The 57671-nt window shown below is 44.5% G+C and carries 45 protein-coding genes, 2 tRNA genes, 3 rRNA genes and 1 pseudogene (1 of these 51 running past the window's edge); 32 read left to right on the top strand and 19 right to left on the bottom strand.

What is annotated here, in order from left to right; genetic code table 11:
- Positions 1-559: 559 nt before the first annotated feature.
- From IHE35_RS13830 to IHE35_RS13795, 8 genes are all read left to right on the top strand, one after another.
- Positions 560-2099, top strand: a 16S ribosomal RNA gene (locus tag IHE35_RS13830).
- 61 nt (positions 2100-2160) lie between these two features.
- A tRNA-Ile gene (locus tag IHE35_RS13825) sits at positions 2161-2237 on the top strand.
- A gap of 41 nt (positions 2238-2278) precedes the next feature.
- A tRNA-Ala gene (locus IHE35_RS13820) sits at positions 2279-2354 on the top strand.
- A 462-nt stretch (positions 2355-2816) separates the two neighbouring features.
- Positions 2817-5710, top strand: a 23S ribosomal RNA gene (locus IHE35_RS13815).
- Between the two features lie 183 nt (positions 5711-5893).
- A 5S ribosomal RNA gene (rrf, locus tag IHE35_RS13810) occupies positions 5894-6008 on the top strand.
- The 16S, 23S and 5S rRNA genes sit together here with 2 tRNA genes alongside, the layout of an rRNA operon.
- A gap of 202 nt (positions 6009-6210) precedes the next feature.
- Positions 6211-7410, top strand: a complete 1200-nt coding sequence (locus tag IHE35_RS13805; protein ID WP_242788157.1) for an MFS transporter — start codon at positions 6211-6213, stop codon at positions 7408-7410.
- 188 nt (positions 7411-7598) lie between these two features.
- Positions 7599-9995: a YgiQ family radical SAM protein gene (locus IHE35_RS13800; RefSeq protein WP_242788155.1), complete on the top strand. Its 2397-nt coding sequence runs from the start codon at positions 7599-7601 to the stop codon at positions 9993-9995.
- Between the two features lie 378 nt (positions 9996-10373).
- A complete protein-coding gene (locus IHE35_RS13795) occupies positions 10374-10922 on the top strand; it encodes a DUF2726 domain-containing protein (protein ID WP_242788150.1) in 549 nt (182 codons plus the stop codon).
- Between the two features lie 69 nt (positions 10923-10991).
- Here the strand turns inward: IHE35_RS13795 and IHE35_RS13790 are convergent, their stop codons facing one another.
- The 6 genes and pseudogenes from IHE35_RS13790 to mdtD all read right to left on the bottom strand — a co-directional run bounded on the left by IHE35_RS13790 (position 10992) and on the right by mdtD (position 16325).
- A complete protein-coding gene (locus IHE35_RS13790) occupies positions 10992-11348 on the bottom strand; it encodes a RidA family protein (RefSeq protein WP_242788149.1) in 357 nt (118 codons plus the stop codon).
- Positions 11349-11370: 22 nt separating this feature from the next.
- Positions 11371-11742 (bottom strand): annotated as a pseudogene (locus tag IHE35_RS13785) (hypothetical protein); the annotation flags it as partial.
- A 220-nt stretch (positions 11743-11962) separates the two neighbouring features.
- A complete protein-coding gene (gene dinB / locus IHE35_RS13780; protein WP_242788148.1) occupies positions 11963-13018 on the bottom strand; it encodes a DNA polymerase IV in 1056 nt (351 codons plus the stop codon).
- 18 nt (positions 13019-13036) lie between these two features.
- Complete coding sequence (locus IHE35_RS13775; RefSeq protein ID WP_242788147.1) at positions 13037-14053, bottom strand: MBL fold metallo-hydrolase; 1017 nt, start codon at positions 14051-14053, stop codon at positions 13037-13039.
- A gap of 44 nt (positions 14054-14097) precedes the next feature.
- Positions 14098-14871, bottom strand: coding sequence for a glycoside hydrolase family 25 protein (locus IHE35_RS13770; protein ID WP_242788146.1), 774 nt, complete (start codon positions 14869-14871; stop codon positions 14098-14100).
- 62 nt (positions 14872-14933) lie between these two features.
- Complete coding sequence (gene mdtD / locus IHE35_RS13765; RefSeq protein WP_242788145.1) at positions 14934-16325, bottom strand: multidrug transporter subunit MdtD; 1392 nt, start codon at positions 16323-16325, stop codon at positions 14934-14936.
- Positions 16326-16475: 150 nt separating this feature from the next.
- On the opposite strand from mdtD, the gene IHE35_RS13760 reads away from it, so the two are divergent.
- Together IHE35_RS13760 and IHE35_RS13755 are read left to right on the top strand one after the other, a co-directional pair.
- The gene (locus tag IHE35_RS13760; protein WP_242788143.1) at positions 16476-18287 is read left to right on the top strand and encodes a choice-of-anchor I family protein; all 1812 of its coding nucleotides are present in this window, start codon (positions 16476-16478) and stop codon (positions 18285-18287) included.
- A 158-nt stretch (positions 18288-18445) separates the two neighbouring features.
- A complete protein-coding gene (locus IHE35_RS13755; protein ID WP_242788141.1) occupies positions 18446-19420 on the top strand; it encodes a hypothetical protein in 975 nt (324 codons plus the stop codon).
- Positions 19421-19481: 61 nt separating this feature from the next.
- Here IHE35_RS13755 and IHE35_RS13750 read toward each other — a convergent pair whose 3' ends face one another.
- Positions 19482-20099, bottom strand: coding sequence for a TIGR00730 family Rossman fold protein (locus IHE35_RS13750; protein WP_242788138.1), 618 nt, complete (start codon positions 20097-20099; stop codon positions 19482-19484).
- 320 nt (positions 20100-20419) lie between these two features.
- On the opposite strand from IHE35_RS13750, the gene IHE35_RS13745 reads away from it, so the two are divergent.
- From IHE35_RS13745 to IHE35_RS13720, 6 genes are all read left to right on the top strand, one after another.
- Entirely contained in the window at positions 20420-22000 is a 1581-nt protein-coding gene (locus tag IHE35_RS13745) for a TerC family protein (protein WP_242788136.1), read from the top strand.
- A gap of 85 nt (positions 22001-22085) precedes the next feature.
- Positions 22086-22550, top strand: coding sequence for a YchJ family protein (locus tag IHE35_RS13740; protein WP_242788135.1), 465 nt, complete (start codon positions 22086-22088; stop codon positions 22548-22550).
- Between the two features lie 61 nt (positions 22551-22611).
- Positions 22612-23256, top strand: a complete 645-nt coding sequence (locus IHE35_RS13735; protein ID WP_008305156.1) for a trimeric intracellular cation channel family protein — start codon at positions 22612-22614, stop codon at positions 23254-23256.
- 133 nt (positions 23257-23389) lie between these two features.
- Positions 23390-24709: an MFS transporter gene (locus tag IHE35_RS13730; protein ID WP_242788134.1), complete on the top strand. Its 1320-nt coding sequence runs from the start codon at positions 23390-23392 to the stop codon at positions 24707-24709.
- 165 nt (positions 24710-24874) lie between these two features.
- Complete coding sequence (gene parC, locus IHE35_RS13725) at positions 24875-27094, top strand: DNA topoisomerase IV subunit A (protein WP_242788133.1); 2220 nt, start codon at positions 24875-24877, stop codon at positions 27092-27094.
- Positions 27095-27243: 149 nt separating this feature from the next.
- Positions 27244-28920, top strand: coding sequence for an AMP-binding protein (locus IHE35_RS13720; RefSeq protein ID WP_242788132.1), 1677 nt, complete (start codon positions 27244-27246; stop codon positions 28918-28920).
- A 51-nt stretch (positions 28921-28971) separates the two neighbouring features.
- Here IHE35_RS13720 and IHE35_RS13715 read toward each other — a convergent pair whose 3' ends face one another.
- A complete protein-coding gene (locus IHE35_RS13715; protein ID WP_242788131.1) occupies positions 28972-29370 on the bottom strand; it encodes a hypothetical protein in 399 nt (132 codons plus the stop codon).
- Between the two features lie 100 nt (positions 29371-29470).
- Here IHE35_RS13715 and IHE35_RS13710 point away from each other — a divergent pair, with 100 nt between their 5' ends.
- Together IHE35_RS13710 and ppa are read left to right on the top strand one after the other, a co-directional pair.
- Positions 29471-29869 (top strand): MAPEG family protein, encoded by a 399-nt coding sequence (locus tag IHE35_RS13710; protein WP_242788130.1) that lies wholly within the window; start codon positions 29471-29473, stop codon positions 29867-29869.
- 118 nt (positions 29870-29987) lie between these two features.
- Positions 29988-30524 (top strand): inorganic diphosphatase, encoded by a 537-nt coding sequence (ppa, locus tag IHE35_RS13705; RefSeq protein WP_005233448.1) that lies wholly within the window; start codon positions 29988-29990, stop codon positions 30522-30524.
- 99 nt (positions 30525-30623) lie between these two features.
- On the opposite strand, the gene IHE35_RS13700 is transcribed toward ppa, so the two are convergent.
- The gene (locus IHE35_RS13700) at positions 30624-31949 is read right to left on the bottom strand and encodes an OprD family outer membrane porin (protein ID WP_242788129.1); all 1326 of its coding nucleotides are present in this window, start codon (positions 31947-31949) and stop codon (positions 30624-30626) included.
- A gap of 507 nt (positions 31950-32456) precedes the next feature.
- Between IHE35_RS13700 and IHE35_RS13695 the strand changes: the two genes are divergently transcribed.
- On the top strand, positions 32457-33221 hold the full coding sequence (locus IHE35_RS13695; protein ID WP_242788127.1) for a TorF family putative porin: 765 nt from the start codon (positions 32457-32459) through the stop codon (positions 33219-33221).
- Positions 33222-33594: 373 nt separating this feature from the next.
- Positions 33595-34365: a TorF family putative porin gene (locus tag IHE35_RS13690; RefSeq protein ID WP_242788125.1), complete on the top strand. Its 771-nt coding sequence runs from the start codon at positions 33595-33597 to the stop codon at positions 34363-34365.
- Between the two features lie 51 nt (positions 34366-34416).
- On the opposite strand, the gene IHE35_RS13685 is transcribed toward IHE35_RS13690, so the two are convergent.
- A complete protein-coding gene (locus IHE35_RS13685; RefSeq protein WP_242788123.1) occupies positions 34417-35904 on the bottom strand; it encodes a YifB family Mg chelatase-like AAA ATPase in 1488 nt (495 codons plus the stop codon).
- Between the two features lie 64 nt (positions 35905-35968).
- Positions 35969-36196, bottom strand: a complete 228-nt coding sequence (locus IHE35_RS13680) for an accessory factor UbiK family protein (protein ID WP_242788121.1) — start codon at positions 36194-36196, stop codon at positions 35969-35971.
- Between the two features lie 276 nt (positions 36197-36472).
- Here IHE35_RS13680 and glnK point away from each other — a divergent pair, with 276 nt between their 5' ends.
- The 7 genes from glnK (at position 36473) to IHE35_RS13645 (ending at position 42604) form a co-directional block, all read left to right on the top strand.
- Positions 36473-36811 carry a P-II family nitrogen regulator gene (gene glnK / locus IHE35_RS13675; protein ID WP_004281042.1) on the top strand — a complete coding sequence of 113 codons (339 nt, stop codon included), beginning with the start codon at positions 36473-36475 and terminating at the stop codon, positions 36809-36811.
- 59 nt (positions 36812-36870) lie between these two features.
- On the top strand, positions 36871-38280 hold the full coding sequence (locus tag IHE35_RS13670) for an ammonium transporter (RefSeq protein WP_242788120.1): 1410 nt from the start codon (positions 36871-36873) through the stop codon (positions 38278-38280).
- A 139-nt stretch (positions 38281-38419) separates the two neighbouring features.
- Positions 38420-38887: a transcriptional regulator NrdR gene (nrdR, locus tag IHE35_RS13665; RefSeq protein ID WP_004810168.1), complete on the top strand. Its 468-nt coding sequence runs from the start codon at positions 38420-38422 to the stop codon at positions 38885-38887.
- A gap of 2 nt (positions 38888-38889) precedes the next feature.
- Positions 38890-39978 (top strand): bifunctional diaminohydroxyphosphoribosylaminopyrimidine deaminase/5-amino-6-(5-phosphoribosylamino)uracil reductase RibD, encoded by a 1089-nt coding sequence (gene ribD, locus IHE35_RS13660; RefSeq protein ID WP_242788119.1) that lies wholly within the window; start codon positions 38890-38892, stop codon positions 39976-39978.
- A complete protein-coding gene (locus tag IHE35_RS13655) occupies positions 39975-41267 on the top strand; it encodes a DNA adenine methylase (RefSeq protein ID WP_004810163.1) in 1293 nt (430 codons plus the stop codon). Before ribD ends, IHE35_RS13655 begins: the two co-directional genes overlap by 4 nt.
- A gap of 22 nt (positions 41268-41289) precedes the next feature.
- Positions 41290-41949, top strand: a complete 660-nt coding sequence (locus tag IHE35_RS13650; RefSeq protein ID WP_242788118.1) for a riboflavin synthase — start codon at positions 41290-41292, stop codon at positions 41947-41949.
- 109 nt (positions 41950-42058) lie between these two features.
- Positions 42059-42604, top strand: coding sequence for a VTT domain-containing protein (locus IHE35_RS13645; protein ID WP_004810159.1), 546 nt, complete (start codon positions 42059-42061; stop codon positions 42602-42604).
- 57 nt (positions 42605-42661) lie between these two features.
- On the opposite strand, the gene IHE35_RS13640 is transcribed toward IHE35_RS13645, so the two are convergent.
- The 3 genes from IHE35_RS13640 to IHE35_RS13630 are packed head-to-tail and all read right to left on the bottom strand — an operon-like array spanning position 42662 to position 45130.
- Positions 42662-43252, bottom strand: coding sequence for a hypothetical protein (locus tag IHE35_RS13640; RefSeq protein WP_242788117.1), 591 nt, complete (start codon positions 43250-43252; stop codon positions 42662-42664).
- 29 nt (positions 43253-43281) lie between these two features.
- A complete protein-coding gene (locus IHE35_RS13635; RefSeq protein WP_242788116.1) occupies positions 43282-43689 on the bottom strand; it encodes a DNA polymerase III subunit chi in 408 nt (135 codons plus the stop codon).
- Positions 43682-45130: a leucyl aminopeptidase gene (locus IHE35_RS13630; RefSeq protein ID WP_242788115.1), complete on the bottom strand. Its 1449-nt coding sequence runs from the start codon at positions 45128-45130 to the stop codon at positions 43682-43684. Before IHE35_RS13630 ends, IHE35_RS13635 begins: the two co-directional genes overlap by 8 nt.
- A gap of 162 nt (positions 45131-45292) precedes the next feature.
- Here IHE35_RS13630 and lptF point away from each other — a divergent pair, with 162 nt between their 5' ends.
- The 4 genes from lptF to IHE35_RS13610 all read left to right on the top strand — a co-directional run bounded on the left by lptF (position 45293) and on the right by IHE35_RS13610 (position 50334).
- Complete coding sequence (gene lptF, locus IHE35_RS13625; RefSeq protein ID WP_242788114.1) at positions 45293-46393, top strand: LPS export ABC transporter permease LptF; 1101 nt, start codon at positions 45293-45295, stop codon at positions 46391-46393.
- A 2-nt stretch (positions 46394-46395) separates the two neighbouring features.
- Positions 46396-47466, top strand: coding sequence for an LPS export ABC transporter permease LptG (gene lptG, locus IHE35_RS13620; RefSeq protein ID WP_242788112.1), 1071 nt, complete (start codon positions 46396-46398; stop codon positions 47464-47466).
- A 124-nt stretch (positions 47467-47590) separates the two neighbouring features.
- Positions 47591-49141: a 2,3-bisphosphoglycerate-independent phosphoglycerate mutase gene (gene gpmI / locus IHE35_RS13615; RefSeq protein ID WP_242788110.1), complete on the top strand. Its 1551-nt coding sequence runs from the start codon at positions 47591-47593 to the stop codon at positions 49139-49141.
- A gap of 20 nt (positions 49142-49161) precedes the next feature.
- Positions 49162-50334, top strand: a complete 1173-nt coding sequence (locus IHE35_RS13610) for a S41 family peptidase (RefSeq protein ID WP_242788108.1) — start codon at positions 49162-49164, stop codon at positions 50332-50334.
- Between the two features lie 25 nt (positions 50335-50359).
- Here the strand turns inward: IHE35_RS13610 and IHE35_RS13605 are convergent, their stop codons facing one another.
- The 3 genes from IHE35_RS13605 to IHE35_RS13595 are packed head-to-tail and all read right to left on the bottom strand — an operon-like array spanning position 50360 to position 54054.
- Entirely contained in the window at positions 50360-51778 is a 1419-nt protein-coding gene (locus tag IHE35_RS13605; RefSeq protein WP_275975172.1) for a sigma-54 dependent transcriptional regulator, read from the bottom strand.
- Positions 51779-51802: 24 nt separating this feature from the next.
- Positions 51803-53368, bottom strand: a complete 1566-nt coding sequence (locus IHE35_RS13600; RefSeq protein WP_242788107.1) for an ATP-binding protein — start codon at positions 53366-53368, stop codon at positions 51803-51805.
- 50 nt (positions 53369-53418) lie between these two features.
- On the bottom strand, positions 53419-54054 hold the full coding sequence (locus IHE35_RS13595; protein ID WP_004896390.1) for a response regulator: 636 nt from the start codon (positions 54052-54054) through the stop codon (positions 53419-53421).
- Positions 54055-54274: 220 nt separating this feature from the next.
- Between IHE35_RS13595 and IHE35_RS13590 the strand changes: the two genes are divergently transcribed.
- Positions 54275-55327, top strand: a complete 1053-nt coding sequence (locus IHE35_RS13590; protein WP_242788106.1) for a D-alanyl-D-alanine endopeptidase — start codon at positions 54275-54277, stop codon at positions 55325-55327.
- 67 nt (positions 55328-55394) lie between these two features.
- Here IHE35_RS13590 and thrC read toward each other — a convergent pair whose 3' ends face one another.
- Together thrC and IHE35_RS13580 are read right to left on the bottom strand one after the other, a co-directional pair.
- Positions 55395-56534, bottom strand: coding sequence for a threonine synthase (gene thrC / locus IHE35_RS13585; RefSeq protein WP_242788105.1), 1140 nt, complete (start codon positions 56532-56534; stop codon positions 55395-55397).
- A gap of 56 nt (positions 56535-56590) precedes the next feature.
- Positions 56591-57671, bottom strand: partial view of a homoserine dehydrogenase gene (locus tag IHE35_RS13580; RefSeq protein WP_242788104.1) — the 3' portion only. It continues 224 nt past the right edge of the window; 1081 of the gene's 1305 nt are visible here — the last part of the coding sequence; the start codon falls outside the window, past its right edge — the gene reads right to left on this strand; its stop codon occupies positions 56591-56593.

The following is a 57671-nucleotide window of genomic DNA, read 5'->3' as shown; positions in this document are numbered from 1 at the left end:
GGGCGGAAGTTCTGCTTTTTGCTTTTATAAATAATAAAAAACTATAAATAACAATATCTTAGTGGTTGTAGGTATTTCTAAATAAAATATTGAATATTTTTATTAAAATAATTTTTATAAATAAAACAGTAATTTATAATTTTTTTGGATTATAAAATAAACATACGTTTTATAAGTTTAAAAAAAGGTGTTGCAAGGCATGTGAAATGCTGTAGAATGCACATCCATCGGCGGTGATGAAGATTAAAACTTCTGATAAAACAGTAACTTAGTTAAAATTGATTAAGTTGGGTTTTAGAAAGGAAGTTTAAAATAATTTGAATTACTGATTGACTTTCTAGAGATAGAGAGTAATATAGCCGACCTAGCTTGCTGGTGACGAACCAGCAAGAAGATCATTAAGAGATTATGAAGAACAACTTGTGTGGATTTTTACTGGTTGATCAATCGAATATATTTTCATTGATAATTGGTAGAAATTTCTCGAAGTTTATTTGAGCAAATTTTTTGTCAGTAATTGATGAGCCAAGATTGGTACACTATATGTACTATTGATTTTAAACTGAAGAGTTTGATCATGGCTCAGATTGAACGCTGGCGGCAGGCTTAACACATGCAAGTCGAGCGGGGTGAAGGTAGCTTGCTACTGGATCTTAGCGGCGGACGGGTGAGTAATGCTTAGGAATCTGCCTATTAGTGGGGGACAACGTTCCGAAAGGAACGCTAATACCGCATACGTCCTACGGGAGAAAGCAGGGGACCTTCGGGCCTTGCGCTAGTAGATGAGCCTAAGTCGGATTAGCTAGTTGGTGGGGTAAAGGCCTACCAAGGCGACGATCTGTAGCGGGTCTGAGAGGATGATCCGCCACACTGGGACTGAGACACGGCCCAGACTCCTACGGGAGGCAGCAGTGGGGAATATTGGACAATGGGCGGAAGCCTGATCCAGCCATGCCGCGTGTGTGAAGAAGGCCTTTTGGTTGTAAAGCACTTTAAGCGAGGAGGAGGAACTCTAGATTAATACTCTAGATGTTTGGACGTTACTCGCAGAATAAGCACCGGCTAACTCTGTGCCAGCAGCCGCGGTAATACAGAGGGTGCGAGCGTTAATCGGATTTACTGGGCGTAAAGCGTGCGTAGGCGGCTTTTTAAGTCGGATGTGAAATCCCTGAGCTTAACTTAGGAATTGCATTCGATACTGGAAAGCTAGAGTATGGGAGAGGATGGTAGAATTCCAGGTGTAGCGGTGAAATGCGTAGAGATCTGGAGGAATACCGATGGCGAAGGCAGCCATCTGGCCTAATACTGACGCTGAGGTACGAAAGCATGGGGAGCAAACAGGATTAGATACCCTGGTAGTCCATGCCGTAAACGATGTCTACTAGCCGTTGGGGCCTTTGAGGCTTTAGTGGCGCAGCTAACGCGATAAGTAGACCGCCTGGGGAGTACGGTCGCAAGACTAAAACTCAAATGAATTGACGGGGGCCCGCACAAGCGGTGGAGCATGTGGTTTAATTCGATGCAACGCGAAGAACCTTACCTGGCCTTGACATACTAAGAACTTTCCAGAGATGGATTGGTGCCTTCGGGAACTTAGATACAGGTGCTGCATGGCTGTCGTCAGCTCGTGTCGTGAGATGTTGGGTTAAGTCCCGCAACGAGCGCAACCCTTTTCCTTATTTGCCAGCGGGTTATGCCGGGAACTTTAAGGATACTGCCAGTGACAAACTGGAGGAAGGCGGGGACGACGTCAAGTCATCATGGCCCTTACGGCCAGGGCTACACACGTGCTACAATGGTCGGTACAAAGGGTTGCTACCTCGCGAGAGGATGCTAATCTCAAAAAGCCGATCGTAGTCCGGATCGCAGTCTGCAACTCGACTGCGTGAAGTCGGAATCGCTAGTAATCGCGGATCAGAATGCCGCGGTGAATACGTTCCCGGGCCTTGTACACACCGCCCGTCACACCATGGGAGTTTGTTGCACCAGAAGTAGGTAGTCTAACCGTAAGGAGGACGCTTACCACGGTGTGGCCGATGACTGGGGTGAAGTCGTAACAAGGTAGCCGTAGGGGAACCTGCGGCTGGATCACCTCCTTAACGAAAGATTGACGATTGGTAAGAATCCACAACAAGTTGTTCTTCATGACGATGTATCTGAGGGTCTGTAGCTCAGTTGGTTAGAGCACACGCTTGATAAGCGTGGGGTCACAAGTTCAAGTCTTGTCAGACCCACCATGACATACTCATACGATACATTGAATCCTAAATGATAAGCTGGGGACTTAGCTTAGTTGGTAGAGCGCCTGCTTTGCACGCAGGAGGTCAGGAGTTCGACTCTCCTAGTCTCCACCAAATTCGAGGAATAGAAAAGCACTGCTTTTCCCGAGAATTTAAGCAAGAAGCTACGCTTCGCGCAGGCTTTAATCAAACGAAGCTTGAGTTGAGCGAGAAACACCCGGTTAAGTGTTTAGATCCTAGAGATTAACAAGTACAAGCGTTATGATACGCACCATTTGATAATCTCTGTGATTTATCACAGTTGACTGCACTCCGACGAGGATGCAGTGAATCATTAACAGAATATATTTGAGTTGAAATAATTTGTTCAAACTCGTTGAAAGTGACATAGGTAACTATGAAACGATTCAATGAGTTCTAGCGATTAAACTGAATCAAGCGTTTTGGTATATGAATCTAATTGAAGCTGTACAGTGCTTAAATGCACAAGACGCCAACTGTATGAGAGTGATGAGAAATCATCATGATCTGTTGCTAACCTAACTTGTAAGGGTTAACGACTGTTTAGGGTTGTATAGTCAAGTAATTAAGTGCATGTGGTGGATGCCTTGGCAGTCAGAGGCGATGAAAGACGTGATAGCCTGCGAAAAGCTCCGGGGAGGCGGCAAATATCCTGTGATCCGGAGATGTCTGAATGGGGAAACCCACCTGGTATAAGCCAGGTATCATTAACTGAATACATAGGTTAATGAGGCGAACGGAGGGAAGTGAAACATCTCAGTACCTCTAGGAAAAGAAATCAATTGAGATTCCCTCAGTAGCGGCGAGCGAACGGGGAACAGCCCATTAAGTCATATCAGTTTTAGTGGAATGCTCTGGGAAGTGCAACCATAGTGGGTGATAGTCCTGTACACGAAAGGGCTGATATGATGATGTCGAGTAGGGCGAGGCACGTGAAACCTTGTCTGAATATGGGGGGACCATCCTCCAAGGCTAAATACTCCTGACTGACCGATAGTGAACCAGTACCGTGAGGGAAAGGCGAAAAGAACCCCTGTGAGGGGAGTGAAATAGATCCTGAAACCGCATGCATACAAGCAGTGGGAGCCGACTTGTTCGGTGACTGCGTACCTTTTGTATAATGGGTCAGCGACTTATATTCAGTAGCAAGGTTAACCGTATAGGGGAGCCGTAGGGAAACCGAGTCTTAATAGGGCGTTTAGTTGCTGGGTATAGACCCGAAACCGGGTGATCTATCCATGAGCAGGTTGAAGGTTAGGTAACACTGACTGGAGGACCGAACCCACTGTCGTTGAAAAGCCAGGGGATGACTTGTGGATAGGGGTGAAAGGCTAATCAAACTCGGTGATAGCTGGTTCTCCCCGAAAGCTATTTAGGTAGCGCCTCGGACGAATACCATTGGGGGTAGAGCACTGTTTCGGCTAGGGGGTCATCCCGACTTACCAAACCGATGCAAACTCCGAATACCAATGAGTACTATCCGGGAGACAGACTGCGGGTGCTAACGTCCGTAGTCAAGAGGAAAACAATCCAGACCGCCAGCTAAGGCCCCTAAATTATAGTTAAGTGGGAAACGATGTGGGAAGGCATAGACAGCTAGGAGGTTGGCTTAGAAGCAGCCACCCTTTAAAGAAAGCGTAATAGCTCACTAGTCGAGTCGGCCTGCGCGGAAGATGTAACGGGGCTAAAACTATATGCCGAAGCTGCGGATTTGCAATTTATTGCAAGTGGTAGGGGAGCGTTCTGTAAGCCGATGAAGGTGGATTGAGAAGTCTGCTGGAGGTATCAGAAGTGCGAATGCTGACGTGAGTAACGACAAAGCGGGTGAAAAACCCGCTCGCTGAAAGACCAAGGGTTCCAGTCCAACGTTAATCGGGGCTGGGTGAGTCGACCCCTAAGGCGAGGCCGAGAGGCGTAGTCGATGGGAAATTGGTTAATATTCCAATACTTCTGTTTAATGCGATGAGAGGACGGAGAAGGTTAAGTCAGCCTGGCGTTGGTTGTCCAGGTGGAAGGTTGTAGGCATGTATCTTAGGCAAATCCGGGGTACTCTATGCTGAGAACTGATAGCAAGCTGTACTTGTACAGTGAAGTGGCTGATACCATACTTCCAGGAAAAGTCTCTAAGCTTCAGTTAAACAGGAATCGTACCCGAAACCGACACAGGTGGTCAGGTCGAGTAGACCAAAGCGCTTGAGAGAACTCTGCTGAAGGAACTAGGCAAAATGGTACCGTAACTTCGGGAGAAGGTACGCTGTTGATGGTGATAGGACTTGCTCCTTGAGCTGTCGACAGCCTCAGAAACCAGGCCCCTGCAACTGTTTATTAAAAACATAGCACTCTGCAAACACGAAAGTGGACGTATAGGGTGTGATGCCTGCCCGGTGCTGGAAGGTTAATTGATGTGGTTAGCGCAAGCGAAGCTATTGATCGAAGCCCCAGTAAACGGCGGCCGTAACTATAACGGTCCTAAGGTAGCGAAATTCCTTGTCGGGTAAGTTCCGACCTGCACGAATGGCATAATGATGGGGGCGCTGTCTCCAGCAGAGGCTCAGTGAAATCGAAATCGCCGTGAAGATGCGGTGTACCCGCGGCTAGACGGAAAGACCCCGTGAACCTTTACTGCAGCTTGACATTGAACTTTGATCTTACTTGTGTAGGATAGGTGGGAGGCTTTGAAGTGGCGACGCTAGTTGCCATGGAGCCGTCCTTGAAATACCACCCTGGTAATATTGAGGTTCTAACTCTGCTCCATTATCTGGAGCGAGGACCATGTCTGGTGGGTAGTTTGACTGGGGCGGTCTCCTCCTAAAGAGTAACGGAGGAGTACGAAGGTGCGCTCAGCGTGGTCGGAAATCACGCGTAGAGTATAAAGGCAAAAGCGCGCTTAACTGCGAGACCCACAAGTCGAGCAGGTACGAAAGTAGGTCTTAGTGATCCGGTGGTTCTGTATGGAAGGGCCATCGCTCAACGGATAAAAGGTACTCTGGGGATAACAGGCTGATACCGCCCAAGAGTTCATATCGACGGCGGTGTTTGGCACCTCGATGTCGGCTCATCTCATCCTGGGGCTGAAGCAGGTCCCAAGGGTATGGCTGTTCGCCATTTAAAGAGGTACGCGAGCTGGGTTTAGAACGTCGTGAGACAGTTCGGTCCCTATCTACCGTGGGCGCTGGAAATTTGAGAGGATCTGCTCCTAGTACGAGAGGACCAGAGTGGACGAACCTCTGGTGTACCGGTTGTGACGCCAGTCGCATCGCCGGGTAGCTATGTTCGGAAGGGATAACCGCTGAAAGCATCTAAGCGGGAAGCCTACCTCAAGATAAGATTTCCCTGTGACTTTATGTCACCTAAAGAGCCGTTGAAGACTACGACGTTGATAGGTTGGATGTGGAAGTGTAGTGATACATGAAGCTGACCAATACTAATTGCTCGTGAGGCTTGACTATACAACACCCAAACAGTTGTATATAAAGCATCAATTGATTTCATATTAATCAAAGCAACTTGATTTAGTGATCAAGCTAGATAAAATGAACACCTTAGATTGACTCAAGTATCTCTGTTAATAACTCATTTGGTAGAAAGCAAGGCATCTAAATAAGACCTAGCGAGTATCCATAAACAGTTGTGCTGGCGACAATAGCAAGAGTGAACCACCTGATCCCTTCCCGAACTCAGAAGTGAAACCTCTTAGCGCTGATGGTAGTGTGGGGTTACCCATGTGAGAGTAAGTCATCGCCAGCTCATTATTCGAAATCCCCCTGTCTCAAACGAGCAGGGGGATTTTTTTATGCAATAAAAAAAAGAAATGCTAATAAATCCAATAGACAAGAAAAATAAGCCTAAGCCTTATTTCACCTCGGAATGAGGAATGGACATGGTAAAAATAGATCCTCTATTCAATTCTAGAGAGGCGTATACTGTTTCTAACTAAAATGGAACGCTTATGTCTACTTCAGCCGATGAACAAAACTATATTGAATATGGTTCACGTTCATTTCTTGCGATTTTATTCTCCCTATTCTTAGCGGGTTTTGCCATTTTTTCATCTTTGTACTGTGTACAACCGATGATGCCGATTTTTGCTGACTTTTTTAAAGTAAGTCCGACCCATAGTAGTTTTCCACTCTCTTTTTCGACTATTGCACTCGCCATAGGGCTGTTATTTACGGGATTGATTTCAGATAGATATGGAAGAAAGTCTGTGATGGTTTGTGCTTTATTTCTAGCAGCGTTACTTTCAATTTTAAGTTCGCTGCTTCCTATTTGGGAGGTGTTTTTAGCTAATCGAATACTGATTGGTTTAAGTGTAAGTGGTGTTGCGGCAGTTGCGATGACCTATATTGGTGAAGAAATTGCACAAAAAGATATTGGTTTTGCGATGGGCTTGTATATCTCAGGAACTGCAATTGGTGGGATGGGTGGACGACTAATTGCTGGTGTACTGATTGACTATATTTCTTGGCAGTTGGCAATGATGATCATCGGTTTATTAAACTTATGTATAGCTATCGCATTTTTACGACTGCTGCCAGCTTCTCAACACTTTATTTCCTATCCAATACGCTTAGATCGGTTCTATCATTCTTTTATAAAAAATATCCAAGATAAAAAACTCAGAATCCTATTCATGCAAGGATTCATTTTGATGGGCTGTTTTGTTTCGGTCTTTAACTATATGAGTTATCGACTGATAGATGCTCCATTTCAATTGTCACAAACATGGATTGGCTTGATTTCAATTGCTTATTTGGCAGGTATTTATAGTTCACCACGTGCTGCACAGTGGGGAAGACGTTTTGGGCGGGAATATGTACTTGTTGCAATGCTCATTCTAATGCTAATTGGTATCAGTATTATGCTTATACCTTCATTAATAGCTGTTTTAATCGGATTGTTGATATTTACATTTGCCTTTTTTGCAGCGCATTCGACCTCTAGTAGTTGGGTTACGGTGCAATCTTTGCAATACCGAGCGGTAGGTTCATCCTTGTATCTATTTAGCTATTACATGGGATCAAGTGTACTCGGTAGTGGCAGTGGAATGGTTTGGGAAAGAACAGGTTGGATTGGATTAAGCATATTTATTAGCTGTATTTTAATCATTGGTCTCTGTTTAGCATTTAGACTTAAATCAATTAAATAGTCTTATTTTGAAACGAAAAGATATTTATTGGTTCTAAGTCCAAGGCATATAAAAGATTTGAATTACTTAATTGGATTTGTATAAATTATAATCAAGCAAGATGAATAGAATTCATGGTAAAATGATCGGCTTTCATCTTTGATCTAATTTTAGATCTCCTATCATCTGCCAGCCGAGAATTGCTAGCCATGTCTACTGCTTATACTATGCAGACTGCGCCTAAAGCGTTGTTTGATTACGACAAATATTGGGCGTCATGCTTTGAACCTGCGCCATTTTTGCCGATGTCACGCGAGGAAATGGATCAACTCGGTTGGGACAGTTGCGACTTTATTTTAGTCTGTGGCGATGCATACATCGACCATCCTTCATTCTGTTCAGGCATTATTGGTCGTACTCTGGAAGCACAAGGTTTCCGTGTCGGTATTATTGCTCAGCCAGATTGGACCAATGTAGATGCCTTCCGTGTATTGGGTAAGCCTAATATTGCCTGGGGTGTGACTGCTGGTAACATGGACTCGATGATCAACCGTTATACGGCTGACCGTAAGATCCGTTCTGATGATGCATATTCTCCTGATAATCAACCGAATAAACGTCCAGATCGTGCGGCAACTGTGTATTGCCAACGTGTACGTGAAGCATATCCTGATGTACCTGTCTTATTAGGTGGTATTGAAGCTTCCCTACGTCGTATCGCACATTACGATTATTGGTCAGATAAAGTACGTCGTTCGGTATTGATGGATTCTAAAGCGGATCTATTGATGTACGGTAATGGTGAGCGTTCGATCACTGAAATCATGCACCGTTTGGCGCGTGGTGAAAAAATCCAAGATATTACGGATGTGCGTGGTACGGCGTTTATTGTCAATAAACACAACCGCCCATCAAAAGCGAAATTTGTCGAAATCGCATCGAATGATGTGGACGCTATTGGTCGCGTTGATCCAATTATTAACCCTTACGTCATGACTGAAGATATTGAAGGTTGTGAGATTGAGCAAGGGAAGGACTCGAGCCAGTACCAAGGTTTCCAAAAAGAGCATGTAGCGAATCCGATTGTCCGTGAAGGCGACAACTTGGATGAAAACACGCAAATTGTACAGTTACAACCTGCATCAAAAGCGATTAAACATAAATTACCGCCACGTGAATTGGCTGTGATTCGTTTACCTGCCTTTGAAGAAGTTGTCAATGATCCGGTTCTTTATGCACATGCCAACCGTATTTTGCATCTTGAAACCAACCCAGGTAATGCACGTGCTTTAGTACAAAAGCATGGTGAGCGTGATGTGTGGTTGAACCCACCGCCAATTCCGTTAACCACGGAAGAAATGGACTATGTGTTTGACTTGCCATATGCACGTCTGCCACATCCATCTTATGGTAATGCACGATTCCCAGCGTTTGACATGATTAAGTTCTCTGTGAACATCATGCGAGGTTGTTTTGGTGGTTGTACTTTCTGTTCGATTACAGAGCATGAAGGCCGTATCATTCAGAACCGTTCGGAAGAATCGATTTTGCGTGAAGTGGAAAAGATTCGTGATACTGCACCGGGCTTTACAGGGATTATCTCGGACTTAGGTGGCCCAACAGCCAATATGTACCGTTTGGCATGTAAAGATCCTGAAATTGAAAAGAACTGCCGCAAGCCATCGTGTGTATTCCCGGGCGTATGTCAAAACTTACATACTGACCATGCACCGTTGACGCAGCTTTACCGTAAAGCACGTGCATTGCCAGGTATTAAAAAGATTCTGATTGGTTCAGGTTTACGTTACGATTTAGCGGTTTTAAACCCTGAATATGTCAAAGAATTGGTGACGCATCACGTCGGTGGTTACCTCAAGATTGCCCCTGAGCATACTGAAAAAGGTCCGCTGAATAAAATGATGAAGCCGGGCATTGGGACCTATGATCGCTTCAAGCAAATGTTTGATCGTTATAGTAAAGAAGCAGGCAAGGAACAGTATTTAATTCCTTACTTCATTGCGGCGCATCCGGGTACCACCGATTATGACATGATGAACCTTGCGATTTGGTTGAAGAAGAATGGTTTCCGTGCCGATCAGGTACAGACTTTCTATCCATCACCAATGGCAACAGCCACTACCATGTACTACACCGGTAAAAACCCACTGGCGAAAGTGGCGCGTTATACTGAAGATGTGGACATTGTGAAAGGTGAGAAGCGTCGTCGTTTGCACAAAGCTTTCTTGCGTTACCATGATCCAAATAACTGGCCAATGCTACGTGATGCTTTACGTGAAATGGGGCGTCAGGACTTGATTGGTAACTCGAAACAGCATTTGATTCCGACTTATCAGCCTGCAGGGGTAGATGGTCAGTATCAATCGGCACGTAAGAAGAACTCAACCGTAGCAGGTGATTCTCAAAAACGTACTGGTCAGGCAGGCAATCGTGGACAAGGTCAAAGTCAAGGACAGAACAACCGTCCGAAGAAAGGGCAGATCTTGACCCAGCATATCGGTTTGCCACCACGCGAAACAGGTGATGCGAAAAAGCCATTTGGTGGGCCGAAACCAAAAGGAAAGGCCAAACCCAAAAATCGTGCCTAAATCACTTTAAAAAGACACTTCGGTGTCTTTTTTATTAAGAGAAAGTTAAAACTCAATTAAAAAATAATGAAATTAAGATATTTACTGGAAAAAATGTTTAAAAATTGCACTTTATCGGAATTGTAAGACAAAAAGAAGCAAATACTATTGCTTAAATTTGAGTGGCTGATTTAGAGTGAGACTCAGTAAGGAACACATTACATTTCCAGTACATGGAATTTTTAAGTTCTTTGAAATGTAATGCCCTTATAGAAGTTTTGATACCGGATGTTGCAGTATCTAAGCAAATTGGTTGTACCGTGATTTTCAGATGAAAATCGATCTATACTGACAACAATAAAACAAAAACGATTATAAGAATGCAGAAAGGACTAACGCATGGCCACCTATATCATCATTGGCAGTTTTCTGCTCTTTTGCACCATCCTGATGGCGTGGAAGAGAGTACAGAACAGCGGCAAGCAGCAAGACAGTGTGCTGAAGCAGCGCGCCATTTTTAACCTGAATCAACAGCTCACTTACACCCGTCTAAAGGAAATTCTACCAGAGAGCATTATTCTGGCTCACGTCTCCTATGATGCGCTGTTGACCACCAAATTTTTTCGTACCCGTAACAAATATCGGAATCTGGTCGCGGACTTTGTAGTTCTAGATCAGGATCATCTGGTCGTTGCCATCGTGGCCGTGGACGATCCGATGATTTTGAAACGCCCACAGCAATCCCAGTATCAGGATGCCTTACTGACTATGGCAGGCTATCGGGTAATCCGTTATGAAGATATTCCGGAATATCATCACTTGCGTCGCGACTTCCTGAATGAACAGGGTGAGGAGGATAGTGTAGTCAACCCGAATACCCTGACAGCACTAAAGAAGTTCCCGATGTACTCCGCTCTGGGCAGGCCTAAGGTGAAGACAGTGGGTTAATAGATCTGACACAAATAAAAAAGCATGCTATCTGCATGCTTTTTTATTAGAAGATAAATTTTATCGGAATTATTCCGGTTTTACTGCGACAACGGTCAGTTCGACTAATACACGTGGATCATAGAGCTTGGCTTCTACACAGGTACGTGGCAGGGCTTGAATATCAGATACCCATGCATCCCACACTTCATTAAAAGCCGCATAGTCACGCTCAATATCTTTGAGATAAATGGTGACGGACATGATGTGGTTCTTATCTGTTCCCGCATCTGCGAGGAACTGGTCAATGATGTCTAAAGTTTGCTGCGTCTGACCTTTAATATCCAGATCAAAATCACTGGCCAGTTGACCTGCCAGATGCACCAGATTGCCTGAAATCGCGATTTCAGAGAAGCGTTGAGAAACATGCAAACGTTGAACAGTCATTATTTAATCCTGGATTTTTGGCATCAGGGCAGCAACCAATGCAGTCAGTAGGCAGCCCACAGCAAGAGAGATGGCTACATGATGCCATGAACCATCACCTTAAATCACTAAGGAAGCCGCAATCATTGGGCTAAAACCACTACCAATAATATTCGTGACTAAATACCACAGCACCGAAAGGATGAAACAGGAAGCCGACAACAAAGTTTGCCAAGGTGGCTAAGGTGCCCATATTGTTGCCAATATTTGGGAAAAATTGAGCTTTAAAAATCAGGGTTGCGACGATACCGTAAAGAAAAAAGTCGTACCAGTCGACAACAGCAGCAATAAAACTGGAAAACGCCGCTTTTCACACACGTTGTTTTTGAGAAGAAATTAAATTTGCAGAAGAGATGCTGGAGGGATTTCATGGGGACAACAGAGTTGCCCTGTAATATTCGGATTTGATCGTCACGCCAATCACAGGACAGCATGCTGAAAGTAAAGGTGATTTTCAGCATCTCAGCACATACATGGATAATGCATTGCGCGGATAGATTACTCTAAAAAAACACAATGGTAAAAATAAAGTTGTTGGCTTTTTAAACTGATGGCTACTTCTTGCTCAGTTTGCTTTAAAGCAGAGACAATTGTGCTTCTTGCTGGCGAGGTGACAGCTGATACACCCCAATGCCAATCAGACGAAATTGCAGGGCAGGATCCAGATGCATATCTTGCAGCAAGAACTGGAGTGCCTGATGCATCTCTAACGGATTTTTAAGTACAGAACGGAAACTGCGGCTATGCTGAATGATCTGAAAATTTTTCAGTCTGAGTTTCACGGTAATGCCGCGGGCCGTCAGCTGTTTCTTTTCCAGGCTGTTCCAGACCTGTTGAATTAACTGATCCCAGTAAGGACTGCACTGGTCGAGGGTCAGGTCATCACCAAAGGTGGTTTCTTTGGAAATCTGTTGGCGTTCACGTTCGGTTTCTACCGGACGCTCATCGATACCTTGGGCATAGAGATGCAGTCGCTTGCCATATTTTCCAAAATGCCGAATCAGGATGGCTTCATCCATCTTCTGTAAGTCGCCTAAAGTTTCCAGATTCAGGCTGTTTAGTTTTTCCTGAGTGACCTTGCCGACCCCGGGAATTTTCTTCAGCGGTAAATCCTGAATAAAGGCTTGTACCTGTGAAGGCTTGATTACACAAATACCATTCGGTTTATGCCAGTCCGAGGCAACCTTGGCCAGGAATTTATTGGGTGCAACACCAGCAGAAGCTGTGAGTCCGGTCATCTGGAAAATGTCTTCACGGATACGCATCGCGACTTCTGTGGCACTGGGGATTTGTAGTAGATTATTCGTCACATCCAGATAGGCTTCATCCAGTGAAAGTGGCTCAATGACGGGCGTATATTTTTGAAAAATCTGATGAATCTGGGAAGAGACCTCACGGTATTTTTGGAAATCCGGTTCAATCACAATCAGCTGTGAGCAACGTTTACGCGCCTGACTCATTGGCATGGCAGAATACACACCAAATTCCCGAGCTGGATACGAAGCAGCAGCAACCACAGCCCGTGGATGATGCGATGCAATCACCACAGGCAAGGATTTTAATTCTGGACGTTCACGCAGTTCCACCGAAGCGTAGAAGGCGTCCATATCGATATGGATAATTTTGCGCATACGCCATCTTAAAAGGCTTTATAGCACTTGGGAAGATGCTGATTTCAAAAGACTATAGGGACCAGTATTGCTCAGCAGTACCACCTGAATCTGTTGGGCTTCAGCGGCCTTGATCAAAATACGCATACTCTCGGGAACATTATCAGCAAAGCGTGGCAGAAACTGTAAGGGCTGACTGAGCGGCTGAAAGAAATCATCCCAGTGAATTGGAATGACGATTTTTGGTTTTACAGTTGCCAGCGTTTGTTGCAGATAGGATTTCTGATAATCCTCGGACTGTCGAGACAGTTGAGCAATACCAAGAAATAGGATATCTGCCTGTACATTCTTCAGTTGTCCCGGAATAAATCCTGTGCTGGCTTTAACCAGAATTTGTTGTCCGTCATGTTCAATCAGATAGTCAAAGCTGCCGCCTTCCTTAAAGTCAGAAAACTTGGCAGGCAGTTTCAGCGGTGCTGTGATTTCTTCACCGAGATCATCATTCACAGGTGTTGGAGGCGTATGTGCGGAAGCAAGTGGAGTGACTTTAAACTGTCCCGATTGGAGCGGTTGCCCTGATACAGCACGCCGTAGTTGTGATGCTTTTACCCCCGGATGACTGCGTGCAATATTCAAGGTGCTATTCGATCCGATGATCTGGGTGTGAGGTAGCAGGGCGGCCAGTTCAGGAAGATCCAGGGCATGATCATAGTGACTATGAGTGACTAAAATCGCTCGTGTCCGATGCAGCTGTTCCTCCTGAATAATATTCTGAAGTAGCGCAGCGTTGCTGGATACTTTTGAACTGAGGACCTGCCAAAGGCTAGGGCGGCTAAAAAAGCCATCAATCAGAATCTGCTCCTGACCATCATCAAACAGCAGGGTAGATACCCCAAAAAAGCGGATATTTAAGCTTTTTGCAGGTTTATCAGGTTTGGCTTGCCACGCGTCAAAGTCACGGAGCTGACCTGAAGGTTGGAGTAGATAAGCCCCCATTCCCCCAAGTATCGCTACCACGATCAGAATGGTAGCCACGATAATTTTCCCAAGCTTCACAGCTATTTACCCCTTTATTTTTTTATGACATGGTAATTGTAGAATTATTTTGCCGACTTTTGTGCAGGTGCAGTCTCAATACCGTTCTGTTTTAGGAATTTCAGCCAGTCCTTTTCCGATCCATAAAAGACATTCAGGTCTACAGGCGTAGGAATACCTTTGATCTGACCCTGACTGGTATGCTGCCAGAAATGCCATTTCGGATGATTTTTCAGGTCAGGCAGCCCCTTGTATTCACGCACCCAGAGCGGTACATCAGTAAACTGCCCCGCCAGCACAATATTGTAGAAAGCCTTAGAGGTGTAGAACATGGGCTGCTTGCCATAGTGCTGCTTGAGCAGGTCATGCATGACCTGAATTTCTTTGAGTAACTTTTCCTTGGAATAGGTATTGATACAGTTACTGTCATATTCAAGATCGATTACCGGAGGTAAGGCATCCGCTTTGTTCGGTACGGTTTCGATAAAGTTCTGCGCTTGAACCTTGCCATCCCGACAGAGGCGATAAAAATGATAGGCCCCGACCAGCAAGCCCTGTTCGCGAGCCTTGAGCCAGTTACCCTGAAATTTACTGTCCTTAAAGTCACCGCCTTCGGTCGATTTCAGATACACAAAACGGTATTTATCTTTGGGAATCTGCTTCCAGTTAATCTCTTTCTGATGATGCGAGACATCAAAACCATGAATGTCATATTCAGAAGCGTTGGCAGGTAAAGGCTTCAACAACAACCACCAGATTGCACAGACCACAGCTAGCAGCAGAATGACACTCATCATTGCTGCCCAGAGCGGTGGATAATGCTTGGTTGGCTTTTTCATCACGTTCTTCAAAATCTGACTCTATCTAGCTTATACCGATTTCTCTTGTATCGGAATGACCATCATACTGGCGTATTCTTGGGAATATGCCAGAAAATATAGGCAGCAATTACATTCAAACAGCCCAGGCAGATCAGGGCGAGATGGAACGCATTATCCAGCTGCTCCGGACCAAAGTAGGCACTAAACATATTGACCAGCGTACCTGCCAGTGCGACCCCAATACTCATTGATAGCATCATGATCATGGACAGGAAACTGTTACCGCTGCTGGCATCCTGCTGACTCAGGTCTTTTAAGGTTAAGGTATTCATGGAAACAAACTGCAGCGAGTTCAGGATACCAAAAATAAAGAAGTGAATCGCACGCAGCCAGATCGGTGTATCTGCCGTAGTCAGGGCAAAGCTGGCAATACATAGTCCCACCAGCAAAGTATTTACCAGCAACACTTGGCGATAGCCAAAGTGCTGAATGATCTTGCGAATAATAGGTTTCGATGCCAACGAACCCAATACGGTTGGAATCATTAACAAACCGGTAATAAAGGGTTCAAAGCCAAACGCAACCTGCAACATCAGCGGTAACAGAAACGGAATTGAGTTACCGCCAAGACGGGCAAAGAAATTCCCTAAAATGCCAATGGAATAGATTTTGTTGCGGAACAATTGACTGCGAAATAGTGCATTGTCATGCGTATGAGAATGATAGGCATAAAATAGAGAGGCCAAGGCCCCCGCTACGATTAAACCCACACTCCACCACAGCGGACTTTGTGGATTGGCAAAGTTTTCGATGCCTAGACAGAGTCCAATCATCGCCAACAACAGCAAGAAAAAACCGCTGTAGTCAAAACGTTTCACTGTCGGTTCAGTAATGTTGGGCATGGCTTTAAAGGTAATTAAAACTCCCAATAAGCCAATGGGAATATTAATCAGAAACACCCAATGCCATGAGACATATTCCACCATCCAACCACCCAAAGTTGGACCGATGAGTGGCCCAATTAAACCTGCCAAGCTCATTAAGCTCATGGCAGAGAGAAACTGAGTCCGCGGAATAATTTTCAGCATTGCCAGACGGCCGACAGGCAAAAGCAATGCACCACCAATACCTTGTAGCACTCGATAGAGCAGTAATTCATTTAAATGATCGGCATTGGCACAGCCTATAGAAGCCAAAGTAAAAATGACGATGGCACTAAAATAAACATTACGCACCCCAAAACGATCCGCCAGCCAGCCACTCAAGGGAATACAGGCTGCAACCGAAAGCACATAAGCCACCACCACACTGTGCATTCGTAATGGATCTTCCTGCAGACTACGAGCAATTGCAGGCAGGGCAGTATTGATAATCGTAGTATCCAGACCTTGCATGAAAAAGCCGATCGATACCAATAAGACCAGCAGTCTAAATTCGGGTTGCAGCGCTTGATGGGTTGGGGTGGCATTCATACGGTTTTTATCAGGGCAGCTTAGCTTAATGTTGTGGCATAGAGTTTAACGGGTCATCGTCCATTGTCATGATCATGACATTAAATGGTCATCGAAATGAAATTTTATGTTTATAGATTAAACAGAATTTAAAACTAGATGAATAACAAAATGAAATTTCAAAAAAAAGCATTGTTGGTTTCTATTCTGGCGTTTGGGCTGAGTGCATGTAATGATGATAATGAACAAACCTCCCCGCCAGTAGAGAAAACACCGAACAGTATTGAGCTTGTCAAAATTGGTGGCTATGAATCGGGTATTTTTGCTCAAAGTGCTGCCGAAATTCCAGCCTATGATGCACAATCTCAACGTTTATTTGTGGTCAATGCACAGGCAGGAGTACTCGATGTTTTGGATTTAAGCGATCCTACAAAACCACAAAAGATTGAAGCTATTTCAGTTTCAGACATAGCAGAAGGTGCCGAGGTCAATAGCGTTGCTGTGCACAATGGGATAGTGGCAGTTGCTGTACAAATGGCTGATAAAACCGAAGATGGTTATGTTGCGCTGTATCAGGCGTCTGATTTGAGTAAACTTGCACACGTGAAAGTGGGTGCTTTGCCTGACATGTTGACATTTACACCTGACGGTAAAACGATATTGGTGGCCAATGAAGGTGAACCATCGGATGATTATCAAGTTGACCCAGAAGGTTCAATCGCAGTCATCAGTTTAGATAATCTCAAAGCACCCGTGGTACGTATTGCTGATTTCCATGCCTTCAATGGGCAAGAAGCACAGCTCCGTGAGCAAGGTGTACGGATCTTTGGTCCAAATGCCAGCGCCTCTCAAGATTTTGAACCTGAATATATTACCGTGTCTGCCGATGGCAAAACGGCATGGGCTTCTTTGCAAGAAAATAATGCACTCGCAAAGCTTGATGTGGTGAATGCCAAAGTTTTGGCTGTTTATCCGCTTGGTTACAAAGACCATGGTCAAGTCGGTAATGGCATGGATGTCAGTGATTTAGATGGCGCCGATGAAACTGGCAAAATTAACATTCGAACTTGGGCCAATGTTCGTGGTTTATATATGCCAGATGCGATTGCCAGTTATGAGGTTGCAGGTCAGACTTATATTGTGACTGCCAACGAAGGTGATGCACGGGCTTGGGGTGAAAATACACCTGCTTATTTTAATAATGGCTTAACAAAAGGTTTCGTAGAAGAATGGCGTGTTAAGCATTTGGTTCACACCAAGGGCTTTGATCGTCGATTAGGAGATGATTTACCGGCTCATTTACGCGCGTTGGCCAAAGGTGCTGAGTTGAATCCTGCGAACTTTGCATATTGTGGTGCAGTGGATGGCGATGCGAAAGCATGTCGTGAAGACCACATGCTCGGTCGTTTAAATATCACATGGACGGAAGGCTATCAAAAAAATGCTGATAGCTCGCCGAAACTCAATGAGCGCGGTCACTTGGTCTACGACCATTTATATAGCTATGGCGCTCGTTCATTCAGTATCTGGTCTGAAAATGAAAATCAAACGGGTCTGGATTTAGTTTGGGATTCAGGCGATCAGTTTGAACAGCATATTGCACAGCATTATCCAAAAATCTTTAACTTTAACCATGAAGAAACAGGTCTAGATAACCGTAGTGATAATAAGGGGCCAGAACCTGAAGGCGTGACTCTCGGGAAAATTGGCGAGAAGACCTTTGCCTTTGTAGGATTAGAACGTGTGGGTGGAATCATGGTCTATGACGTGAGTTCACCACGTGCGCCAAAATTTATCCAATACATCAACTCAAGAAATTTTGAAGCAACCGATGAACAGATTAAGTTAGGTCAAGCCGGTGATTTAGGACCTGAAGGTTTGGTGTTTATTTCAGCGAAAGATTCACCAAATGCTCAGCCACTTTTGGCTGTAGGCAATGAAGTGAGTGGAACGACTGCGGTTTACCAACTCAACTTAAAATAACAAGCTTGGACAGAAGAGGGCGCTAAGGTGCCCTTTTTATGTTTGGCAACAAAATATATGACAGGATTGTCATTAAACTGCAATACAACCGTCATAATCTTGGGGGAAATTTTTCCACCATGCTGTTTTGGCATGGTCCTCGAAAAGGTTTGGTTTTTATGTCCATCGAAATATTGATGGTAATAGGCTTTTGTTTGGCAGCCTATTCCATCGTGGGAAATGATGTTCCTCAGACATTGGGGACGTTTATCTCCTCCAACTCGCATCGCCCATGGTGGGTACTATGGATCTACATCAGCGCCATTCTGGTGGCAGTGCTGGTCTATGGCTGGTATGCGTCAGGAGTAGGAGATGCATCTTATGGCCGTCTCGAAACGATTCCATTCCCTGAGGGTGGGATTACCTGGCTGTATATTGTACCGCCAATTCTACTTTTGCTATTAACCAAATATGGTATTCCAGTCAGTACCACATTCTTGGTGCTCACCATTTTCTCTCCAGCGAGCTTAGGTTCGATGATGGTAAAATCGATGATGGGCTATGCGGTAGCCTTCATCTCAGCCTTGCTGATTTACCGTTTTGTTGCCAACAAAATGACGGTTTATTTTAACCAAACCAAAGACCAAGAGCATTCGACCAAATGGATGATCTTACAATGGTTATCAACCGGTTTCCTATGGAGCCAATGGTTGATCCAAGATTTAGCTAACATCTTTGTGTATGTGCCACGTCAGGTTCCATTCGAATTCCTGATGTTTGCGATTGCGGTGTTCGTTGTCTTGCTGGGTGTGATTCTGTATCAACGTGGCGGGGCTATCCAGAAGATTGTCGATACCAAAACCGATGTCACCGATGTCCGTGCAGCAACGATTGTTGACTTTATCTATGCGATTATCTTGTTGATCTTCAAAGAGTGGAGCAATATCCCAATGAGTACCACATGGGTGTTCTTGGGTCTATTGGCCGGTCGTGAGTTTGCAATCTCGATGATCGTCAATGGTGTGAGCAAACACCGTACTTCACGCAACGTCAGCAAAGATGCAATGAAGTTGATGTTTGGTCTGGCTATGTCAGTGATTCTGGCAACCACATTACCGGTGTTCTACGAGTTCGTGACCAACTTCGGTCGATAAAATTAATTCGATAAAAAAGCGAGCCCAGTGCTCGCTTTTTTTGTTTTTGAAATTTAATTTTTTAAATTGCAAACTGTTTTGGACTGCCCAGATTTTTCAGGGCATTAAAAATATGTGTGGAATGTTCACAGATGATCAATTTGGCACGATGCTGAGGTGGCAGGAAACCTTCATTTACTGCATGATCTAGCTGGGCAATGAGTGGATCATAGAAGTTATTCACGTTATACAGCATCATGGGTTTCTGGTGCTGATTCAGCTGACCCCAGGTTGCAATTTCCAGTATTTCCTCAAAGGTACCTAGTCCACCGGGCAGGGCAACGAAAGCACAGGCGCGTTCTGCCATTAAAGCTTTACGTTCATGCATGGACTGCACAATGTGCAGTTCCGTCAGTTTGTTATGCGCGATTTCATAATCCAGCATAAACTCGGGAATCACGCCCACGGCTTCACCGCCATGTGCAATCATCGCATCAGCGACCTGACCCATCAGGCCGATACTGGCACCGCCGTAGACCAGACCAAAGCCTTGCTGAGCTAGATTCTGTACAAGCTGAATAGCTTTTTCCTGATAAATAGGATTATTACCAGCACGTGAACCACAATACAGGGCAACGAGCGGGCGGGTAGTGCGGGGAGATTTGTTTTTATGTTCGGTCATTTGAATTACGCTAGTCATGTCTTTCCTTCACCTTATCATTTTTTAATTTTGTTACTACAACATATATTCAAAATATGACAATTCTATGCATCCTCCTTGCCAATCCTGAATTCAAGAGTCGGGAAGCTTAAACCAAAGCATGAAAACTGGTGAATTTCATTTTGAACTTGCTATACTGAAAATCTGTCTTACTACAATAGAATTCACATGGGTAGTCGAAGTTGGCGCTTTAACCAGATAAAACGTCACCATATCAAGTCTTTAAATCAAACTGGACACAGTTCCGCGCTACGCAGCAGCATTGCATGTCTTTCCACTGATCTACAGGAGAGAATGCAATGATTTTTGAATGGATGTCAGATCCTTCTGCCTGGATTGGCTTGCTGACTCTGATTGTGCTGGAAATTGTTCTGGGCATCGATAACCTGGTTTTTATTGCAATTCTTGCGGAAAAACTGCCGCCGGAACAACGTAATACTGCTCGAATTTTAGGTTTGAGCCTGGCCTTGATCATGCGTCTGATCCTGCTGGCTTCTATTGCCTGGGTGGTCACGCTGACTGAACCGTTCTTCTATATTTTTGATCATCCATTTTCCGGACGTGACCTGATTCTGTTGTTTGGTGGGGTATTCCTGTTATTTAAAGGCACCATGGAATTACATGAGCGCCTTGAAGCCAAGCCAGTGGTCAAAGAAGAAAATCCGGTGCATGCTGTATTCTGGATGGTGATTGTTCAGATCGTGGTTCTGGATGCCGTGTTCTCACTCGACAGTGTTATTACTGCTGTGGGTATGGTCAAAGACCTGTCGGTCATGATGATTGCGGTGATTATCGCCGTCGGTATCATGCTCTGGGCTTCCAAGGCCTTAATGGATTTCGTCAATCGTCATCCTACCGTGGTGATTCTATGTCTTGGCTTCCTGATGATGATCGGTTTCTCTCTGGTAGTTGAAGGCTTTGGTTTCCATATTCCAAAAGGCTACCTGTACGCAGCGATTGGTTTCTCGGTCATTGTCGAATTTATTAACCAGACCATGAAACGCAATCAGGAAAAAATGGTGACGACCACAGATCTGCGTTACCGCACTGCTTCAGCTGTAATGCGTATGCTTGGTGGTAAACCTGCTCAGGACAATGACGCTTCTGAACCGGAAGATGTACTGGCAACGCGTGCCTTCGCTGACGAAGTTTTCAATGATGATGAAAATGGTGTTTATCACAGTGTGATGGTGCAGGGCGTACTCGGTCTATCTGAACGTCCGGTGAAATCAGTGATGACCCCGCGTCCTGAACTGGAATGGATTGATCTGGATGAAGATGAGTCCACCATTAAGGCTAATCTATTGCAGATGAGTCATTCACGCCTGATCGTGGCACGTGGCGAGCTGGACAATATTGCTGGTGTAGTCCTGACCCATAAAGTATTAAACGAATACATTGAAACAGGTGTACTTGATTTCGAAAAACATCTACGTGAACCGGTGATTGTGCATGAAAATGCTCAGGTGCTGATGGTCATGGACCAGTTGCGTCAGGCACCACTACAAATGGCGATTGTCCTGAACGAATATGGTTCGATTGAAGGGATTGCGACACCAATTGATGTGCTAGAAGCCATTGCTGGTGAATTCCCGGATGAAGATGAAATGGAAACTGCAGCTGAAAGTTTGCATGATGGTAGCCTTCTACTTGAAGGCTCAACCGATATCCGTCATGTATCCTTGCTGATTGGCCGTGATCTGGTGGATGAATCAGAAGAATACTCGACGCTGTCGGGCTATATTCTGTTCCATCTCGGTCGTCTGCCTGAAAATGGCGAGAAGTTCGAAGCCGATGGTCATATCTTTGAAGTAGTGACGATGGACGGTCACAAGATCGAAAAAGTCCATATCATTCCGCAAGAGCAAAACAAGAATTGAGTTCTGCCTCAGGCATGATCTGATTTTTGCTAAAATAGCCTGCATTGTCGGGCTATTTTTTTGGAATTATTTTTTGGAACTTACCATGTCAGAAGCATGTCCATGTGGACTGGGAACTTATGAAAGCTGTTGTCAACCGCTGCATCAGGGCAAGCAAACTGCACAGACGGCTGAACAGTTGATGCGTTCACGCTATAGTGCCTTTGCCAAACAGGAAATTGACTATATCCAGCACACAACAGCATTAGGACAGCAAAAGTTTTTAGATATGCCTGCAATTGCCGAGTGGAGTAAAGTCAATCAGTGGCTGAAACTGGAAATCGTGCAGGCCAATGAAAAACTGGACAAGTGTCATGCACTGGTTGAGTTCAAGGCACATTTCCATGACGGGAAACAGGCACAAATTCATCATGAAGTATCTCATTTCGTCAAAGTAGAGGGCATCTGGTATTTTCTTGATCCGACCACAGATCAACAATTTACAATGAAGCAACCTTGCATTTGTGGTTCAGGTAAAAAATTTAAGCAATGTTGTGGGCAATTTTTGTAACTTTCACATAGATTTGCCTTAGAATAGCCGCCATCTCAAAGCCTCAGGTGGAAGCAGGGCGATGTTGTTGACCGTAATCTATATTATTGCCATTACCGCAGAAGCGATGACCGGTGCTTTATCCGCTGGACGGCGCAGCATGGACTGGTTTGGGGTCGTGATCATTGCCTGTGTCACGGCACTGGGAGGTGGCTCGGTTCGCGATGTGCTGCTTGGTCACTATCCACTAACCTGGGTCAAGCATCCTGAATATCTGGTGCTGACCTGCTGTGCGGCTTTTGTCACCATTCTAATCGCCAAATGGATGCGTCATTTACGTAACATCTTCCTGGTACTGGATGCCTTGGGGCTCATCGGTTTTACCATCATCGGTTGCCAGATCGCATTAGAAATGGGACATGGCTTTGTGGTCAGCGCCGTAGCTGGTGTCCTGACGGGTGTCTCCGGCGGTATTCTGCGTGACATTCTGTGTAATGATGTGCCGCTGGTGTTCCGTCGTGAACTGTATGCCAGTATTTCCTTCGTTGCGGTAATCTTCTACTGGCTTTGTAGCCACGCAGGTCTGTCGCTTGAGCTGACCATCATTTCTACCTTGATCTTCGGTTTTAGCCTGCGCCTGATCGCCATTTACTTTGGCCTGGAAATGCCGAAATTTATCTATAAAGATGATGATGAACAATCCGCCTCATCTAAGGATGAATCATAAAACACGATTTTCAGATGAACGAGGCAAAACAGCCTCGTTTCTGCATTCAATCGTAGTATAAAAATAGGATGAACACTTCTGCTTTCCATGCAGTTTCTCCCGTTCTCCCGAATCACATATCAGAGATTTACTTATGGACCTAGTTTCCCGGATTCAGCGCTTACCTGTAGGCAGGTTTCACTACATGCTGCTGGTGGTGATTGGTTTAGGCTGGATGTTCGATGCTATGGACACCGGACTGATTTCCTTCATTCTGGCTAAAATGACAGAAGACTGGCAGATGACCCCGGACCAGAAAAGCTGGGTAGTCTCAATCGGCTTTATTGGGATGGCGATCGGGGCGATCTGTTCTGGCGGTCTGGCAGACCGTTATGGCCGCAAGACGGTATTTGCTTTAACGCTGGTGATTTATAGTCTGGCAACCGCAGCTTGTGCTTTTGCACTGAACCTGACCTGGTTATTGGTCTTCCGTTTTATTGTCGGCTTGGGCCTGGGTGGTCAGTTGCCAGTAGCCGTAACGCTAGTCAGTGAATATATTCCTGCACATGTACGTGGCCGCTTTATTGTCCTGCTGGAAAGTTTCTGGGGATTAGGCTGGCTCTGTGCAGCTTTGATTTCTTATTTTGTCATTCCAAAATTTGACTGGCATACCGCCTTTTTAATCGGTGGCATTCCTGCTCTGTATGCAATTGTGATCTGGAAATTCGTTCCGGAATCAATACCATTTCTGATCAACCGTGGTCGTATAGATGAAGCGCATGCCTTGGTGAAAAAGATTGAAGCCAAGTGCGGGGTAGAGGTGCTGGAAATCTTCCAGGTGCAACCTGTAGCCGAGAAAAAGACGGTTTCTTTTACTCAGCTCTGGTCAGGCATATTTGCCCGCCGTACTTTAATGCTGTGGTTGATCTGGTTCGGTATCATCTTCTCTTACTATGGTATTTTCACCTGGTTGCCAAGTCTGTTGGTGAAAGAAGGCTATACCGTCGTACAGTCTTTTGAATATGTGCTGATTATGATTCTGGCGCAGTTGCCGGGTTATCTGGTCGCGGCATGGCTGGTAGAAAAACTCGGACGTAAAGCCACATTGGCCGGTTTTATTGGCATGTGTGCGGTGTCTGCCTACTTCTTTGGTCAGTCCGGCAGTGTCACCGAAATCGTGATCTGGGGCTGTCTGATGTCCTTCTTTAACCTCGGTGCCTGGGGCGTGCTTTATACCTATACCCCAGAACAGTACCCAACCAATATTCGTGCCTTTGGTTCAGGCTGGGCCGGGGCAATTGGTCGGATCGGCGGTATTGTCGCACCGTTTGCAGTAACCCATCTGATGGTCATGCCGAGTGGCTTCAGCTATGTCTTCACCATGTTTACCGTGGTTCTGATTACTGTGGCTGTGGTGATCCTGGTACTGGGTGAAGAAACCAAAGGTCGGACTTTAGAATCCTTAAGTCAATAAATTTGGTGAATTTTTAGTTGATTAGGGTGTATAAAGTGGATATTTTTACGCCATAAGACACGATTTGTCGCACTGAGTACTTTACTGCCCTTGTGCAGTCAGGCAGTGCGACTTAGCATAAGAAAGATTGATACAAAAACGAAATTTTTAGGATTATAGGTTGTTATGACAAGCCTTGCGCATCATGCGACAGAAAACCGTTCCGTAGCAGAATTTACCGAACAGGCCTACCTCAACTACGCCATGTACGTCATTATGGATCGTGCACTGCCACATATCAGTGACGGTCTGAAACCGGTACAGCGCCGTATTGTTTATGCCATGAGTGAGCTGGGGCTCAAATGGACCAGCAAGCCAAAAAAATCTGCACGTACTGTGGGTGATGTACTGGGTAAATACCATCCACATGGTGACTTAGCGTGTTATGAGGCCATGGTGCTGATGGCACAACCGTTCAGCTATCGCTACCCGTTTATTGAAGGTCAGGGGAACTGGGGTTCACCGGATGATCCGAAGTCCTTTGCGGCGATGCGATATACCGAAGCCAAACTGTCACAGTACAGTGAGTTACTGCTTTCCGAGTTAGGTCAAGGGACTTGTGACTGGCAGGACAACTTTGACGGTTCGATGAAAGAGCCAGTCAATCTGCCAGCACGTGTACCGAATATTTTGTTGAATGGTACTACGGGTATTGCTGTAGGGATGGCAACTGATATTCCACCGCATAATCTGCGTGAAGTGGTCAAAGGGACCATTGCGCTGATTCGTAATCCGAACCTGACCGATAGCAAAGTGGCGGAATATATTCCGGGACCGGACTTACCGACCAAAGCGGAAATCATTACCCCACCAGCGGAATTGCTGAAAATGCAAACCACCGGTCGTGGTAGCTACCGCATGCGTGCCATTTATACTGTAGATAAAAACGAAATCATTATTACTGAACTGCCATATCAGGTGTCTGGTTCCAAGATCATCACCCAGATTGCAGACCAGATGCAGGCGAAGAAACTGCCTTTAGTGACGGATGTGCGTGATGAATCCGATCATGAAAATCCGACCCGTCTGGTCATTGTGTTACGTTCAAACCGTATTGATGCTGAATCGGTGATGAGTCATTTGTTCGCAACCACCGATCTTGAATCTAGCTATCGCGTCAATATGAATATGATTGGTGCGGATGGTCGCCCGCAGGTGAAATCGATCCGTCGTATTTTGCTGGAATGGATTGAAATCCGAAAGACCACCGTGACCCGTCGTCTGCAATTCCATCTGAATAAAATCGAGAAACGCTTACATATTTTGGGTGGCTTGATCATTGCCTACCTGAATATTGATGAAGTGATTCAGATCATCCGTGAAGAAGATCAGCCCAAACCGGTGCTGATGCAACGATTCGGTATTGATGAAATTCAGGCAGAAGCCATTTTAGAACTCAAGTTGCGTCATTTGGCCAAGCTTGAAGAAATGGAAATGCGCCGTGAGCAGGAAGAGTTAGAAGCCAAGGCAGCTGAAATCCGTGAGCAACTGGCCAATCCAGAATCTTTAAAGAATTTGATCATCAATGAACTCAAAGATGATGCCAAGAAATTTGGTGATGACCGCCGTTCCCCAATTGTAGAACGTGCTGAAGCCGCGGCAATTGATGAAACTGAAATGCTGCCAGCTGATCCTGTGACAGTGGTATTGTCTGAGGCAGGCTGGATCCGTTGTGCCAAAGGCCATGAGGTCGATGCCGAAAACCTGCACTTCCGTGCCGGGGATCAGTATTTGAGTCATGCACAAGGCAAGTCTAATCAGCGTGTTTATGTACTGGATGATACGGGGCGCAGTTATGCCTTGGCCATCAACAGTCTGCCTTCTGCGCGTGGCTTAGGTGAACCGCTGAGTTCAAAACTTTCTCCTGCAAGTGGCGTCGGCTTTAAACAGGTTCTGGTTGCCGAAGATGAGGCAGAAATCCTGGCAATCAGCAGCAAAGGTTATGGTTTTAAAACTCAGGCCAAGCAGCTGGATACCAATGCCAAAGCTGGTAAAGCATTCCTGACCGTGCCAGAAGGTGCGCAGGCCATGAATCTGCTGCCACTTGAGGACAAAACTCATCTGGCATTGCTCAGTTCTGCAGGTCGTCTATTAATTGTTGATTTGGCTGAATTACCTGTGTTGAATAAAGGCAAAGGTAATAAATTGATACAACTTGAAGAAAAAGATCAAATTTTGTCCATGACAGCCTTGAGTTTAGATGAAATAATTCAAGTGCTTGCAGGACAACAGCAAATAAAATTAAAAGGGGATGATCTGCAAAAGTACATCGGCAAACGCGGTTCGAAAGGACAGCTGTTACCACGCGGATATCAAAAAGCAAATAAACTGTTGATTCAGAGATAAGACTAGCATCCATCAATCGAAATACGTTATATATGAACAACGATTCGACAAGATGGATGCAATATTGCGCATAAACAAGTTAAAAAATTAGCGCAGTATTGAAAAAAACAGTTGAGATTCTAAGGATTATGATTGGAGAAAATGGCGTTATGGAAAAGATTTGGTTCGCTGAATACGAGAAAACAGGGATTCCACACACTGTAGAACTGCCACCAGAAAACACTTCATTAGTTGATATTTTTGAGCGTAATTTCCAGAAGTTTGGCTCACGTGATGCCTTTATCTTTATGGATAAAGTAATGACGTTTAATGAGCTGGAAGAAGCTAGTCGTAAATTTGCAACATATTTACAGAGCTTGGGGCTTGCAAAAGGTACACGCGTGGCAGTGATGATGCCAAACGTGTTGCAATATCCAGTCGTGGCATTGGGCGTATTCCGTGCTGGGCTGGTATTGGTCAATGTAAATCCACTTTATACTTCACGTGAACTTGAGCATCAGTTAAATGACTCTGGTACAGAAGTACTGGTTATCATTGAAAACTTCGCTTCTGTATACCAGGCAATTATTGGCAAAACCCCAGTCAAGCACGTCGTTGTTGCTTCTGTAGGTGATATGCTGGGTGCACTGAAAGGTACGCTAGTTAATTTTGTGCTACGTTCTGTACGTAAACAGATTCCAGCATGGGATATTCCAGGTCACATCAAGTTCAATGCTGCGCTGAACAAAGTCAGCCCAACCAACTATAAACGTCCTGAACTGACTTTAAGCGATACTGCTGTACTGCAATATACTGGTGGGACGACGGGTGTTTCTAAAGGTGCTGAACTGACGCATCGCAACCTGGTTGCCAATATGCTGCAATGTGACGGTATTTTCCAGAGTAAATTCGGTGCGCAAGATGGACAGCCAGATGACCGTATTTTCTGTGCTCTACCGTTGTACCACATCTTTGCATTCATGGTATGTGCACTGTACGGTATGTACAAAGGCCAAGCCAACGTCCTGATTCCAAACCCGCGTGATCTGCCTGCGGTGATTAAAGAATTACGTAAATACCAGCCAACTTTCTTCCCGGCAGTAAATACTTTATTCAATGCATTGATCAATAATGAAGACTTCAAACAGCTGGATCACAGTCGTCTGAAAATGGCGATGGGTGGTGGTATGGCGGTTCTTCCTTCTACTGCAGAAGCATGGAAGAAAGTTACAGGCACGAACATCATTGAAGGTTATGGTTTATCAGAAACTTCTCCGGTTGCAACTGCAAACCCACCTGCATCTGAAGAATTTAGCGGCACCATTGGTATTCCATTGCCGTTGACTGAAGTTGCAATTTTGGATGACGATGGCAATGAAGTGCCGTTGGGCGAGCAGGGTGAAATCTCGATCCGTGGCCCTCAGGTCATGAAGGGTTACTGGAACCGCCAGGATGAAACTGACAAAGTCATGATTAATGGTTACTTCCGTACTGGTGATATTGGTGTGATGAACGATCGTGGTTATGTGAAGATCGTAGACCGTAAAAAAGACATGATTTTAGTATCTGGCTTCAACGTTTATCCTTCAGAGATTGAAGAAATCGTTGCGAAACATCCAAAAGTGCTGGAAGTGGCTGCCATTGGTGTACCAGATGAGAAATCAGGTGAGGTGCCTAAACTGTTCGTGGTGAAAAAAGATCCATCTTTAACAACTGAAGAAGTTCTGGCATACGCGAAAGAAAATCTGACAGGTTACAAGCGTCCGCGTTATGTAGAATTCCTGGATGAATTGCCAAAATCTAATGTAGGTAAAATCCTGCGTAAAGATCTACGCAAAACAGCTTAGAAGCTGTGAGAAAAAAAGCGCCTTTGATAGGCGCTTTTTTTATGGAATTTTTTAAAGTTTGGCAGACTTATTCTTTTCCATCCACCAGCGGTCGAAGTAGCGACGACTAATGCCGACAGTCCCGACGAAGATAAACAGGCTAATGAAGTGGCGGTTGAAGCCAGGGCGGTAAAACTCGCCATAGCTGAGCACATTATCAATCAGACAATATACTAAAATAATCGTCAGCCAGTGCCACAGGGTATAGCGCTTGATGCCCACTGCATAAAAGGCAATCCATAACATCACAAAGGTGAACAGAGCTGACCAGATATTCATATTGGCAGCGATGACACTGAGCAAAAATGCCACAATCGGCAATACAATTTTCAGGACGCGATCCACTTGCAGCTGATGTTGACGCTGGCGTTCCAGTACATCCAACATTTCTTTTTGATCGGGACTGACCATCGTGAATCCTTATATGGTTGCTAAAAACACCCTATTTAACAAAATTTATTCACGAAATGCCATGCTATGATACAGATAAAATTTTCATGAGAAAAATCAGATGCAGAGCATTAGTGGGATCATTTATCTCATTTTAGCGGCTTGTCTGCTACCTTATGTGTTTACCATGATTGCTAAAAAAACTGGAGGCTTTAAAGCCAAAGACAACCAGAATCCACGTGACTTTTTAGAACAGTCTACAGGTGTTGCGAAACGTGCTCATGCTGTTCAGCAGAACAGTTTTGAAAGCTTGCCGCTGTTTATTGCAGCTGTCCTGATGGCTGAATATCTGGTCATGCCGCAAAGTCTGATTATGACTTTTGGAATAGGTTATCTGATTTTTCGGGTGCTGTACGGCATTTGCTATCTGGCAAACTGGGCGACATTGCGTTCCATCATGTGGCTGCTTTCCATGTTATGTCCGATTGCGTTATTGCTGCTGATCATCAAGCTAATCTAAGCCAGTCCTGCCATCAGTCGCCTGATTTACAGTTCAATATTTAAACCAAAAAAAATCTGTAAAAACCGTTATAATTGTCGCGGTTTTTAAAAGATTTAACTTGTTAAAGAGTGATGCTATGAGCTACAGCAATATCCCAGCGGGTAAAGATGCACCAAATGACATCTATGTAATTATTGAAATTCCTGCAAACGCAGCACCGATCAAATACGAAATTGACAAAGATTCTGATGCGCTATTTGTAGACCGTTTCATGGGTACAGCAATGTTCTACCCAGCAAACTATGGTTATGTTCCAAATACTTTGTCTCTAGATGGTGACCCTCTAGACGTACTGGTTGTGACTCCACACCCAGTAGAGCCAGGTTCTGTGATTCGTTGCCGCCCTGTAGGCAAATTGAACATGGAAGATGACGGTGGTGTTGATGCGAAACTGGTTGCAGTTCCACATGACAAATTGACACCGATCTATAAAGATGTTCAAGAATATACTGATCTTCCTCCATTATTGATCAGCCAAATCGAACACTTCTTCCAGCACTACAAAGATCTTGAGCCAGGCAAATGGGTTAAGTTAAGTGGTTGGGAAGGTGCTGATGTTGCGAAACAAGAAGTACTTAGCTCAATTGCAGCTTATGCAGAAGCAAACAAATAATTGATTTGCTTTTAAATTTAAGTCTTTAAAAATTTAAAGACCTAAATACAAAAACCTGCACAATGTGCAGGTTTTTTTATGGCTTGAAATTTGAGTGAATTAGAAGAGTTTCACAGGAATATCTAACCAGATACGCCATTCATTCGTATCATTCATATAAACAGAATTGTAGCTATCATTTGCACGATAGTATGAATGACGTAGACGTAAACTTGTATCTTTCGCAAAACCAGATTGAACAGTGTATTTTACCTGGTTAAAGAATTCGCGTTCTTGACCTTCTTTATCTTCGTCACGAACATCAATATCCCAGCCATATACAAATGCAGTAGTCCAGTTTAGACCAGGTAATCCGTGGTTCTTGAAGCTGTAGTTATATTGCAGACCAAGTGATTTCTCATCATTACCTACAAAATCAGATAAGTATGAGTTTGGTAGATAAATACTTTGTGCACCGTCAGCATTGCCACCGTAATCATAACCAATATCACCAAAATTTTGCTGGTAGGCTAACATGACGTTATGAACATCTTTACTGTATGAAGTAGAGATAGCCCAAATATCATTAGTTTTTTCTGTACCTGCAATACCTGAATCTGCATAGCCATCAGCTACACGACCAGTAGCTGAATAGGTAGAAGCATTTTTAGAAAACTTTGTGTGATAGCCACTAACATCATGAGTTAACGTACTACCATTCGCCAAAGCATAGCTATAGTTCGCATTGATATAATGACGATCAAGCTTATCCTCAACATCTACGCCATAATAAGAAGCGTTTAAGGCATCACTAAATTTATACTTCGCACCCCATACAATGGCACGATCTAAATTACGTCCATCAGTTTCGATCTGATCAGAATATTGGTTCTTTGTAAATTTACCAGCAGTCAAACTTAAATTATCAATTTCATTACTGGTAACTAACAGACCTTCGAAGTATTCAGGAACTAAACGAGCCGTATTTGATGCAAGTACGGGAATATCTAAAACTTGAGTCCCGTATACAGCAGTTGTATTAGATAAACGTGCTTTTACATAAGCACCACCACGTGCCCAGTGATCATAAGCATCTACTCGGCCTTGAGCATCTGGACCACCATGAGTAGGGATCATGCCATTACCAGCATGTGCATTTTCACCAATTTTAAAAGATGCATCACCAATAATACCGGCACCAAATCCGACTATACCTTGGGTAAAGCCTGAATCCAGCTTAACCATAGCTGTTTGAGCAAAAGAGCTACGATCAGCTCCTGGAGCAGCATCTTTATAATCACGGCTTAAGTAACCAGTACGGAATAGAACTGTGCCTTCAGCATCTTCTACAAAGCCTTTTGCTTCACTTTGTTCGCTTGCGTAAGCCGTAGAGATCAGAGTGGCTTGCACCAACACTGCTAATGTAAGTTTCTTTGCGTTTAACATGGGGAGAGAGCCTCATATATGTTTTTTGTACTGCATCTGCTTAAAGCACACGCAGAAATTAACCAAATTGTATAATTAATCTGATAAAAAATATCGTTTTTATGACATTCTTTAAACTAAAGTTGGTTTTTTTTAACCTATTATTCACAATCACGCTATAGTTTTTATATATTATTTTTTTCCATAAGGTAAAATTAATATTGAAAACAATAAGATAAAAATAAAGTTTTTATGACTTAAGATTTTAAATAATGAAGAGTCTGTTTCAGAGTTAATATTGATTTTTTCGATTTAATCTTATTTAGGATTAATCCCTCGTTCATCTCTCCTCTATATTATTTTTCTCTGTTCAAGAAGGATTTAACTCTTCCCTTAGTTCTGCGATTCAATATTTAGAATAATCCTAAGTTATACATTTTCACTTTTAAACCTTTTGGTAAAACTATATTATTCACGTTTTTCATATTCTTAAACCCGTTTATTCAGACGCGGTAAATGAGGACGTATATGTCTCAACTGCTGAAACACGGCTCGCTTGTGCTGCTTGCTACCATGACTTCAGGTACTTTTGCTGAAGATACCCAAACTTCATCTACGGGTGAACTTAGCGCAACTATTGGTGTCGTGAACAAATATATTTACCGTGGCGGTGAGGAAAATGATGATCCATCGGTACAGTTTGGGCTGGAATATGCGCACAACAGCGGGGTATTCCTGGGTTACTGGGGCTCAACCTTAAATTATGATGCTTCTGATGAAGATCAGAGCCAAGGCTTTGAGCATGACTTCTATATAGGTTATGGTCGAGCACTAAATGAAAACTGGAGCTACAAGTCTCAGATCTTATCTTATTACTATCAAAATGGTGGCACAGTTTATAGCGAAGATGGCTCAGACAAGCGCCGCACTACTGGTTTTGAGATGCTAAATGATGTGTCTTATAAAGACCTGACTTTAGGCCTGGGTGTGACGCTAGCCGATGTTAACTATGCGAATGCTGGGGATATTTACCTTAGTGCAGCTTATAGTTATCCATTACCAAAAGATTTTAACCTGAATACGTCAATAGGTGCTTCCCTGTATAATGATAGCCGTGATGATCAACTGGTTCAGACCACAGAAAGCTTGGCTTTTAATGAAGCACGCGTTGGACTAAGTAAAACTATCGCAGAACGAGTTGATTTGAGCCTGGACTATGTCTATGGCGGCGAAGGTCGTGATGGCGTGGATTTCGATAATCATGTGGTCCTAGGTGCCAACTTTAATTTCTAAGTTTTTGCTGAAATAATAATTCCAAGGTGTGTAATATTGACTCAATATCATGCACCTTTTTTATGCATAAAAATTTATCTGTATGAAATATAGCCTTAAAAAGTGGCAACTTGTAAGCGAATATTTAGTCCTACAGTGAAGTAGCTTTAGTACTTTATTTTTAAATTTTTTCTTAATTTCATTGTTGAGTCTAAAATTATTTAGAGTTTGATTTTTTAAATATATAAATAAAATCAGTAAATTATAGAAATAAAAAAACTTTTATAGATAATTTGGATTTCTCTTTTTATTGATTGGCATAGCTATTGCAAAGCCTAAGTTGAGTTTACAAACACAACTAAAAACGTCTGCGGACGGTTGGGGGAATCTAACAATGAAATTCACTTTAAAAGCTTTAGCAGTTGCAGCAGTGGCTTCAGCATCCAGTTTTACTTTTGCAGATGAGCCTACATCTTCGCATTCGGTTTCGGGCAATATTGGTGTGCTTTCTAGTTATGTACTGCGTGGTAATACTGCAGTACTTGAGAACAGTGGTGCAACTATTAATGGCGGTTTGGACTATGAACATGCATCAGGTTTTTATGCAGGATATTGGGGATCATCACTTGATTATTCTTGGACAGACTACAATGAGGTAGAAGAAGAATTTCAGGGATCAAAAGCATTTGAACATGATTTTTATGCTGGTTATAACGGTTCAATTAATGAAGATTTAGGTTATACGCTTGGCCTAACTTACTATTATTATTATGAATCTGACGTCGATACAGATGGTTTAGAAACCTTAGTAGGTATTAACTATAAAGACTTCAGTTTGACTGCCCAAACTTTGCTAGATGATTTAGTGTGGGGGAACTCAGGCGATACTTATTTCTTGGCATCATATAGTTATGCTTTACCACAAGATTTCTCTTTAAATACCTCGCTCGGTGCTTATTACTATTCTGATAGTGGTGATCATGAAGGTGGTTTACTTGGTGATACGACTGAAGATTTTGCTTTCCGTCATTTAACTTTAGGTTTGAGTAAACCAATTGCAGATACTGGTGTGACTGCAAGTATGGATTATATTATTGGTGGCAAGTTACGTGATGACACTAGCTTAAAAAATAAAGTTGTACTTGGTTTAAGCTATAGTTTCTAATTCTTTTAATAAAAAAAGGCGACGTAAGGTCGCCTTTTTTTGTTTACTGATTTAGCTCTGCTGTCCCCGATATGACAGTGCTTCAGATAAATGCTGAGTCTGAATTTCTGAACTCTCAGCTAAATCGGCAATGGTACGAGCCACTCTTAATACCCGATGATAAGCACGGGCAGACAGATTCAGCTTTTGCTGGGCAAGTTCAAACATCTTACTGGCCTGCGCATTGAGTGGCGCGAACTGCTCTAACTGTTTTGGGTTTAATGCCATATTCAGCTTATTCTGTCTTTGTATTTGCAGCTCATAAGCAGTTATTACACGCTCTCTGACCGTGGCAGAGTCTTCTACCGGTTGTGTAGATTGTAATTCATGGGCTTGCAGTGGCGGCACATCAATATGTAAATCAATTCGATCCAGTAATGGTCCAGAAATCCGGTTCTGATAACGCTTGATCATTTCTGGCGAACACTGGCAGCGAATATCCTGATTAAAGGCATAACCACAAGGGCAGGGATTCATCGCTGCAACCAGCTGAAAGTTGGCTGGAAAAGTAATTTGTCGGGAGGCACGTGAAATCACAATTTCCTTGGATTCCAAAGGCTGACGTAATACTTCAAGCACTTTCCTGTCAAACTCTGGCAATTCATCCAGAAATAATACACCTAGATGTGCCAGCGTAATTTCACCCGGTTTAGGATGCGATCCTCCACCAACCAAGGCAACTGCAGATGCGGTATGATGTGGTGCACGGAAAGGACGCTGTCCAAAAGTATGACTATTATTGGCAATTGAATAAATACTGGCGACTTCAAGGTTTTCTTCAGTATTGAGTGGCGGCAAGATACTGGCGAGTCGCGAAGCCAGTAAAGTTTTACCGGTTCCAGGAGGTCCTCTAAATAATAAAGAATGTCCACCTGCAGCAGCAATTTCCAAAGCTCGTCTTGGGCGTAGCTGGCCTTTGACATCGGCTAAGTCAAAGCGCGAATCTGAATGATTCACCTGTAGTTGAGCTTCTATCTGGGTTAAAGGTGTGAGTTTATTTAAATGATCACAGACTTCTTTCAGATGAGCGGCGGTAAATACCCGGAAATCAGGTAACTGGCAGGCTTCCTGAGCATTTTCTTTGGGTAGAATCAGTTCATGCTGGGATTGTTGACAGGCAATAGCGATACTAAGCGTACCCGTGATGGGACGCAGTTGACCATCTAAGGCAAGTTCACCAATGAATTCCATGCCATCAGTACAGTTTTCAGGTAATTGTCCTGAAGCCAGCAGAATTCCTAAAGCAATTGGCAAGTCCAAACGTGAACCGTCTTTGGGCAGATCAGCCGGAGCAAGATTGATGGTTAAGCGTTTGGTCGGGAACTGGTAGCCACTATTTAAAATGGCAGAGCGAACCCGATCCTTGCTTTCCCGAACCGCCGCTTCAGGCAGTCCAACAATGGTTAAGGAGGGCATGCCCTGACTGACATGGACTTCAACTTCAATTAAAGGGGCATGCAGTCCTAGCAAACCCCGGGTATGGATTTTAGCAAAAGACATTTATTGTTCCATTTTGGTGCGTTATTATTGTTCGTTATTTGTCTTTTATGCACTTCGCTGGTGCTTATTTTTTATTCAATATCTTTTCTTCAAGTGATTCGACTTGTTTAAGCAATTCATTTAAACGCTGATTGGCCTGATTTAGGGCTGTACGTTGACGTTCAATTTCCTCTTTTGAGACCAGATCCATTTTACTTACTGCTTCGTTTAATAAAGCACGAAGATTATGTTCAAGATCTTTTTTTGGTTCTTCGATTTGCTGCAAGATTGCTTGTAATAAAGTTTCAATCATTGTGTGGTCCATAGAGATGGAAATAAGTGCACAGTTTAGCACTGCAAGGATCAAGACTATAGTATTTCAGACAAAATATGGGATTAATCGATAATTATTATCATAAAAGACCACATAAAAATGACTAAAATTTGAAGATTCAAAAGATTTATAAGTATAAAATAATGTTCAGGGAAACCGCATGTCGAGCTTTCTAATTTCCCCCGACCTTAGAAATCTTGGCATGAAATTTGAACATAAAACCTTACTGGTGAAATAAGCCGAAGGAAAACAAACATGAAGCTCGTAACTGCAATTGTAAAACCTTTCAAATTAGACGATGTGCGTGAAGCATTGTCTGAAATTGGCGTTCAAGGCATCACTGTGACTGAAGTCAAAGGCTTCGGTCGTCAAAAAGGCCATACTGAACTTTATCGCGGCGCTGAATACGTTGTTGATTTCTTACCAAAAGTCAAAATTGAAATCGCAATCAGCGACGAAATGGTTGACGCGGTAATCGAGTCAATTACTCGTGTAGCAAGCACAGGAAAAATTGGTGACGGAAAAATTTTCGTAACAAATCTGGAACAGGTCATCCGTATTCGTACAGGTGAAACAGGTGCAGACGCCGTTTAATTTGGCACAAAGTTTGCTGAGTAGCGAATAACTCACAAAAACTTGGTTGGGGGATACGAATGAAAAAAATACTACTCGCGTTGGGTCTGTCCGGCGCACTTTTGGGCGGTTCTGTTGCCTGGGCTGAAGAAGCCGCATCAGCAGCCGTTCCTACCGAGGAAGTTGCTTTAGTTGATGCAACAGAAACTCCAGATACTACAGAAGTTACTGCTGTAGAAACAGTAGAAACAGCGCCGATTGAAGAAGCGGCAGCTGCAGAAGAAGAAGCCACACTCGATACAGGCGATACTGCCTGGGTTTTAACGTCAACCGCACTTGTTTTACTGATGACCATTCCAGGTTTAGCCCTGTTCTATGGTGGTATGGTACGTAAGAAAAACGTACTCAGCACTATGGTGCATAGCTTTATTGCAGCTGCAGTCGTGAGTATTGCCTGGGTGGCGATTGGTTATACCTTGGCATTTGGTGAAGGGAATGCCTTTATTGGTAGCCTGGATAAGTTCATGCTGTCCGGTATTACGACTGAAGCACTTTCAGGCACCATTCCTGAAATCCTGTTCGTCATCTTCCAAATGACTTTTGCGATTATTACCGTTGCCATCATTAGCGGTTCTATCGCTGAACGTATGAAGTTCGGTGCTTTCGTGGCATTCATTGCACTTTGGGTTGTTCTGGTTTATGCACCAATCACTCACTGGGTATGGGGCGGCGGCTGGTTAGGCAATGACGGTGCGCTTGACTTCGCTGGTGGTACAGTCGTTCATATCAACTCAGGTGTTGCGGGTCTGGTTGCAGCATACATGCTTGGTTCACGTATGGGCTTGGGCCGTGAATCTATGGCACCACATAACCTGACACTGACAGTGGTTGGCGCAAGCTTACTCTGGGTGGGCTGGTTTGGCTTCAACGGTGGTTCAGCATTGGGTGCGAACGGTTCTGCAGGTTATGCACTGGTTGTAACTCAAGTAGCAGCAGCGGCAGCAGCCATCTCTTGGTTAATTACTGAAAAAATTGCACGTGGTAAAGCATCTGTATTAGGCGGTGCATCTGGTGCAATTGCCGGTCTGGTGGTGATTACTCCAGCAGCTGGTTTCGTAACTGTAGGCGGTGCCTTAGCGATGGGCTTAATTGGTGGTGTAGTATGTTTCTGGGGTATTACTGCGCTGAAACGTATGCTTAAAGCTGATGATTCTCTAGATGCTTTCGGTCTGCATGGTGTGGGTGGTATTGTTGGTGCGATTCTGACTGCATTCTTTGCCAGCGAATTCATCATGGGTGACGCTGCACCAACAGATGTAATGCATCAATTATGGGTACAAGTTGAAGGTGTACTAGCAACGATCGTTTACTCTGCAATCTTGACTTTCATTATTCTGAAAGTGCTTGATCTGATCATTGGCATCCGTGTTTCTTCTGATGATGAACGCATGGGTCTGGATTTGAGCCAACATGGCGAACGTGTCGAATAATCTGCTAAAACAATAATCAATATATTGTGTAAAACAGCCCGTCAGGGCTGTTTTTTTTCTATATGTTGCGTAAAACTCTACAAAGTTTGGAATTTTTGCTACACTCGGAAATCATCAGGATTTGTTCAATTAAACCGCTATGCATTGCCCATTTTGCAATACACCAGACAGTAAAGTGATTGATTCACGCCTGGCCGCTGAAGGTTGCCAGATTCGCCGCCGTCGTGAATGCGTCAGTTGTAATGAACGCTTTACCACCTTTGAAAGTTATGAAGTGGTGATGCCGCGTGTCATCAAATCTGATGGCAAGAATGAACCCTTTGATGAAGCCAAATTACGCCGTTCACTGATGCATGCCTTGCAGAAACGTCCTGTGACGCAAGAACAGATTGAAACGGTGCTCAGTGATATTCAATTACAGATTCGCCGTTTGGGTGAACGTGATGTGAAATCACGCACGATTGGTGAAATTGTCATGCAATCGCTATTTGCACTTGATCATGTCGCTTATGTCCGTTTTGCTTCGGTGTATCAGGATTTCCAGGATGTCGAAGCCTTTCGTCGTCAGATCGAACAGATGCAGCAACGCGGCGAATTACAAGAATAAGCATGATTGAAATAACTCAAGATCAAATCTGGATGCGCCGTGCCATCGAACTGGCACGTCAGGGCCAGTATTCCACCAAACCGAATCCAAACGTTGGCTGTGTCATTGTCAAAGATGGCTTAATTGTGGGCGAAGGTTTTCATCCCAAAGCCGGACAGCCACATGCGGAAGTGTTTGCCATGCGTCAGGCCGCAGAGCAAGCACGTGGCGCAACGGCTTATGTGACTTTAGAGCCTTGTGCGCATTATGGCCGAACGCCACCTTGCGCCAAAGGTCTGGTTGAAGCTGGCGTGGCTAAAGTTGTGGTGGCTTGTCCTGATCCGAATCCACTTGTGGCAGGCAAGGGTGTACAGATCCTGAAAGATGCTGGTATCGAAGTTGAAGTGGGCATCTGTGAAGATGAAGCACATCCACTCAATTATGGTTTTCTGAAAGCCATGGCGACTGGGATGCCTTATGTGCGTGTGAAAATTGCATCGAGTTTAGATGGTCGTACAGCCATGGCATCCGGTGAATCGAAATGGATTACTGGAACTGAAGCACGTCAGGACGTCCAGCACTGGCGTGCGATTTCTGGTGCAGTGATGACTGGTATTGAAACCGTATTGGCGGATGATTGTCAGCTGAATGTACGTAGCCTGAATAGTGTGGATGACATTAGCACCATTGTTCAGCCAAAACGAATTATTCTGGATCGCCAAGGTCGCTTGCCTCTAAACGCCAAGATTTTGGAACAAGCAGAAACTGTGATGGTCATGGGACCGTATCGTCAGGAACTGGCAGATCTCGGTGTAACCCAGCTTGAGATTCAACCTTTACAAGAATTATTACAGCAACTGGTTCAGCAGCATCAGATTTATGACGTGCTGGTTGAGGCAGGAGCGACTTTATCTAGCGCATTTTTACAGGCACAACTGGTGGATGAACTCATCAGTTATGTTGCACCGACCTTATTGGGGCAAACTGCGCGTAGTATGTTCAATGCAGAATTCAGCCGAATGGCAGAACAACTTCGATTCAAGTTGCAGGATGTCACCCGCGTGGGTGATGACGTGCGCTTCAGGTTAATTCCTTCTCAAGAGACACTATGAATTCAGAGTCTACGGTTTATCACAAACGTCGCCACGCGGCACGTACCACAGATGAATATCTTTTCCATCAGTTGGTTCCTTATTTGGGGAACAAGCGCCGTTTACTACATTTAATTCTGGAAGCACTTGAGAGCACCGGAACCCTAAAACGTGAAGATGGTCGTGCGCCGATTTTTGCCGATTTCTTTGCCGGTTCCGGGGTGGTTTCGCGTCTGGCCCGTCAGAATGGTTATCGTGTGATTGCCAATGACTGGGAACCGTATAGCCATGCACTGAATCATGCAGTTCTGGCTTGTACCGAAGCACCTGCATTTAAAGAGCTCGGCGGCTATCAGAAAGCGATTGATTATCTGAACCGCTTGCCTGAAGTTAAAGGCTGGGTAACACATAACTTGTGTCCACGCAATGATGAAATCTATGACCCGACCCGAGACCGTTTGTTTTTTAAACGCCGTAATGGCATGCGTATTGATGCGATCCGTCAGCAGATTGCCACCTGGCAAGCGCAAGGTGCGATCGATGATGTAGAAATGAGTGCCTTGCTGGCACCACTGCTATATTCAGCCAGTTTTGTCAGCAATACCTCTGGCGTATTTAAAAGCTTCCATCATGGCTGGGGCGGTAAAACCCAGACTGCATTGGAGCGTATTGAATCCTTGCTCTGGCTCACCCCAAGCCGTTTCTGTGAAGATAACAAGCATAAAGGTCCTGCAGCTGAAATGTGGTGTGTCGATGCCCAGCATCTGGCGAATCAGATGAGTGGCTTTGAAGTGGATGTCGCTTATCTCGATCCGCCATATAATCAGCATGCCTATAGCAGTAACTATCACGTACTGAATGCACTGACCTTATGGGATCAGGTTGATCTGCCGACGCCAGATACTAAAGGCTTTAAGAGCGGTATTGACCGTGCTTGGCGTAAAGAGCGTCCAAGTCAGTACAACTCATCCAAGCATGCCAAAGAAGCCTATGAAACTTTATTGGCGACCATCAATGCACGTTTTATTCTGACCAGTTATTCTACCGATGGTAATATCAGTGCTACGGATCTGTTACAGGCCAATCTGAAACGTGGCCGTGTAACTTTGCTGACGCAAGATGTGCCACGTTATCGTGTGAGTAAACAGCGCCAGTCTGAACGTGCACGTGTACTGGAATTTATCGTGATTACCGATACACATGCCAAGTCAGGTCCACCGATCCGTCAGCTGTTGGGTCAGTTACACCATTATGCAGAGTTGGGCGGCGTGGATACGACCAGTGTGAGCACGCAACTGGCATTGTGGTAAAAGCATAAAAAAGGAATAGGAAATGTTTACCGGTATTATTGAAAGCCTGGGTAAGGTTGAGAGCCTGCAAAATGTCGGCGGCGATGTACGCTTACGTATTCAGACTGATCTGGATATGAGCGATGTCCATCTGGGCGATTCAATTGCGACCAATGGCATTTGCCTGACTGTAATCGACTGGGGCGACAACTGGTATGCTGCAGATGTGTCTCGGGAAAGTCTGAATCGAACTACATTAGGCACCTGGAAGGCGGGTCAACCTGTGAACGTAGAGAAGGCGATGCTGCCTACTACACGCTTTGGCGGGCATATTGTTTCTGGTCATGTCGATGCTGTGGGCGAAATCACGGTACTGCGTGCTGATGCCCGTTCAATCTATTTTGAAGTGACGGCACCTGCTGAAATTGCCAAATATTTGGCAGAGAAAGGTTCAGTGACAGTCGATGGTATCAGTCTGACCATTAATCATCTGCGTGGCAATATTCTCAGTCTAAACCTGATTCCACATACCGCTGAACGAACCAATATTGGTACCTGGAAAGTCGGGACCAAAGTCAATCTGGAAGTGGATGTGCTGGTACGTTATATCGAGCGTTTGTTGCTCGGCGATAAGGCGGCTGAAACCACACCACAGTCTAAAATTAGTATGAATTTTTTAGCTGAAAATGGTTTTTTAAAATAACTAAAATGCTTAAATACTAAACAGTCTAATTGAAAAATTAGACTGTTTTTTTATTTTTCGGGATAATCCTTACTTCACTTTACAATTTCAACCCCAGCGGACAGGTCGAATGCTCGATTTCTTATTAAATCTAGAACAGTCTTTGCCGATATTGCTTGAGCAATATGGGGTATGGATTTATGCCATTTTATTCTTGGTGATCTTTGCAGAAACGGGATCTGTATTTTGCTTTTTTCTGCCGGGAGATAGCCTGTTGATCGCAGTCGGTGCGCTCTGTTCTAGTAGTGATTTGATTACGTTGCACTCTATGGGATTACTGCTCTTTACTGCGGCAGTACTGGGCTACACTGTGAATTATTACACGGGAAAGGTGCTGGGCTTAAAATATTTCAATCAACATTCTCGCTTCTTTAAACCTGAATATCTGACCAAGACCAATCATTATTTTATGAAGCATGGCGGTAAAACCATCTTGATTGCACGCTTTATTCCTTTCGTACGTTCTTTTGCTCCTTTTGCTGCCGGTTCAGGCCATATGAATTTTATGACTTTTACGCTTTACAATCTGGCTGGAGGCGTATTGTGGATTGTGAGCTTGCTGGGCATAGGTTATATGGCAGGTAATGCAGCTTTTATGCTGGCAGATTTTTTCTAAACGATAAATGTAAAAAAGCCCACAATATGGGCTTTTTTAGACTTATTTCTAAGACAATTAACGCTTTTGCAGAATGTAATCAATTTCTTCTCGAGCTGCAGCACGTAAGCGGTTACGCAGCTGTACCAAAGTTTCCTCAATCGCAGTTTCTGCTTCAAGTTCCAGACGTAGTCGGGTGCTTTCCAGTTCAGACAGAATCTCAGTATCATCAATTTTGATTTGGGTAGAATGTAAAATCTGATTTTGCTCAAATCGTGCCGCGTAATTCAGCACTTCCGCATTCAGGCTATCACGTAATAGTTCTAGAGTACGTGTCTGCTCTGCATATTTACGTTCTTCATCAAGCTTCATCTGCTCGATATACGCCTGTTCCTGAGCGCGTTTATCTGCCAGCGCTTTTTCAAGCGCCTGCTGTTTAAGAATCCGTGCTTCTTCAATCAGTTCCGCTTTACGTTGTGCATAGGCAGCTTCAATTTTGCGCTCGGATTCTTGTTGCAGTTGCTGATCACGCACCCGCCATTCCTGCAATGAAGTCTCTGGCTGAAGTACATCGCAGATGCGCGCGAGGTCATCAATAAAGGTCTGACGCACAGCTTCAGGCACATTTAACCAGCGCTGTTTAAAATCTGGACCAACATTTAATGCCACGGGCATCTCCTTATGACGTGTGAGTAGGGCTACAGTTTATACGTTTTTGGCTCAATACCCAGTCGACGGTATTGCTTGAACTTTTCACGACCCAGTTGCTTGGCCGTTTCGTTATTTTCAACAATCTCAATAATGTGACTAAATTTAGCGTAAGGTTCAAGTGCTTCAGGATTAAAATTAAAGATAATCCAGTCTGGTTGCTCTGGCAAGTTCGCAGAGATACAAACACTGGCCTGTGGCTGATCAATCCCATGCGGGATAAAACCAGTAGGATCAAAAGTCCACAGATGTTCATCCAGCTGTTGCTGCAGCTCTGTATCGCTACACAATAACCAGATCCGTTCTGGCTGACGCAGAATCTTGCGGCATAAACGGCAGGTACTTTCGACCTGCCGTTCAGGGCTTTTTTCAAATAAATAAAAGCTGACTTTAGCCATTATTTTGAACACGGTTCGCCAGGAATTGCATGAGTAATGGCACTGGACGACCTGTTGCGCCTTTATTTGTTCCTGAATTCCAGGCTGTCCCTGCGATATCTAAGTGCGCCCAGCGGTAGTCACGGGTGAAACGTTGCAGGAAGCAAGCTGCAGTCACAGAACCGGCTTTAGGACCACCAATGTTAGCAATATCTGCAAATGGAGAATCCAGTTGTTCCTGATAATCGTCTAGCACTGGCATACGCCATACGCGGTCAAAAGAAGTTTGACCGGCAACTTCAAGTTCAGCAGCCAGTTCATCATCCGGCGTGAACATACCGGTCAGGACTGAACCCAGTGCAACCACACAAGCACCTGTCAAGGTTGCAATATCAATCACCAGGGCAGGGTTAAAGCGTTTTACATAGGTGAGTGTATCGCAAAGTACCAGACGACCTTCAGCATCAGTATTGAGGATTTCAACCGTTTGACCGCTCATGGTGGTGACGATGTCGCCTGGACGCGTTGCTTTGCCAGATGGCATATTTTCAGCAGCGGCAATGGTACCCACCACATGAATGTCTAAACCGGATTCACACAACGCGCGCATCGTACCAAGGACAGAAGCCGCACCGCACATGTCGTATTTCATTTCGTCCATGCCAGCACCTGGTTTCAGGGAAATACCACCCGTATCAAAAGTAATACCTTTACCGACTAAAACCACGGGTGCTTCACTACGTTCAGCATGGTATTCGATGGTAATGATACGGCCTGGACGGTCTGAACCTTTGCTCACCGCCAGGAAAGAGTGCATACCCAGATCAGCCATCTGCTGTTCATCCAGGACATTTACTTTAAGAAGTTCTGGATACTCAGCCGCTAAAGCCAGTGCCTGTTCAGCCAGGTATTCTGGGAAACAAATATTGCCTGGACGGTTACCTAAATCACGTGCTAAGTTTTGACCCGTTTGCACGGCTTGAAGCAATTGCAGCTGTTCTGCAGTCACTGGGCTATCAGACGCAATCAAGTTGATCTGCTCAAGTACAAATTCATTTTTCTTGGATTTGAATTCATCAAAGGCATACGCCGCCTGAGTCAGCAATAGTGCAAAAACGTTATGAAATTGAGCGGGTAGGACAGAAATATCTACGCTGATCTGCTGGAATTTTTTCTGTGCTGCTTTCACGATGGTTTGTGCAACTTTTGCCAGTTTGCCCGGCTGTAGTTCAGCAGTTTTACCCAGACCAACCAGACAAGCATTCGCACTTACTGGAATGTTACCTACTAATGCCAGGGTTTCATTCAGACCCGCTTTATATTGCGTTGCTGAGGTGATTTCTTCGAACTTGTCGATCTGATAAGTAGCAGCTGACTGCTGCAGCTGCTCAGAATCCACAAGTATTAACAGATATTGGCTGGATGCATTCTCTTGGAATGACGTATTAATTGTCAGTTTCATATGCGTTTATTAAGCCTTATAAAATTTACAACCATTAAACCATTGAAACAATTTCCTGAACAGGGTTTCAATGTTCAACTCAAGTATCGGTTTTATATTTTTAAGCTTAACATTCGGGTAAACTATGACAAGTTTTTTACCCTGTATTCTGGAAGATTTAATTTGATTATTCGGCGTTATCTGGTCAAGCAAGTTGTATCAACATCCTTGGTTGTGATTGCCTTATTGACCTTGATCATGATGGGTGGTCGACTGATCAAGTACTTTGGTGTGGCAGCACAAGGACGTCTGGATGCAGGCATCCTGTTTAGTATTATTGGTTATCGTCTGCCGGAATTCCTGACCCTGATTTTACCTTTAGGTTTTTTTATTGGCTTGATGCTGGTATTTGGCCGGCTCTATGTCGATCATGAAATGGCAGTCATGAATGGTAGCGGGGTGAGTCGTAATCAGTTGGCACGATTACTCATTCCAATAACCTTGGTATTCCTGGTAGTTCAAGGATTTTTAATGCTCTGGGCGGCACCGTGGGGCATTCGCCAGTTTGAAGCATTGACCAATGAGCAAGCAGTACGGACTGGCTTTGACCTGGTGCGGCCAAAAGAATTTATTTCCTCCGGACCCTATACCATCTATGCGGGTGATCTGTCTGAGGACCGTAAAAATCTGAAAGATATCTTCTTCTATCAACGTGCAGAACGTGAAGGCAAACCAGATGTCATGATTCTGGCGCAGGAAGCGACGCGGGTAGAAGTGGCAGGGGATACTGCCAATGTGGTGGATCTGGTCAATGGTCGCCGCTATGAAATTTTTGCTGGTCTGCCAAAATATACCCAGGCGGAATTTGAGACCTATCGTCTGCGTCTGGAAAATGATAAAGAAGCCAAATTTGAAAGTGCTGAAGTTGAAGCCTTACCGACGTCGCAACTCTGGGAGAACCGTCAGGATCCTGTAGTCGCCAGTGAACTCGGTTGGCGTATCTTTGTACCATTTGCGATTATTGCAGCGTTGATGCTGGCCAATGCCTTGTCTGAAGTCAGTCCACGTCAGGGACGTTATCTTAAACTCTTCCCAGCACTATTGATCTTTGCCAGCCTGATTGTGGCCTTAATGGCAGTAAAAACCCGCGTCAGTAAAGAGGAAATGGGGATTTTGGCTTATCCAATGGTCCTGATTTTCTATGGTATTGCTGCGGCTCTATTCGCGCGTAAACAGAAGCTGGGGCCGAAAATCAAGAAACAGATTCAACGAGCGAGGTCTTAATCATGCTGGCACGTCGTATCGTTGCAAAACATGTGACTCAAACCACAGCTTTGGCCATGTTCGGTGCAACTGCAGTATTGGCTGGCCTACAGGTATTATTTACTTACTTAGGTGAACTGGGTTCATTAAAAGAAGGCTATGGCGCCTGGCAGGCATTGAAATATGTGCTGTGGGGTGCGCCAAACTATCTGTATGAAATCCTACCTATCTCTGCACTGATTGGTGCTGTTCTCGGCTTAGGCACACTTGCATCCAACAGCGAGCTGATCGTGATGCGTTCGGTTGGGGTCAGCCTGTGGCGTATTGTCGGTTGGGTGATCCGTTCAGCCCTACTGCTGGTGGTTTTATCTTTTGCTTTAAGTGAATGGGTGATTCCTTATACCAATGAGCAGGCCAAAGGCATCAAGAGCTATAACAAAGCTGTCAAGATTGGTGAAGTGAAAGGCTACTGGACCCGTGAAGGTCAGCGCTTTATCTACATCGATTATGCCAATGCCAAAGGCGAATTGAAGCATGTACAGATGCTGGACTTTGATGAGGATTATCGTCTGCGCGGTACTTTAAAAGCCGAGCAGGGTAATTTTATTAAAGATGGCGCATGGAGCCTACAGAATACGCAGGAAATGAATATTCTGCAGAATGGGAATGCGACACTGACACCACATGTTGAACAGCCGCTGGCTCTAGCATTGCAACCGAAATATGTACATATGGTCACGATTGACCCGGAAGATTTATCACCTAGTCAACTGGTCAGTTTCATGAGTTATATGCATGAATATAGCCAGGTTCCAAAGACCTATGAACTCGCTTTCTGGCAGAAAGTCGGTTCACCATTTGCCCTGATTGCATTGGTGGTAATTGCCTGTTCTTTCATTTTTGGACCTCTGCGTCAACAATCCATGGGCTTCCGCCTGGTGATCGCATTATTTGCAGGTTTAGGCTTCTTCTATCTGCAGGACTTCTTGGGTTATGCGAGTTTAGTCTATGCGCCGTCGCCCGCATGGTTTGTATTTATTCCAATTATCATCATGTTTGCAATTGGTGGTTATCTGCTGCATCGCGCACGCTAAACCACAAGAAAATAGAAGGAATCAATCGCAGTGAGAGGCTTAAACCATGCTGTGGTCATGGTCTCTCGCTGCAAAATTAGTTAAAATAGAACGATTAATTCGTAAACGAACAAGAGTATTCATTATGACGGATGCAACTGCTGGCAAAATCCCTCACGTATTGGTAATTATGGATGGTGTGGGTCATCGCGAAGCGGTCGAAGACAATGCGTTTTTAGCGGCTAAACGACCTCATTTAACTGCTATGCAGGAAAAGCATCCGCATGGTTTGATCTCAGGCTCTGGTGAAGATGTGGGGCTGCCTGATGGTCAGATGGGTAATTCTGAAGTAGGTCATATGAACCTGGGCGCTGGTCGTGTGCTGTATCAGGATTTCACCCGTATTACCAAAGACATCCGTACCGGTGCGTTCTTTGAGCATGAAGTACTGATTGATGCGGTAGAAAAAGCCAAAGCATCCAATGGTGCTGTACACATTATGGGCCTGCTGTCTGAAGGCGGTGTGCACTCACATGAAGATCATATCGTGGCGATGGCAGAGCTGGCACTCAAACGTGGTGCTAAAGTCTATTTACATGCTTTCCTGGATGGCCGTGATACGCCGCCGAAAAGTGCACAACCCTCATTAGAAAAATTAGACGCTGTTTTCGCTCAATATCCAAGTCAAGGGCGTATTGCCACCATGATTGGCCGTTACTTTGCCATGGACCGTGACAATCGCTGGGATCGCGTGGAACAGGCATATCGTTTGTTGACTGAAGGTGAAGCAGTTCGTACGGCAACTACTGCAGTAGAGGGCCTTGAACAGGCATATGCAGCAGATGAATCTGATGAATTTGTAAAAGCGACCCGTATCGGTGAGGTGGCTGCGATTCAGGATGGCGACAGCGTAGTCTTCATGAATTTCCGTGCTGACCGTGCGCGTGAATTAACCCGTGCTTTTGTTGAGAAAGATTTTGTCGGTTTTGAACGCAAAGTTGTGCCAAATTTGGCGAAATATGTCATGTTGACCCGTTATCAGGCAACAATCGATGCACCTGTGGCCTATATGCCAGAAGCGCTGGTAAACTCGATTGGTGAATACCTGTCAGATTTGGGCAAAACCCAGTTGCGTATCGCGGAAACTGAAAAATATGCCCATGTCACTTTCTTCTTCAGTGGCGGCCGCGAAGATGAATATCCAGGTGAAAAACGTATCCTGATTCCATCTCCAAATGTAGCAACTTATGACCTGAAACCGGAAATGAGTGCTTATGAAGTGACTGATGAACTGGTAGCTGCGATTAACTCAGGTGAGTATGACCTGTTAGTGGTGAACTATGCCAATGGCGATATGGTCGGTCACACTGGCGTATTTGATGCAGCAGTAAAAGCAGTTGAAGCGGTAGACACTTGCTTAGGCCGTGTTTATGAAGCAGTAATGGCGCAAAAAGGCCATATGATTATTACTGCAGACCATGGTAATGTTGAGCAGATGCAGGACTATCAGAGTGGTCAGGTACATACCCAACACACCACTGAACTGGTTCCGTTTATTTATGTGGGCCCAACTTCAGCAACGATTGCAGAAGGTGGTGTACTGGCGGATGTAGCACCAACGCTATTAAGCTTGATGCAACTTCCTGTACCAGCAGAAATGCAAGGCCGTAACTTAATTGAGCTGAACGCTTCATAAAAATATCAATAGGATAAAGAATGGCAAGATCACAGCGGAAGTCAGTTGTACTCGCAAGCTTACTGATGTGTTTAAGCCATTCGGCATGGAGTGCTGGGTCTCAGGGTCCAGCACTTGATGATATGGTCATGGACCAGCAAACCTATAGCGAAATTCCGGTTTCTTCGATTCAGGAATTCGTGCAAATTTATGGCATTGTCAAAGATAATTATATTCAAGATAAAAATGACGATGCATTATTCCAGCAGGCCATTCGTGGTCTGGTTGGCGGCTTGGACCGCTATTCCCGTTATCTTTCTCCAGAAGACTTCAAACAGCTGCGTCAGTACACTGAAGGTGATTTGGCCAGTATCGATTTTGACCTGAAATATAATCCGCAGCTCAAGCAATGGGTGATTCAGGGCTTAAGCAACGATGCTGACTCAGCCCGACAAGGTCTGCGTAATGGTGTAACCGTATTCAAAATTGATGATCAGGAACTGAGTTCACTTAATCATGAACAGGTCCGTCAATTACTCAGCGGAGCCATTGGTTCTACGCTCAGTATCCAGCTCTCACCACAAAGTCAGGTGTTTAATCTGGTACGTAACACCAAGGTCGAGACTGAGATCAAGTCCCAGCTACATCATAATCAGGTACTGGTATTACAGGTCAAGGTATTCCAGCAGGATACAGCCAACGAGATTAAACGAATTATTGACAGCTATTCCGGTCAACGTTTAAAAGCCGTGTTATTTGATCTGCGTAATAATCCGGGTGGATTACTTTCTGCGGCGGTAGAGTCTGCGGATCTATTCCTGAATCAAGGCATTATTGTCTCGACCAAAAGCCGGGCAGAAGGGGATCAGCAGTTTCAGGCTTTACCAGGATTTGAATTTCAGAATCTGAAAATTGGTATCTTGATTAATAACCGTTCTGCCTCTGCAGCCGAAGTCTTTACCGCTGCCTTGAAAGAGCATCAACGTGCCTGGGTGGTCGGTGAAAAAAGTTATGGTAAAGGTGTGGTGCAGAAACTGTTTCCTCTCAGCAATGGGGCCGCATTACAGATGACGGTATCCCAATATTTCAGCCCAAGTGGTCAGCGTATTGAGGGTTTTGGTGTGCAGCCTCATCTCAGTTATCCGCTTGGCGTGGAGGTGAGAGAAGAAAGTTATCTGGATCACATCACTGAATTATTGCTTTTACAAAAATAATGAAGGGGCATCGCCCCCTCATCAATTATTCTTCTTCATCGGTATCGAGCCCAAATTTCTTCAGACGATAACGCAGCGAACGAAAAGACATGCCCAACTTTTTGGCGGCAAGCGTACGGTTCCAGTGCGTCAGATTCAATGCATTGAGCAGAATTTCTTTCTCGATTTTCTCAATATACAGTTCAAGACCTTCTTCAGGCAGTTTTTTCGGTACGATAAAAGTGTCAGTGTTGTTGCTTGATTCGGATACTGTATTCGATGTGATTTCTGAAGTCGCAAAACTCTGGCGCAAAGGCGCAGTTTGCAAATGCTGGATATCAATCGTATCTTCATCGCTGAGAGTTATTGCTCGCTCGATGATATTACGCAGTTCCCGGACATTGCCTGGATAGTATTGAGTCAGTAACTGCTCTTTGCTACGTTCGGTCAGATGTTTCACCGGGATCTGCCATTCTTGACAGATCTTTTGAATAAAATGTTCAGCCAGCAGCAGAATGTCGTTGCCACGCTCACGTAGTGGGGGCAGCACCAGGTCCATGACATGGATCCGGAAGAATAGATCCTGACGGAATTTACCTTGCTGTACCTGTGCTTCCAGGTCCTGATGACTGGCACTGATCACACGAAAATCCACATCAATTTCGCTATCTGAACCCAGTGGGCGGATCCGTTTTTCCTGTACGGCACGTAGTAGTTTGACCTGCATACTGAGTGGCAGTTCTGCGATTTCATCTAGGAATAAACTGCCGCCATGTGCAGACTGGATCAAGCCCTGTTTGTCCTGCGTGGCGCCAGTAAAGCTGCCTTTCTTGTGTCCAAACAGCTCACTTTCCATCAGTTCAGCTGGAATCGCACCACAGTTAATGGCAATAAAGGGACCTTCACTGCGGTTACTGAGGCGATGGACCAGATTTGCCACCACTTCTTTTCCTGTTCCAGATTCACCCGTGATAAACACAGGGGCCTGGGAGCGGGCAATTTTATGCAAGGTGGTACGCAGTTGCTGAATTGGCTTGGACTGGCCAATCAGCATTTTATATTCCAGGGTATCTTGCTGATTGGATTGGTAATCTACTGGTTTATTCAGGGCTTTTTGCAGTAACTGTTCCAGATGTTTCTGATTGATCGGCTTACTGACAAAGTCAAAGGCACCTGCCTTGAGTGCAGCAATAGCAATATCCATATTGCCATAGGCAGTTAAAACAGCAACCGGTAGAGAAGGATGATACTCACTGATAAATTCCAGTAGCTGCAAGCCATTGCCATCAGGCAGATTCAAGTCCGTAAGGCAGGCATCATACTGATGATCTGTTAAACGTTTTTTGGCATCCTCCAGACGATGGGCGATATGCGTGCGGATTCCCATACGCATGAGTGACATCTGCATCAGCGTACAGAGATCTTCTTCATCATCGACCAATAGTACCAGTGGTTGTTGTTCCACACTCTTTCCCCTTAAATTCAAAAATTAAACAGTGATGCGCTGGCAGCTAATCCGGAAGCAGGCACCCTGTTCTTGTTGTATATAATTCAGCTGGGCCTGATTGGCCTCACAGAAACTGTGGGATAAATACAGTCCTAGTCCTGTACCATTAATTGAATTGCTGAAAAATGGCTTAAACAGCAGACTCTGATCGGCAGGCGCAACGCCCTGCCCAAAATCCCGTACATCAATCCAGACTTTATGTTCATAAGGATGAACTTTTAATTCTACATAGCCCACGGCTGGATCGTTATGCCGCACGGCATTACGCAATAAATTGACTAATACTTGACGTAGCTGCGCTTCATCAAACTGGATATCCAGCCGCATATCAATATTCAGCTTGATCTGATCAGCAATATCTGCCAAATCCTCATGGATACATTGTGGAATAAATTCATTCAGCTGAATAGATACTGGATGAGTTTCTTTATTTTTCACCATATTCAGCGTGTCTTCAATAATCCGGTTGATTCGTGTTGCCTGTTTACTGATCATGCCTTGCAGCACCTGCTGCTGATCCTGTTCACAGCCAGGTAGCAGATCATTGGCTTGCACAATGGCGGCAAGCGGATTACGAATCTCATGGGCAATACTGGCAGAGAGCTGTCCGAGTGCCGCCAGTTTTAATTGCTGGACTTGCTGATTAAGTTTTTGTGCATCTTGTAGCACCAGCAACATTAAAGTTTGGTGCGGGACAATCAGTTTTTGTACCTGAACATGAATATTGAAACGGCTTTGCTGTGATTCAAACTGAAAGCGCTCACCATTTTCCAGGTTTTCAAAGCGAATCAGCTCAAACAGGTCTGGCTGTGACTGGTACAGTGGAAACTTGTCATGTGCATACATTTTCTGAATGCCAAGTAAGTGGCAGGCAGCCGGATTACTCAGTACCACATGACAGTTTTCATCCAGAACCAGGTAACCGGTTTCAATCTGTTCCAGAATATAGCGGTTAATATTTTGTAGCCGATACAGCTCCATGGACTGGGAAAAATTCACATTTTCCAGGATCTGGAAACGCCGTACTGCAATTTGCCCAATGCCATACACCACAAAAAACATGAAAGCCAGTATGGCACTATTGCCGATATTGCCGAGAGAGGAGATGGCAAACAGGCTGGTGATGAAATGCTGGTAAATTACACTGATGACTGCAATCAGGGTAATCACCAGCGCTTTTTGCGCATTCAGTAGAATTGAGGCAGCAAAGATGGTAATCACGAAGAGCATACTGAGATGCAGATTGGTGCCATTCGTGGCCAAGGTCAGCAGGCTGAGTGCACACAGATCGACAATAAAAATACCGGTCAGCTGTTTCTGCACAAATTTTTTAAAATACTTCAGAACAAAAAGCTGGATTAAAGCGATAGCAATGAAGCTGCTCAGCACATAATGATACAGCTTGGGGTATTCTAAATCGCTCGTGTGTTCAGGATAAGTGAGCAGGAAAATCAGCAGTAAACCAGTAGTGATGATCAGGCGGTATGCCGCATACCAGGTGCCCAGCAGATATTGATTAAGCTCTGAATAAGAAGATCGCAGCGACATAGAACCTTTTTTGTTTTTTTAAGTTTTATTAAATAGAAGGGATGAAACAATCAAGGTTTAATCAGGCCATAGCGCATTGCCAGATGGGTCAGTTTCACATCGCTGTCAATATTGAGTTTTTCGAAAATACGGTAACGGTAGGTATTTACAGTCTTAACGCTCACAAAAAGTTTATCCGCAATTTCCTGCGCACTAATGCAGTTGACGACCATCATTGCGACTTGCATTTCGCGTTCAGAAAGGGAGTCAAATGGTGATTGCTGTGTGTCAGATAAATAAGAACTGGCTAATTGCTCAGCAATATCTGCACTGAAATATTTGCCGCCCTGCATGACTTTATTAATAGCACGAACCATCTCGGTCACAGGTGCACCTTTAGTGATATAGCCTTTGGCGCCTGCTTTGAGCAACAGCGAAGGATAAGGTTCCTCAGCAAGACCACTGACAGCCACAACTTTAGTATCAGGAGCTGTTTGTAGCAGTCGACGCGTAGTTTCAACCCCACCAATACCTGGCATATTTACATCCAGGAGTACCACATTCGGATGATGCTGACGCACCAGAGTAATCGCTTCTTCACCAGATTCAGCTTGTCCAATAACCTGAACATCAGTGTGGTCTTCAAGCATTCTACAGATGCCAGTACGCACCAATTCATGGTCATCTACAACTAAAACTGTGATCACGTATACTCTCCCTCGGATGAAAAATCATTTTTTTTGTTACACAACGCAAAATAAGCTTGCAATGAAACTACAAAATTAGCAATCCTACAGACATGTCATATTGAACTGTATCGCGCAGTGTAGAGATCAATAATTGTTCTGCATTGTGGTAAATGTAATGTAAGCCATATCAGAGGTAATACGCAAATCAATCTTACCTCGTAAGTTGGGTGAAGGAATAGTGAAGAAAACACATAAGTCTTTGATGCATGTACTGGGTCTGTCGATGGCAGTCAGCATGAGTACGACGACGAGTTTTGCTGAAATTATCATGAATTCGTCAGCAGCGGCCCCTCAGTCTAGCCTGAGCTGGTCTTCTGAACAGGCCAACCAGTTCTTGAGTGATGGAGCGGATGCCGACGATGAGCCTTCTCCGCTTGGTTCAACGACGGTAACGACCACTATTCGTAGTTCTAGTCAGGCGGTACAAGAACCTGCCAAAACCGTACAGATTCTGGATACCAAGACCTATGGCACACAGCCATCTGTCAATGCACGTTCAGCATTGGTCATGGACGCGCAGACCGGTGAAGTGCTGTATAGCAAGAACAGTAATACAGCAGTGCCGATTGCTTCGATTACCAAGCTGATGACCTCTATAGTGATCTCTGATGCACGTTTAAATATGAATGAAAAAATCACACTACAACAGGGTGATTTTTCATGTTCAGGTTGTAAGAGTTCAAGCTCGACGCTACGTGTCGGAGACACGATGAATCGTGCTGAAGCCTTATTATTTGCATTGATGAAATCCGAAAACCCGGCTGCAGCAGCGTTGGCACGTACCTATCCTGGTGGCCGTAGTGCTTTTATTTCTGCCATGAACAGCAAAGCCAAAGCATTGGGCATGAATTCAAGTAAATTTCTGGAATCTACCGGATTGCATCCGGGTAATAAGTCATCTGCTCGTGACTTAGGCATTCTGGTGAATACCGCTTCGCAATACGGCTTGATCCGTCAGTTCTCAACTACAGCAAGTTATGACTTTAACTTGGGTTACCGTGTATTGAAATCGAATAACACCAATGCGCTGGTACGCAATGGTGGCTGGAATATCAATATTTCTAAAACCGGTTTCATCAATGAAGCTGGACGTTGTGTGGTGATGCATACCACATTGAATAACCGTCCAGTAGTCGTAGTATTGCTTGGAGCGGATTCATCTGCTGCACGTACTAATGATGCAACCCGTCTTATGACTTGGGTTTCTAGCTTACCGAAACAGCGTGTTTAAGCTTTTATAAAATACTCTAGTCATAAAAAAAAAGCCCTGCAGATGCAGGGCTTTTTGATTCTGTCTCTTACATATTAGACAGAATAGAATCGCGTACTTGTTCTAAAGTTGCATCGATTGACAGCATTACTGCATCAGAACATTGCTTGATTGCAGTGTCAGGGTCTTTCAAACCGTTACCTGTAACAGTACATACAATCACAGAACCTTCAGCAATTTTACCTGCTTTAATGTCACGGATTGCACCACCAACAGACGCCGCAGAAGCAGGTTCTACAAACACACCTTCATACATAGAAAGTAGACGTTGTGCTTCTAAGATTTCAGCATCAGTTAGTTCATCAAACCAACCATTTGAATCACGAACAACGGCTTTGGCATGGTTCCAGCTTTGTGGGTTACCAATACGGATTGCAGTTGCAACTGTTTCAGGGTTTTCAACCGGTGCGCCACGTAAGAATGGTGCTGCGCCAGATGCCTGGTAACCTGCCATGATTGGCAAGCCAGCAGGTTTTGGACCAGTGAAGGCATCAGTTGCAGGGTCATAAACCACTTGCTCGAATTCTTCTTTTGACTGGTTAGCTACTGCTTCGGTATAACCCATCCAGTGTGCAGTAATATTACCTGCGTTACCTACAGGTAGGCAGTGGTAGTCAGGAGCGCGACCAAGTTCATCCACGATTTCGTAAGCAATCGTTTTTTGACCTTGTAAACGGTACGGGTTGATTGAGTTTACAATCGTTACCGGTGCTTTATCAGCGATTTCTTTCACTAGGCGCATACCGTCGTCAAAGTTACCGCGGATTTGCATGGTGATCGCACCATACATCATTGCTTGCGCCATTTTACCCATGGCAATTTTGCCTTCAGGGATTAAAACGAACGCTTTCATACCTGCACGCGCAGCATATGCAGCAGCGGCAGCAGAAGTGTTACCTGTAGATGCACAGATAATCGCTTTAGAGCCTTCTTCCGCTGCTTTTGTTACTGCCATGGTCATACCACGGTCTTTAAATGAACCAGTCGGGTTTAAGCCCTCGTACTTCACATAAATTTCAACATTTTTGCCAATAATGCGCGGAATATTCGCAAGCTTAATCAGTGGTGTATTACCTTCGCCTAGAGAAACAGCAGGGGTAGTTGCAGACACTGGTAAGCGGTCGCGATAGCGGTCAACTAAACCAGTATAACGATTGGCATTCGACATGATGATGTTCCAATTGTGTGTAGAGCTTGGTGAGGAGAGTAAACCCCTCAACCCGATTAATTATCAAGCGATTCTAAACGAATTCGCACAATTTCGCCATGAATGACAGGAAGAGCTTGAATTTGCTTTAACGCTTCATCCATTTTCGCTTCCTTGACTGGATCAGTCAGGATCACGATAGGAATAAGGTCTTTTAAGCGAGACTGCTGCATGATGGCATCAATACTGATTCCGGCACGGCTTAAAATCGTGGTCACTTCTGCAAGAACGCCGGTTTGATCTTCAGCGTTAATACGGATGTAGTAACCTGTGGTCATTTCTTCACGTGGCAGGATTGGCAAGTCACTTAAGCTTTCAAAAGCCAGTTGTGGAATGGTACCTGCACCATCTTCGGTATAAGAAATATCACGAACAATATCCACCACGTCAGCAACCACAGCAGACGCTGTAGGGCCAGCACCTGCACCTGCGCCATAGTACAGCGTAGGGCCAACTGCATTGGCTTGTACTAATACCGCATTTTTTACGCCGTTGACATTGGCAATCAGTTGCTCTTCAGGAATCAGGGTCGGGTGAACTCGAAGTTCAATCCCTGTTTCTGCACGACGAGCAATACCGAGGTGTTTAATGCGGAAACCTAAGTCTTCAGCATATTTTACATCTTGTGCGGTAATTTTGCTGATGCCTTCGGTGAAGACTTTGTCAAATTGCAGTGGAATACCAAATGCAATTGATGCAAGCAACGTCAGTTTATGTGCGGCATCAATACCTTCCACGTCAAAGGTTGGATCTGCTTCAGCATAACCCAGTTCTTGCGCTTCTTTCAGTACATCTTCAAAGGCACGGCCTTTATCACGCATTTCGGTCAGGATGAAGTTACCTGTACCGTTAATGATACCCGCCAGCCAATCAATTTTGTTGGCAGCCAAGCCTTCACGCATGACTTTAATAATTGGAATGCCGCCTGCCACCGCTGCCTCGTAAGCAATTTGCACAGCGTTGTCATCAGCAAGTTTAAACAGTTCATTACCGTGTTCAGCGAGCAAAGCTTTGTTCGCAGTTACCACCTGTTTACCATGCAGAATGGCTTCTTTAATGATTTCATAGGCAGGATGAATACCGCCCATCACTTCAACC

Source organism: Acinetobacter sp. ASP199 (assembly GCF_022700675.1).
Lineage (GTDB): Bacteria > Pseudomonadota > Gammaproteobacteria > Pseudomonadales > Moraxellaceae > Acinetobacter.
This window is presented reverse-complemented; position numbering and strand designations above follow the sequence as displayed.

Excerpts from the sequence above, each read along its gene's own strand:
- gpmI (WP_242788110.1), top strand. The coding sequence starts at position 47,591 with ATGACGGATGCAACTGCTGGCAAAATCCCTCACGTATTGGTAATTATG.
- thrC (WP_242788105.1), bottom strand. The coding sequence starts at position 56,534 with ATGTCGAATGCCAATCGTTATACTGGTTTAGTTGACCGCTATCGCGAC.
- glnK (WP_004281042.1), top strand. The coding sequence starts at position 36,473 with ATGAAGCTCGTAACTGCAATTGTAAAACCTTTCAAATTAGACGATGTG.
- lptG (WP_242788112.1), top strand. The coding sequence starts at position 46,396 with ATGCTGGCACGTCGTATCGTTGCAAAACATGTGACTCAAACCACAGCT.
- IHE35_RS13695 (WP_242788127.1), top strand. The coding sequence starts at position 32,457 with ATGTCTCAACTGCTGAAACACGGCTCGCTTGTGCTGCTTGCTACCATG.
- IHE35_RS13745 (WP_242788136.1), top strand. The coding sequence starts at position 20,420 with ATGATTTTTGAATGGATGTCAGATCCTTCTGCCTGGATTGGCTTGCTG.
- IHE35_RS13655 (WP_004810163.1), top strand. The coding sequence starts at position 39,975 with ATGAATTCAGAGTCTACGGTTTATCACAAACGTCGCCACGCGGCACGT.
- IHE35_RS13645 (WP_004810159.1), top strand. The coding sequence starts at position 42,059 with ATGCTCGATTTCTTATTAAATCTAGAACAGTCTTTGCCGATATTGCTT.
- IHE35_RS13770 (WP_242788146.1), bottom strand. The coding sequence starts at position 14,871 with ATGAAAAAGCCAACCAAGCATTATCCACCGCTCTGGGCAGCAATGATG.
- IHE35_RS13630 (WP_242788115.1), bottom strand. The coding sequence starts at position 45,130 with ATGAAACTGACAATTAATACGTCATTCCAAGAGAATGCATCCAGCCAA.
- IHE35_RS13750 (WP_242788138.1), bottom strand. The coding sequence starts at position 20,099 with ATGACTAGCGTAATTCAAATGACCGAACATAAAAACAAATCTCCCCGC.
- IHE35_RS13600 (WP_242788107.1), bottom strand. The coding sequence starts at position 53,368 with ATGTCGCTGCGATCTTCTTATTCAGAGCTTAATCAATATCTGCTGGGC.
- ribD (WP_242788119.1), top strand. The coding sequence starts at position 38,890 with ATGATTGAAATAACTCAAGATCAAATCTGGATGCGCCGTGCCATCGAA.
- ppa (WP_005233448.1), top strand. The coding sequence starts at position 29,988 with ATGAGCTACAGCAATATCCCAGCGGGTAAAGATGCACCAAATGACATC.
- IHE35_RS13735 (WP_008305156.1), top strand. The coding sequence starts at position 22,612 with ATGTTGTTGACCGTAATCTATATTATTGCCATTACCGCAGAAGCGATG.
- IHE35_RS13610 (WP_242788108.1), top strand. The coding sequence starts at position 49,162 with ATGGCAAGATCACAGCGGAAGTCAGTTGTACTCGCAAGCTTACTGATG.
- IHE35_RS13680 (WP_242788121.1), bottom strand. The coding sequence starts at position 36,196 with ATGATTGAAACTTTATTACAAGCAATCTTGCAGCAAATCGAAGAACCA.
- IHE35_RS13730 (WP_242788134.1), top strand. The coding sequence starts at position 23,390 with ATGGACCTAGTTTCCCGGATTCAGCGCTTACCTGTAGGCAGGTTTCAC.
- IHE35_RS13805 (WP_242788157.1), top strand. The coding sequence starts at position 6,211 with ATGTCTACTTCAGCCGATGAACAAAACTATATTGAATATGGTTCACGT.
- IHE35_RS13710 (WP_242788130.1), top strand. The coding sequence starts at position 29,471 with ATGCAGAGCATTAGTGGGATCATTTATCTCATTTTAGCGGCTTGTCTG.
- IHE35_RS13690 (WP_242788125.1), top strand. The coding sequence starts at position 33,595 with ATGAAATTCACTTTAAAAGCTTTAGCAGTTGCAGCAGTGGCTTCAGCA.
- mdtD (WP_242788145.1), bottom strand. The coding sequence starts at position 16,325 with ATGAATGCCACCCCAACCCATCAAGCGCTGCAACCCGAATTTAGACTG.
- IHE35_RS13715 (WP_242788131.1), bottom strand. The coding sequence starts at position 29,370 with ATGGTCAGTCCCGATCAAAAAGAAATGTTGGATGTACTGGAACGCCAG.
- IHE35_RS13670 (WP_242788120.1), top strand. The coding sequence starts at position 36,871 with ATGAAAAAAATACTACTCGCGTTGGGTCTGTCCGGCGCACTTTTGGGC.
- IHE35_RS13740 (WP_242788135.1), top strand. The coding sequence starts at position 22,086 with ATGTCAGAAGCATGTCCATGTGGACTGGGAACTTATGAAAGCTGTTGT.
- IHE35_RS13795 (WP_242788150.1), top strand. The coding sequence starts at position 10,374 with ATGGCCACCTATATCATCATTGGCAGTTTTCTGCTCTTTTGCACCATC.
- nrdR (WP_004810168.1), top strand. The coding sequence starts at position 38,420 with ATGCATTGCCCATTTTGCAATACACCAGACAGTAAAGTGATTGATTCA.
- IHE35_RS13760 (WP_242788143.1), top strand. The coding sequence starts at position 16,476 with ATGAAATTTCAAAAAAAAGCATTGTTGGTTTCTATTCTGGCGTTTGGG.
- dinB (WP_242788148.1), bottom strand. The coding sequence starts at position 13,018 with ATGCGCAAAATTATCCATATCGATATGGACGCCTTCTACGCTTCGGTG.
- IHE35_RS13790 (WP_242788149.1), bottom strand. The coding sequence starts at position 11,348 with ATGACTGTTCAACGTTTGCATGTTTCTCAACGCTTCTCTGAAATCGCG.
- IHE35_RS13635 (WP_242788116.1), bottom strand. The coding sequence starts at position 43,689 with ATGGCTAAAGTCAGCTTTTATTTATTTGAAAAAAGCCCTGAACGGCAG.
- parC (WP_242788133.1), top strand. The coding sequence starts at position 24,875 with ATGACAAGCCTTGCGCATCATGCGACAGAAAACCGTTCCGTAGCAGAA.
- IHE35_RS13650 (WP_242788118.1), top strand. The coding sequence starts at position 41,290 with ATGTTTACCGGTATTATTGAAAGCCTGGGTAAGGTTGAGAGCCTGCAA.
- IHE35_RS13685 (WP_242788123.1), bottom strand. The coding sequence starts at position 35,904 with ATGTCTTTTGCTAAAATCCATACCCGGGGTTTGCTAGGACTGCATGCC.
- IHE35_RS13700 (WP_242788129.1), bottom strand. The coding sequence starts at position 31,949 with ATGTTAAACGCAAAGAAACTTACATTAGCAGTGTTGGTGCAAGCCACT.
- IHE35_RS13720 (WP_242788132.1), top strand. The coding sequence starts at position 27,244 with ATGGAAAAGATTTGGTTCGCTGAATACGAGAAAACAGGGATTCCACAC.
- IHE35_RS13800 (WP_242788155.1), top strand. The coding sequence starts at position 7,599 with ATGTCTACTGCTTATACTATGCAGACTGCGCCTAAAGCGTTGTTTGAT.
- IHE35_RS13755 (WP_242788141.1), top strand. The coding sequence starts at position 18,446 with ATGTCCATCGAAATATTGATGGTAATAGGCTTTTGTTTGGCAGCCTAT.